Origin of the sequence: Streptomyces litmocidini (genome assembly GCF_014649755.1) — a bacterium.
GTDB classification, from domain to species: Bacteria; Actinomycetota; Actinomycetes; order Streptomycetales; family Streptomycetaceae; genus Streptomyces; species Streptomyces litmocidini.
Window position 1 is genome coordinate 114,320 of sequence record NZ_BMTQ01000015.1, and the last position, 56,013, is coordinate 170,332.

Sequence of the window (56,013 nt, forward strand, 5' to 3'; positions counted from 1 at the left end):
CGGCACGGCCTGCCGGGGCTCGCCCCGCTCGTCGCGGCCGTGGAGGCGGTGTACTCCCCCTCGCCCGCCGACGACGGTCGGCGGCACCCGACGACCCGGCCTGTCCCGGCCCCCCGCCGGGGCCGGTCTCGCGCTCCCGCGTGCGGAGTGCCCAAGAGGTCACGGGCAGGCGCCGGCGCTCCGTGGGTCAGGACGCGGAGACGGGCAGGCACAGCACGAGCACGCATATCTCCGACGGAGAGGTCGAGGCCGGCGTCGTGTCCGGCCGGGTGGTCGGCTCCTGGTTCGGGGAGCCGGTGGCATCCGTGGTGGCGGGGGGCTGCGCCGACGTGTCCGCCGTTCCGGTGCCCGTACGGGTGGGGGGCGGGGTCGGGGCCGGAGAGGCCGGTGAGGTGCTCTGCGGCTTCGGGGCCGGCGGCTCCGTCCTGGGGAGAGGGGCGGCGCCGTGCGTCCGGGCGGCCGACGGCGTCGTGCGGAGGGAGGCCGTCGCGTACTGCCGACGCGGCCGGTGGGGTACGGACGACTCGACCGGCGGCGTGGAGGGGGCCGCCGAGGCGCGCCGGGCACCGGGGCGGACAGGAGGAGGCGTCTGCTGCTCCTCGACGGCGTCCGCTCCCGGGTCCTGTGGCGCCGTGGCCGCCTGGGCCCGGTCGCCGGACTGCCGGTCCGTCCCTCCCATGGCCAGCCCGCCGCCGACGAGGGCGACGGCGGTCGCCACCACGGCCCGGCGCTGGTTCTTCCTCCAGCGGGCACGCTGGCGGCGTCGTGCCGCGCGTCCCTCCGACGACGTCGACGCGTCCACGAGCTCCGCCGGTGCGTCGCTCCCCGAGGTTCCTCGCAGGACGGCGCCGACGGGCATCTCGTCGAGAAGCCGGCCGCCGTGCCCTGTCCCCGGGGAAGGGGTGCCCTGCGCGGCCCCCTTCCCCGCCGTGGCCACCGGGGCGGGGACGATGTGACCGCCGGTGGTGGTGGTCGGAGCGATGTCCGGGGCGTAGGCGCCGCATCCGGGGCACACCAGGGCGCCGTTGAGGTGTCGGCGGCACGACGAGCAGTAGTCCATCTCCGTCTTTCGGGGTCGACGTGCCTGCCGTCGGCCCGGGGGCCTATGACCTGGTCACGTTTGCAAACGGATTCGAGCGGTCTGCAACGCTAACCAGGCTTTCGAAAGACCGTGCGCAGCCTGTGTGATGCTCCTGTGCAGGATCCCCCGGCATTCGCACAAGTTCCGACGCAGTGGCGGACCCGGTCGGACCGGGGCGGCGACGAGGGAGGCGGCGCCCCACCCGATCAGAGGGATAGGGGCACGGAGTCGGAGGACTCGTCGGTGAGGGGGACGGCAAGCGTCGCCAGGTGCGCGGCGTACAGGTCGAGGGCCGCGAGCGCCTGGGCGTCGTCGCGGTCGATCAGCCAGTGGAGGGTGATGCCGTCGAGGAGGTCGAGGCCGTGGCGGGCGAGGACGGGGACCTCCGTGGTCCAGCGGATGCCCGCGAGGCGGGCGACGGACCGGAGGTGGTCGATGTTGACCTGCAGGTAGTGCTGGTACTGGCGGCGGGCCACGTCCGCGAGCCCCGGCTCCCGCAGTGCGTACTGGGTGAGTTCGTAGGTGAGCTGGTGTTCGTCGGGGCGTTCGCGCACGCGGTCCCAGTAGCCGTGCAGGGCGGCGCGGATGAGGTCGTGCGGGGAGGCTCCGGCGGCGGCCGGCGCGCGGGGGAGGTCGAGCGCCCGGAGCATGATCCGTTCGATCACGCCGTGCAGCAGCTCCTGCTTGGAGCGGAAGCAGTAGTGGAACGCCCCGAGGGGGACGCCCGCCTCGGCGACGACGGCCCGGGTGGTGGCCTTGGCGACGCCCTCACGGACCATCACGCGGATCGCGGCCTCGACGAGTTGTTCGCGGCGCTCGTCGGCCGAGTGGCGGGCCATGCGGTCTCCCTGGGAGCGGCTCTGGGCGGTGGGCCGGGCAGTGGGTCCGGGCGGCGTGCGCGCATGCCGACGGTCACAGGAAGGCGTGGCCCTCGCCCCGGTAGGTCGGGACGACGTCGACGATCCGATCGCCCTCCACCAGGTGCAACTCGTTCACCCGTTCGCACAGTTCACCCGCTTTGGCGTGCCGGAACCACACGCGGTCGCCCAGGCGCAGGGTGTCGGCCGCCCGGCCGGTGAGGGGGGTCTGGACCTCGCCCGCGCCCTCGCGGGGCAGCAGTCGCAGCCCCGCCGGCCGGACCGGCAGGGGCAGCCGGTCCGGGCCCGCGGGTCCGGAGGCGGTCCAGCCGCCGCCGAGGACGGTCGCGTGGCGGTTGCCGGGCCTGCGGACGACGGGCAGCACGAAGTGGGCGGCGGGCGACGGCCGGAAGCGCCGGTAGTGGTCGAAGAGCCCGGGGGCGTAGAGGCCGGACCCGGCTCCGAGTTCGGTCACGGCCGGTTCGGCGGAGGTGGTCTCCAGGCTGCCCGTTCCGCCGCCGTTGACGAACTCCAGGGGCGCCAGGGCCCGTACGGCCCCGACGGCGGCGGCGCGGCGCTCTCGCAGTTCACGGGTGGAGACGCGCTGCATGAGCCGGACGGCCGCGCGGGCCGGGGCGGGGCCGGGCCGGTCGTCGCCGACGCCGGCGATCTGCCCCTCGTACGCCATGACGCCGACGAGCCGGAACCGCGGCCGGGCGAGCACGGCGAGGGCGAGGGCGCGGGTCTGCTCGGGCGAGTGCAGGGGTGAGCGGCGCATCCCGAGGTGAACGCGTCCGCCGGCCAGGCGGAGAGAGGCGTCGAGGTCGAGACAGACGCGCAGGGGCGGGCCGTCCGGACCGACGGCGGAGGCGATGAGGTCCAGGTGCTCCACGGAGTCGACCATGAGGGTGACACGCTCCGCGAGCCGCGGGTCGCCCGCCAGGCGCCGCAGGGCGGGGGCGTCCGTCGTCGGGTAGCCGACCAGGACGTCCTCGTGGTCCGCCGCGAGCCATACGGCCTCGGGGAGGGTGAAGGCCAGGACGCCGGAGAAGCCGGGCAGGCGCAGGACGTCACCGATCAGGCGCCGGCAGCGCAGCGATTTGCTGGCCAGGCGGATCGGTTTGCCTCCGGCCCTGCGCGCCATCTGGGCGGCGTTGGCGCGCAGGGCCCCGAGGTCGGCGACGGCGAACGGCGGCTGGAGGCCGGCGGTGGCGCGTTGCAGCTCGGGGAAGCTCGCGGGCCGCGGTGCCGGGGGCGCGCTCCGGTCCGTGGTGGGCGTGGTTTCCGTGACGGGGGTGGGACGTCCCATGGGGTGCGGGCCTTTCTCGGGACCGGGACCAGGACCGAAACCGGCTCGGGTGGCGCCCACCTTGTCTTGGTCGACCGTCCAGGTCAAGCGTCCTGAAGTCTTGACTTGGACGGTCGACCGAGTTCAGGCTTCCGGGGGCCGCGATCGCCGGTCGTGTGCCGTCGAGCGCACCGACGAGCGCTGTCGCCCCCGTCCCGCCAGCCCGTCGGTCCGCCGGTCCGCCGTCCCGCCGGCCTGTCGACCTCACCGGTCCCGTAGCCCCCCCAGCGACCCGATCAACCCCATCGATCGTCGTTTCCGTCGAGAGGACTTCCCGCATGACCGAGGTGTGGCGCAACTGGTCCGGCAGCGAGCGGGCCTATCCCGTTCGCGTCCTGCGGCCGACGCGTACGGAGGAGGTGGCCGCCTCCGTCGCGGAGGCGGCACGGGAGGGGCTGAGGGTCAAGGCGGTCGGCTCCGGGCACTCGTTCAGCGGCGTCGCCGTGGCGCCCGGCGTCCAGTTGCGGCTGGACCGCCTGGCCGGCCTGAACTCCGTGGACGGGGAGAGCGGGCTGGTCACGGTGGGGGCCGGAATGCCGCTGTGGCGGCTCGGCCCGCTGCTCGCCTCCCACGGACTGGCCCTGGAGATCATGGGCGACATCGACCGGCAGACCGTCTCCGGTGCCCTCTCGACCGGTACGCACGGTTCGGGGCTGCGCTTCGGCGGCATCGCCACCCAGGTCAGGGCGCTGCAACTGGTCCTGGCCGACGGCTCGGTCGTCCGTTGCTCCGCCGACGAGCGGCCCGAGCTGTTCCGGGCCGCGCGGGTCGGCATCGGGGCGCTCGGCGTGGTCACCGAGGTCACGCTCCAGTGCGTCGACCAGTTCGCCCTGCACGCCCGGGACACCGCGATGCCGGTCGCCGAGGTCCTGGACCGCGTCGAGGAACTCACGGAGGACAACGACCACTTCGAGTTCTTCTGGTTCCCGCACAGCGGGACCGCGCTGACCCGGCGCTTCCGCCGGCTGCCGGCGGACACGCCGCTGAAGCCGATCGGCGCCCTGTCCCGCCGTGTCGACGAGACGGTCAGCGGTCTCGGATTCGAGGGCCTGTGCCGGCTCGGCACGGCGGTCCCGGCCCTGGTGCCGCCGATCGCCCGGTTCGCGGCGCGGGCGATGTCCGCGCGCGAGTGGACGGACCTGTCCCCCAGGGTCTTCGCCTCGCCGCGCGACGTCCGCTTCCACGAGGGCGAGTTCGCCATCCCCCGCGAGCACGCCGTCGACGCGCTCCGGGAGATCAAGCGGTGGATCGACGCCACCGGGGAACGGGTGTCCTTTCCGCTGGAGGTGCGGTTCTCGGCCGCCGACGACGTCTGGCTCTCCACCTCGCAGGGGCGGGAGAGCTGTTACGTCGCCTTCCACCAGTACCACCGGATGCCGTACCGCCGTTACTTCGAGGCGTGCGAGTCCATCCTCGGCTCCTACGGCGGCCGCCCGCACTGGGGCAAGATGCACAACCTCGGCGCCGATGCCCTCCGCCCCCGCTACGAACGCTTCGACGACTTCGTCGCCCTGCGCGACGCCCTCGACCCGGCCGGCGTCTTCGCCAACCCCTACCTCGACCGTGTCCTGGGACTCGCCCCCGGGGCCGTACCCGCCCAGGAGCGCGTCAGGCGCCCTGCTTGACCGCCGGCTCCGCGCCGGGCCGGTTCCCTCCGCGGTCGCCGCCCTCCGGATCGTGGTGCCGGAGCGAGCTCGGCCACCAGACCGCGGGGCCGATGTCCCGGGTCAGGGCCGGAACCAGGAGCGACCGGACCACGAGGGTGTCGAGCAGGACGCCGAAGGCCACGATGAAGGCGATCTGGACCAGGAACGCCAGCGGGATGACGCCCAGCGCGGCGAACGTGGCGGCGAGGACGACACCGGCCGAGGTGATGACCCCGCCCGTGGCGACCAGGCCGCGGCGCACGCCCTCCCGCGTGCCGTGGAGCAGCGTCTCCTCGCGCACCCGCGACATGAGGAAGATGTTGTAGTCGACACCGAGGGCGACCAGGAAGACGAATCCGTACAGGGGGACGGCCGGGTCGGTCCCGGTGAACCCGAAGACGTGCTCGAACACGAGCGCGGAGACTCCCAGCGTGGCCAGGAAGTTGAGCCCGACCGTCGCCACCAGCAGGACGGGCAGCAGCAGGGAGCGCAGCAGGCCGACGAGGATCACCAGGATGATCGCCAGCACGACGGGGACGATGAGCGCCCTGTCCCGTTCGGCGGTGACCTGGGTGTCGTACCGCTGGGCGGTGTAGCCGCCCACGAGCGCCTCGCCTCCCGGCACGGCGTGCAGGGCGGCGCGAAGGCGCCCGACGGTGTCCTTGGCGGCGTCGGAGTCCGCTGCGTCCGCGAGGGTGACGTCGATCCGGACGCGCCCGTCCGCGACGAGCGGCCGCGTGGTGCCGGGGGCGGCGAGGAGGACGGCGGAGTCGACCCCGTCGACGGCCCGGGCGGCGGTGCGCACCTCCTCGGCGGCCGTGTCGGCGGCGATGACGACGGTGGGGTTGCCGGCGCCGCCGGGGAAGTGCGCGCTCAGGCGCTCCTGGGCGGCGACGGACGGGGCGTCCTTGACGAAGATCTCGTCGAGCGGGACGCCCTTCGAGTCGAGCGCGGGAGAGAAGGCGGCGCAGACGAGCAGGGCGGTGAGGGTGGTGGCCCAGACCTTGCGCGGGGCCCGGTCGACGAGGGCCGCGACCTTGCGCCAGACGGGGTGCGCGTCGTCCCCGGTGACCGCCTTGGGACGGGCCGGCCAGTACGCGGCCCGCCCGAGGAGGACCAGGGCGGCGGGGAGGAACGTCACCGCGCTGAGGAGGGCACAGGCGATGCCGATGGCGCCGACGGGGCCGAGCGCCCGGTTGTTGGTGAGGTCGCTGAGCAGCAGGGCGAGCAGACCGAGCGCGACCGTGGCGGCGCTGGCCGCGATCGGACCGAGGGACTGCTTCAGGGCGGCGCGCATGGCCGGCACCCTGTCCCCGTCGCGGGCGCCGAGTTCTTCCCGGTAGCGGGCGGCCAGCAGGAGGGCGTAGTCCGTCGCGGCGCCGATGACGAGGATGGACAGGATGCCCTGCACCTGGCCGTCGACCCGCACGATGCCCCGGTCGGCCAGGACGTAGACGACGGCGCAGGCCAGACCGAGGGCGAAGACGGCACCGACGATGATCAGCAGCGGCAGCAGGACGCTCCGGTAGACCAGGAGCAGGATCACCAGGACGGTCACCAGGGCGACGACGAGGAGGAGGCCGTCGATGCCGGCGAAGGCGTCGCCGAGATCCGCCTGCGTGGCGGCGGGGCCGGCCAGCCACGTCTCGGTCCCCGGCACGGCGGACGCCGCCGCGTCGACCTTCTCCAGTACGGCGGGCAGCTCGTCACCGAGGTCGGGGCGGAGCTGGACGATGCCCCGCAGGGCCCGGCCGTCCTCGGACGGGAACGCCGGGGAGGGCGCGCCGACCACTCCTTCCGTGCCGTCGAGCGTCGCCAGGGCCTTCGTGGCGGCCGCCCGGGCCGACGGGGCGAGGCGTCCCCCGCCCTCCGCCGTCCAGACGACCAGGGCCGGCAGGGTCTTCTCCTGGCGGAACGCCTCCTGCTGCCGCAGGACCAGGGTGGACTCCGCGGTGCGGGGCAGGAAGGCGGCCTGGTCGTTGGTCGACACTTCGCCGAGCTTGCCGGCATAGGGGCCGAGTCCTCCCCCGACGGCGAGCCAGACGACGAGAACCAGCAGCGGCAGCAATCTGCTCGCCCACCGCGGGAATGCGGACATGAGGACTCCCCGAGAGTATCTCGACAGTTGATTATCTCAATGATCGAGAGATATTGAAGCACGGACCGTTTCGGACAGCGTCGGGGGAGGTGCGGGCACCGCGCCCCGGTCGACCACCATGTCTTCCGCACACCGGTCCGACTTGGATGCGACTCCGGGAAACCCGCGTCCGCCGCCCCGGTCTCACCGGTATGGCGGCACAGCTGCGGAGCCGACCGGGTGAACCGTGCCGGGCGGGGTCAGCCGCGGGGAGCGCGCAGCTCGCCGAGCTCCTCGTTCAGCGCGTCCAGATAGCGCAGGACGACCGCGAGTTCGTCCTGCGTGAAGCGGCCGCGGGCGCGCTCCGCCGCCTGCGCGAGCGGCAGGAAGTGGGCCCGCGCCGCCGCCCGGGCTCCCTGGACGTAGTGGATGCGCACCACGCGCCGGTCGTCGTCGGCCCTGCTGCGCCGGATGTGGCCGGCCTTCTCGAGCCGGTCGAGGCAGGCGGTCACCGCGCCGGAGGTCAGGCCGAGGTGCTCCCTCAGCAGGCCGGGGGTGGCCGTGTCGGGGTTGTCGAGCACGAACGAGAGCGCGTGGACGTCGGTGGGGTGCAGGTTCTCGGTGGAGGCGAAGCCGTGGACTAGACGGTTCATCTCACCGATGGTCCGGCGCAGGGCGACCGCGAACTTCTGCGGATCGGCCCCGCTCCCGTCGTCCGTCACGCTCTCCCCCACATGCCCGTCGTCCACGCGGCCAGCCTATGCGGAGGTCGGAGGGAACACGGAATCAGCCGCCCCGGGCCGGCCGTCCGCGGCGGGTGCGGGCCGGTGGGCCCCGGAGCCTCAGGCCCGATCCGGCACGTCGCCGGCCGAGCCGGTGGCGGAGCGGTCGAGCGACGCCGCCTCGATGCGACCGCCGGGGCCGAGCAGACCGGTCTGGTCGAACGTGGATTCGCTCATGAGGCGCGGCAGTTCCCGACGTGACAGCAGGTCGACGGCGAGGGGGAAGAACGGGCGTGCGGCCTGGGCGAGCCTGAGCCACGGCGGCGCGTAGACGGAAGGAGAGCGGCGGTCGACCCCGCGGGCGAGCCAGGCCGAGACCCGGTCCACCGGGTACACCCGGCGCGCCGGGGCGGGCATGTGCCCCCGCAGCTCCCGGAGGACCGCGTGGCGGTCGGCGTCGCGGATCATGTCGGTGTCGGTCCAGTGCAGGTAGGCCACGCCCACGGCGACGCCCGTGTGGGCCACTTCGGCGCGGAGGGAGCGCGCGAAGGCCTCGGCTCCGGCCTTGGAGGCGCAGTAGGCGCTCATCATGGGCGCCGCGCCGAAGGCCGCCGTCGAGGCGACCTGGAGGAAGTAACCGCGCGTGGCGCGCAGTCCGGGGAGGAAGGAGCGCGCGGTGATCGCGCTGCCGATGAGGTTCACCTCGACGACACGGCGCCAGGTCTCCGGGTCGGAGCTCTCGAACGGGCCGCCTTCGGCCACGCCGGCGTTGGCGACGACCACCGACGGGGCTCCGAGGTGCCGGGCCACGTCGTCCGAGGCCCGGCGCATGGCGGCGTCGTCGGTGACGTCCACCTCGACGACGTGGCTCTCCACGGGAAGGGTCCTGGCGACCGACTCCAGCGTGGCGGTCTCGCGGCCGAGCAGGGCCACGCGCATCCCCCGTTCGGCGAACCGGTGGGCCAGGCCGGCGCCCAGCCCGCGGGCGGCTCCCGTGACGACCGCGGTACGTCCCCGCAGCTCCCGTGAATGGTTCATGGCGGCCTCCGTGGGGGGCCGGACGCGGAGCGCCCGACCCGTCGAGGGTGGTGATCGGCCGGTGCCCCTGGGAAGAGCGGGCGACGGGTGCGTCCGGCCCGCGGTGTTCGTCGTCCTCCAGGTGCTTCCCTCCGGGGCGGTGGACCGGATGCGCGGGGGCGCCCTCCTCCGGCGCCGGAGGCCACCCGTCGTTCACGGTGTGTCCCGCCGCCTGCTCTCCGTCTCGGCGGTCCGGGCGATGTTCCTGGCCATGCCGCCGAAGACCACGGCGTGAAAGGGGGCCACGCTCCACCAGTACGCCTGCCCCGCGAGGCCCCGGGGGTGGAAGAGCGCCCTCTGCCGGTACGACGTCCGGCCCTGCTCGTCCCGGTCGACGGCCATCTCCAGCCACGCGAGCCCCGGCAGGCGCATCTCCGCCCGGAGGCGCAGCAAACGTCCGCGGTCGATCTCCTCGACGCGCCAGAAGTCCAGCGCGTCACCGACCCGGAGACGCGCCGCGTCCCGGCGCCCCCGGCGCAGCCCCACTCCCCCGACGAGCCGGTCCGCCCATCCCCGGACGGCCCAGGCGAGCGGGAAGGAGTACCAGCCGTTCTCCCCTCCCACCCCCTCGATGACCCGCCACAGCGACTCCGGGCTCGAGTCGACGGTGCGCGACCGTTCGTCCGTGTAGAGGCTGCCGCCCGCCCAGTCCGGGTCGGTCGGCAGCGGGTCGCTCGCCGCCCCGGGCGGCGAGGCGGAGGACCAGCGGGTGGTGACCCGGGCTTCGCGCACGCGGCGGAGGGCCAGCCGGAGGGACTCCTCGAAGGGGAGGGGCACTCCGGGGCCGTCCGGGACGTACCGGACGATGTCGTTCTCGGTGCGGACCACCTCGTGCCGGAGCGATTCGGTGAGGGGCCGGGCCAGGGAGGCGGGGACGGGGGTGACGAGGCCGATCCAATGGCTGGACAGCCGGGGCGTGAGGACCGGCACGGGGACGATCAGGCGCTTGCGGAGCCCGGCGACCTCCGCGTACCGCTCCATCATCTCCCGGTACGTGAGCACGTCGGGGCCGCCGATGTCGAAGGTCCGGTTGACGTCCGGGGGCATGCCGGCGCTCCCCACCAGGTACCGCAGCACGTCGCGGACCGCGATGGGCTGGACCCGGCTGTCGACCCAGCTGGGCGTGACCATGACCGGCAGTCGCTCGGTCAGGTACCGGAGCATCTCGAAGGAGGCCGATCCGGAGCCGATGACGACGGCGGCCCGCAGGACGGTGGTGGGGACGCCCGAGTCGAGGAGGACGCGGCCCACCTCGGTGCGGGAGCGCAGGTGGGGCGAGAGCTCCTCCTCCGGCACTCCGCGCGGGGCCAGTCCGCCCAGGTAGACGATGCGCCGCACCCCGGCGGAGCGGGCTTCGGCGGCGAAGGTGCGGGCGGCGAGCCGGTCGGTGTCCTCGAAGTCCGCCGTCGAGCTCATGGAGTGGACGAGGTAGTAGGCGACGTCGACGCCGGCGAGGGCCGCGCGGAGGCTCTCGGCGTCGGTGACGTCGCCGCGCGCGGTCTCCACGCGGTCGGTCCAGGGGAAGTCGCGGAGCTTGTCCGGGTGCCGGGCGAGACAGCGCACGGAGTGGCCGCTGTCGAGCAGCTCCGGCACGAGGCGGCCCCCGATGTAGCCGCTCGCACCGGTGACCAGGCAGCGGGCGCCCTCGGACGGGGTGGGAGTGTCCATGCGCTGATCCGTTTCACCGATGGCCGTGGCGTACACGCCTTGTACCGCTTCTTCGTCGCCTTGGGGGCACCCGGATGCGGGACCGCCCCGCCCCTCGGTTCGCCTCCGGAGGGCGCGCCTTCCGGGGACGTCGAGGTGCGTGCCTTCCGGGGGACGGTGCGGCGCGTGCCTTGCGGAGGCCGTCGGGGCGGGACGCTCCTGAGACCCCGTGCGTCGCCGGGCCTCCCTTTCGCATCGTTTGCGCGTCGCAAGGCGGACGTCAGGTCCGGTGCGATCCACGGGGTCGCGGCGGGCGCCGTGGCACGTCGTCCGGGCGCCTCCCCCACCGCGGTGCGGTCCTGGGGCCGGCGGTACGGCGACGGCCCTGCCGTGCGTGCGGACGGACGGCACCGGCGGTGGAGCCCTTCGGACGTCGCGATGCCCGAGGAGACGTGCCGGCTCACGGCGTCGGGCGTCCCGCCCGCCGAGGCGGCGCGGGTGGCCCGGCGGGCACGCCCGCTCCCGGGACGGCGCGCCCCGCCGGGCGACCGGACCGGACCGGTCGGCCGTCGACCGCGGCGACCGCGAGGCTGTGGCGCATGCGCTGGAGGCCGCGCCGCGCGTGGCTCTTGACCGTGCCCAGGGGCATGCCGGTGCGGTCGGCGATCTGCGTCTGGGTCAGATCGGCGAAGTAGGCGAGTTCCAGGACGTCGCGCTGGACGCGCGGCAGCCTGGCCAGTTCCTCGGTGACGACCATCCGGTCGAGGACCCGGTCGGACCGCTCGGCCGCCCGGGCCTCGTGCTCCAGCGCGGCGCCGAGGGTCGCCGCGAGTTCGGCGCGACGGGTGCGGGCGGTCAGCGCGTCGGCGACCTTCCGGCGGGTGATGCCGGTGAGCCAGGCCGGCAGGGTGCCGCGCTCGGGGCGGAAGCCGGTCCGCCCGCGCCACGCGGCGACGAACACCTGCTGGGTGACGTCCTCGGCCTCGCGGGGGTCCCCCAGCGCCCGTGCCGCCAGAGCGTGGACCAGGCGGCCCCAGCGCCGGTACGCAGCGGCCAGGCAGCGCTCGTCGCCGCGTACCAGGCCGTGGGCGATGCGGTCGTCGCCGTCTTCGAGCGGCGTGTGGCCGGGGTGCGGGTCCGCGGCACCGTCGAGGTCGCTGGTGATCCGGTGTGCGGTCATGGCGCTTCCTCCCACGGGTGGCGGCACGGGTTTCCGCCGGGGCGTGCCGCGGCGAGCGGCGTCGGGACCCCGTCGGTCCCGTACGCCCCCACGTTCCGGCCGACGCGCCCCGCCGTACAACTCGCGTCGTTTCCGCAGCGAAATCGATGCCGCGCGCGCCCGGTACGGGGCGCAGGGGCCGATCAGGCCGCGCCCCGGGCCCGCAGGAAGCGCGTCAGGCCCTCGGAGAGCTCGACCACCGGGTCCGGGTAGTCGAAGGACGCCCGATCGGACCCGGTGAGCCGCCAGGGTTCGTGGACGGCCGGTCCGTCGAGGGCGGCGAGCTCCGGAACCCAGCGGCGGACGTACCCGCCGTCGGGGTCGTACCGTCTGGCCTGCCGGACCGGGTTGAGGACGCGCTGGGGCCTGCTGTCCGTGCCCGTGCCCGCCACCCACTGCCAGTTGAGCTGGTTGTTCGCGACGTCCCCGTCCACCAGCAGGGAGAGGAAGTGGCGCGCCCCCTCCCTCCAGTCGATGTAGAGCGTCTTCGCCAGGAAGGAGGCGGTGATCAGCCGGCCGCGGTTGTGCATCCACCCCTCGTGGGCGAGTTGCCGCATGGCGGCGTCGACGACGGGATAGCCGGTCCGTCCCTCCCGCCAGGCGGCGAGGTCTTCTTCGGCCTCGGCCCCCCGCCTCCAACGATCCTGACGGGGGCGGTAGTCCGTGTGCGCCGCTTCGGGCCGGGCGGCCAGGACCTGGTGGTGGAAGTCTCGCCAGCACACCTGCCGCACGAAGGCGTCGGCCCCCGCGCCGCCCCTCCTCCGCGCCCTGTGCACCGCCTCGGTCGCGGAGACGGCGCCGAAGTGGAGGTGGGGCGAGAGGCGGGACGTGGCGTCACCCGCCAGGTCGTCGTGGTGCTCCTCGTACGTGTCGACCTGATCCGCCAGCCATGAGCCGAGCAGCTTGCGCCCCTCGCTCTCCCCTCCCACGGCGAGGCCCGGCGACACGCCGGCGACCGCGGAACGCCGGGGGACGCGCTCGGACCGCACCCCCGAGGGGACGCGCAGCGCTCCGGGGGCGGGCAGCGGCGCCCGCAGCGGTTCGGCGATCCAGCGCTTGCAGTAGGGCGTGAACACGGCGAAGTGGTCCCTTCCGTGGGGAAGGACGTCGCCGGGTGGAACGACGGTGACGACGCCGTCGTGCACGTACAGCCGGCAGCCGTCCTCCTCCAGCGCCTCGCGCAGTCGCGCCTCCCGTGCCCGGGCGAACGCCGTCACGCCGGCGGCCATGTGCACCTCGTCGGCGTCCGTCTGCCGCACCAGGGCCCGCACCTCGGACACCGTGTCGCCCTCCCGCACCACGAGACGACCGCCGCGGTCCCGCAGTCCCCGGTCCAGGTCCGCGAGGCAGTCGGCGAGGAAGGCCAGCCGGTTGGGGACCGCGAATCCCGCACGGTCCACGGCCGGGTCACGGACGAACAGCGGAACCACTTCCTGCGCCCCTTCGACCGCGGCCCTGAGGGGCGGATGGTCGTGGACCCTGAGGTCAGAGGTGTACAGAACGACGGAGACGGTCATCGCGCCCTCCCTGTTCGGCCGCCGATCGCGAGCGCGCCGCACCGGCGTACTGGTTTTCGCACTTCTGTATCCGCGGTTCCCCCGGGCCCCGGGCTGCGGATGCACTCGGCCGCGGTCCCCCGACGGAGCCGGAGGACGCCCGAGGGGCCGTGCCCTTCGGGCGAAGAGCGAACGGGCCCGCTCTCGCGTGCGAGAGGGGCCCGTCGCCGCGTCCCGTGCGGGTCACGGGACGCGTGGGTCTTGCTCAGTGGTGCCTGTTGCCGGGCGTGGCCGCAGGTCAGTGGTTGCCGAGGTAGTCGAACTCCGTGCCCCCGTCCCAGCCCTTCTCCGAGCACGAAGCCGTGAAGATCGTGCCGTACACGGAGGGGACGCCGGCCACCGCGCAGTGCGAGGCGAAGCCGGAGCCGCCCTCGGAGAACCTTCCGATTCCGGAGCCGTCGTGGGCGAGCGCGGCACCGGCGCCGCCGAGCAGGATCCCCACGGCCAGGACAGACGCGGCCAGAGAACGCATGGCTACTCCTCATGAGTACGAGTTCCGAGTGACGTGGCAGAAGTGCCCGTCGCGCGGTCAAACGCCCGCGGGGACCGACGAGACACCACGTCTCACTCCAATGCCGGACAGCGGATCTCTGGGTCGCAGGCCTGCAGAAACGATGCTTTCCAACGGCCCGTTGAGATCGGCCTCACCCCCTGCGGCCCGGCGTCCGTCACCCGTGTGCCACGTGGGACCTCCCGGCCGCCTCGGCCGACCGAGGCGCAGGGGGACCTGAACGAGGGCGGGTCACGAGGGGCGCGCCGGTGAGCGAGCCATCGGTGAGCGAGTCATCGGTGAGCGAGTCATCGGTGGGCGCGTGCTCCTGGGCCGAGCGCACGGCACGGGAGGACGTGCCGATGCGCGCTCCCACGCGCCGAACGTCACCGCCACGCCGGTCACGCCGGTCACGCCGGTCACGCCGGTCACGCCGGTCACGCCGGTCACGCCGGTCACGCCGGTCACGCCGGTCACGCCGGTCACGCAGAACGTGCCCGTGCGACAGGGGGGTACGGCGCCCGGCGCGGCGGCCCGGCCCCGCCGCCGAGGCATTCGCGAGCGGCGGGCCCCGGCACGGTCAGGAGCCGCCCTCGCCTCCACCCTCCCCCGGCCCGCCCCCGTTTCACCGGCCCCCTCCGACCGCCGCGCTGTTAAGCTGTGGTGGACGTAGACCGTGTATCGAGGAGTCGCAGACGTGGCGGGTGAAGACGACATCTCCGGGTGAGATCCGGATCTGACGGCCACCGGCCGGTGCTCAGGCGCACCGCTGAGGTGGTCCGTTTCGTCGTACCCCTTTCCCCGTCTGCCCAGGGCAGAGGACCAAGCTCTGCCCTCAGTACCTCCGAGGACCTTTCATGTCCGACGCCGCCATCGTCTGCTCGAACCTCTCCTTCGCCTGGCCCGACGACACCCCCGTCTTCGACGGCCTGTCCTTCAGCGTGCCCTCCGGCCGTACGGGCCTGGTCGCCCCCAACGGCTCCGGCAAGTCCACCCTGCTCAAGCTGATCGCGGGTGAACTCGAGCCGGCCACCGGCACGGTGTCCGTCGAAGGCACCCTCGGCCACCTCCCGCAGAGCCTGCCCCTGACCGGGAATCTCACCGTCGCCGAGGTGCTCGGCATCGCCGGGGTGATCCGCGCCCTGGACGCCGTCGAATCCGGTGACGTGGCCGAGGAGCACTTCACCACCATCGGCGACGACTGGGACATCGAGGAACGCACCCGTGCCCAGCTCGACCGCCTGGGCCTGGCCCACCTGTCCCTGAACCGCGGCCTGAGCACGCTCAGCGGCGGCCAGGTGGTCTCCCTCGGCCTCGCCGCCCAGCTGCTCAAGCGCCCGGACGTCCTGCTGCTCGACGAGCCCACCAACAACCTCGACCTGGAGGCCCGCCACAAGCTCTACGACGTGCTGTCGGACTTCAACGGCTGTCTGCTCCTGGTCAGTCACGACCGCGCACTGCTCGACCGCATGGAACGCATCGCCGAACTCGGCAGCGACGAACTGCGGCTGTACGGAGGCGACTTCACCGAGTACGAGGAAGCCGTCCGCGCCGAGCGGGAAGTCGCAGAGAAGAACGTGCGCAACGCCGAGCAGGAACTCAAGCGGGAGAAGCGGGAGATGCAGCAGGCCCGCGAGCGCGCCGACCGGCGGGCGAGCAACGCCGCCAAGAACCTCAAGAGCGCCGGCCTGCCCCGCATCTTCGCCGGCACCATGAAGCGGGGCGCGCAGGAGGCCGCCGGCCGGGCCGGACAGATGCACGCCTCCCGGGTCGGCGAGGCCAAGGCCCGTCTGGACGAGGCCGGGCGCGCGCTGCGCGAGGAACAGCGCCTCACCCTGGAACTGCCCGACACCCGTGTGCCCGCCGGCCGCAACCTGTTCCTGGGCGAAGGGATGCGGGTGCGTCTCGGCGGCGAGGACGTGTTCGCACCGGGTGGTGTCGACCTGACCGTCCGGGGCCCGGAGCGCATCGCGCTGACCGGCCCCAACGGCGCGGGGAAGACGACCCTGATGCGTCTGATCACCGGCGACCTCGCCCCGGACAGCGGGGAGATCAAGCGCGGCGACGGCCGGATCGCCTATCTGTCGCAGCGCCTCGACCTGCTGGACCTGGACCGCACGGTGGCGGAGAACTTCGCCGAGTTCGCCCCCGCGCGGCCGGAGGCGGAGCGGATGAACCTGCTCGCCCGCTTCCTCTTCCGGGGCCCCCGGGCCCACCTGCCGGTCGGGGTCCTCTCGGGCGGCGAGCGGCTGCGCGCCACCCTGGCCTGCGTGCTGTGTGCCGAACCGGCCCCTCAGCTGCTGCTGCTCGACGAGCCCACCAACAACCTCGACCTGGTCAGCGCGGGCCAGTTGGAAAGCGCGCTCAACTCCTATCAGGGCGCGTTCCTGGTGGTCAGCCACGACGAGAGGTTCCTCACCGGGATCGGGGTCGACCGATGGCTGCGGCTGGCCGACGGTGCGCTCGTGGAGACCGGGGACCCCGAGGTGTGACCGGGAGGCGGCGCGGCCACTGCCCCTGGCCGCGCCGCCGCGGCACGCCCGTAGCGCGGCGGCCGTCAGGCCGCCCTTTCCGCCGCGGTTCGCCGGCGGAGAACCGGCGGGGGACCGGTGCGGTTCGCCGGCGGAGTACCGTCGCGGTCCACCGGCGAGGGACCGGTGGTGCGCACCGGCGGGAACCAGCGGCGTGCGCCGCGCGGGCGGTCCGCGCCGCGACCGGCTACAGCCCCAGGTCCAGAGCGAGGCACGAGGAGAAGTTCCACGCGCCTTCCGGGGCGTATTCCGCGGTCACCCCCGCGTTCGGTTCGGCCTGCTTCTCCTCGATCATGCTCTCCGGAGGGACGCGCTCGGGGAGCCTGCCGAACCGTTCGTGCCGCGCCGTCGCCGCGGGGTCCACCGTGAGTTCCTTGCCCATGGCCGATCTCCACTTCGTCGTTCCTGGATCCGGATCACGTTCCGTCCACCGTCCGAACACCATCAATATGCCCCTTCTCTCGTAACCGGTCAAGACGGTGACGTAACTTCGCCCACACATTCTCCTCCCCCTACATAACCCCTTTGACTGGTGATACTTTCACGGCAGAGGGGCGACCGGTGCCCAGCCGCCCGCCAGGGCGCGGCGCACGCGGCGCGTCAGGCCGTCACACACGGAGGGCTTCACATGTTCGACAGGCGTACCTTCAGCAAGTTCTTGGGACTCGGCACGGGAACGGCCGCCGCTTCACTGGCCGGGCTCCAGGGCGTCTCGAACGCCGCCCCGAGCCGCGGCGGCGAAGCACCCGGCGTGCCGACGACCGCTTCGGGCGCGCACGCCTCCTTCCCCGCCCTCCAGCAGGTCAGGGCCGGCCTGCTGGACATCGGCTACGCCGAACTGGGCCCCGCCCACGGGCCCGCGGTCGTCTGCCTGCACGGCTGGCCGTACGACATCCACAGCTACGTCGACGTCGCCCCCCTGCTGGCGGACCGGGGATACCGCGTGATCGTGCCCTACCTGCGCGGCCACGGCACGACGCGCTTCCTCTCCCCCCGGACGTTCCGCAACGCCCAGCAGTCGGCGATCGCGCTGGACGTCATCGCCCTCATGGACGCCCTCAGGATCCACAAGGCCGTGATCGCCGGTTTCGACTGGGGCTCGCGGACGGGTGGCATCCTCGCGGCCCTGTGGCCCGACCGCGTCAAGGCCCTGGTGTCGGTCAGCGGCTACCTCATCACCAACCGCGCCATGCAGTCGGAACCGATCCCACCGGCCGCCGAGCGCACCTGGTGGTACCAGTACTACTTCGCCACCGAGCGCGGCAGGAAGGCCATGGAGCGCGAAGACCTCCGCCACGACCTGACCCGGCTCGTCTGGGACCTGGTCTCCCCGACCTGGAACTTCGACGACGCCACCTTCGAGCGCACCGCGGCCGCCTTCGAGAACCCGGACCACGCCGCGATCGTCATCCACAACTACCGCTGGCGGCTGGGTCTCGCCGAGGGCGAGCCCCGCTACGACCGCTACGAGGACGCTCTCGCCACGGGCCCGGCCATCGGGGTCCCCTCCCTCACCATCGACCCCCTGCTCGACCCCTTCACCGCACCGCCCGGTGACGGCTCCTCCTACCGCGGCAAGTTCACCGGCCCGTACGAGCACCGCGCGCTGTCCGTCGGCCACAACGTGCCGCAGGAGGCACCGACGGCATTCGCCCAGGCCGTCGTGGACGTGGACCACTTCTGACGACGCCGGACCACGGCTCCCTGCCCGACGCGGTGCGCGGACCGCCCCGGACCCTGCGGACCACGGCGACGCCGGCCGCGGTGAGGGCGACCCGCTCGCCCTTCCCACCTGAGTGGCATGCGCAGCCCTGGGTAGCATGCGCAGCATCACCCAGGCGCCAGGGAGTGAACGGTCGTGACCAGCCAACCAGCCGCCGCGCTCCGCACGCGGCTCGTCGATCAGGCCGCGTCGGACCTGAAGGAGAACCGTCGGCGCCAGCAGGAGCTGGCCGAGAAGCTCAGGATGCTGAAGCAGGAGGAAGCCCTCCTCGTCGACATCCTCGAACTCGCCGAACGGTACGAGAGCCTGGCGGAATCCTCGTCCCCGCGCGAGCAGGACCGGGAAGATCCCACGCCCCCCGGTACCGCGCCGCCCAAGACGTCCGCCTCGCCCTCCACCGGCACTCCTGCGCAGCGGGCGGCGCGGACGGGAAAGTCCGCGAGGACGGCTACCAGGAGAACGGAAAAGTCCGTGAGGACGGCCGCGAAGGGGAAGTCGCGACAGCCCCTGCTCGGAGACCTCCTGCTGTCCCTGCTCGCCGACGGCGACGAGCCGCGCCCCGCGAAGGAACTGCGGGACGAGCTGCTGGAGAGGCACCCGGACCGCGATCCCACCCCGCAGGTCGTACGCAACACCCTGGAGTCGCTCGTGGCCAAGGGGCACGTCCGGCGTCACAAGCAGCAGCGATCCGTGAAGTACGCCCTCGAAGAATCCGGCCGACACGCGCTCGCGGCCCAGTGAGCCGCCTCCTCGCCGAACGACTGAAGTGGCCGTCCGCCCCTCCGCGACCAGCCGGCCCTTCACCCCCTGCCCGGTTCGTACGGCGGCGCGGCGCGCCCCCGGCGTCTCTGGTGGTGGACAGCGCCACGATCATTCACCGTCCGAGGTCTACGGTGGCCCTCTTGTCGGTCGACGAGTCCGGCCGCCTCGTGTGATGAAAGGTGTTGTAGCGCAATGATCGCCGCATATCAGGGTGAACCGGGTTCCAATTCGGCGGCAGCCACGCAACACCTGTTTCCCGGCATCACGGAGCTTCCCTGCACCAGCTTCGAGCAGGCCCTGGACGCCGTGACGCTCGGCACCGCCGACCTGGCGGTGATCCCGGTGGACAACTCCGCCGCCGGCCGGGTCGCGGACGTGCACCACCTGCTGCCGGAGTCGGGGCTCTTCGTGACCGGCGAGCACTTCCTCGCCATCCGCTTCGACCTGATGGGCCCGCCCGGAGCCACGTGGGACGACATCGAGTGCGTACGCAGCCATGTGCACGCGCTGGGGCAGTGCCGGAAGGTGCTGCGGGAAGGCGGCTGGCGCACGCTCGTCAGTGACGACACGGCGGGGGCGGCCCGTGAGGTGGCGGAGCTCGGCGACGTACGGCACGCGGCGCTGGCCCCGCCCGCGGCGGCCCGGCACTACGGCCTGGAGGTCCTCCGCCCGGAGGTCGAGGACGATCCGGACAACACGACGCGGTTCGTCGTGCTCTCCCGCGAGCCCGCCTTCGCGCCCGTCGGCGAGGGGCCGACGATGACGAGCCTGTTCTTCGCCGTGCGGAACATCCCGAGCGCCCTCTACAAGGCGTTGGGCGGCTTCGCCAGCAGCGCGGTCAACCTCACCAAGATCGAGAGCTACCAGAAGGGCGCAGGTCTCAGCCCGAGCCGGTTCTACGTCGAGATCGAGGGGCACCCCGACGAGCCGCAGGTGGCGTTGGCCCTGCACGAGCTGCGCTTCTTCTCCACCGAGGTGCGCGTCCTCGGCGTGTACCCGGCGCATCCGCACCGCCGCGGCGGGGTGACGACCGCCTGACGGTCAGGACGGACCCGCAAGGCGGTCCCTTCGAGGACGACGACGGGACGGGGCCGCACGCCCGCCCCCCCGGCCCATGACCCACAGGCCACGGACCGAGCCGGCTCCCGGGCCCACGGTGCCCCTGCCCCGTCGACCGGTCAGGCCTCTTCTCGTCGGGGCAGCCGCCAGTTGGGACGCGGGAAGTGGCAGGTGTATCCGTCCGGATAACGCTGCAGGTAGTCCTGGTGCTCGGGCTCGGCCTCCCAGAACGGACCCGCCGCGGTGACCTCGGTGACCACGGGGCCCGGCCACAGTCCCGAGGCGTCGACGTCGGCGATGGTGTCCTCGGCCACGCGTCGCTGCTCGTCGTCCAGGTAGAACACGGCGGAGCGGTAGCTGTCCCCGATGTCGTTGCCCTGGCGGTTCTTCGTGCTCGGGTCGTGGATCTGGAAGAAGAACTCCAGCAGGGTCCGGTAGTCGGTCACCGTTCGGTCGAAGATGATCTCGACGGCCTCCGCGTGCCCGTCGTGACGGCGGTACGTGGGGTGGGCGAGGTCGCCGCCGCTGTATCCCACCCGCGTCGCCAGCACGCCCGGCTGTGCGCGGATGAGCTCCTGCACGCCCCAGAAGCAGCCGCCCGCCAGTACGGCCCTTTCCTCGCTGCCGGCCATCGCCCGTCACCGTCCTCTTCGCTTGTCGCGTCGCCTCGGGCCGGCCTCGAAGGCCGGCCGGTCGGCCTGGGGTGTCACATCACCGGAGGATGGACACGCTCCAGACTGACACAGATGTTCATCACCGGTCAAACAGGTGACGCACGGGGATGTGCCGCGGGCCGGGGTCGGCGCGGTCAGGCCTGGGCGGCCTGCTGACGCGCCCGGTAGTTGGCGGCCTTGACCCGGTTGCCGCAGGTCTTCATCGCGCACCACTCCCGGCGGTGCCCCCGCGACCGGTCGAGGTAGACCTGCGTGCACTCCGGGCGGGCGCACTCCCTCAGCAGGGCCGCCTCGTCCCCGCCCAGAAGCTGGACCGCCTCGCGGGCCAGCGTCGCCAGCCCCTGCGCGACCGATCCCGTCCGCATGACCCCGTGGGGCCCCAGTCGCAGGGTCACCGGCAGGCCGGAGGCCTGCAGGTTCACCTCCGCGACCGCCTCCGCGGGCAGCGGCCGCGCATCGAGGCGAGCGGCCACCAGGCCGTAGATCGCCTCGCGCAGCTGCACGGCGATCACCACATCCGTCTCGCTCGCGCCGGGCGCCAGATCCACCGTCCCCGACTCCACGAACCAGTCGTCCAGGAGGCCTGGAGAGGCCAGCTTCTCCAGGGGCGCGGCGTTGCGGCGCGCCCGCAGGGTGCCGACGAAGTCCAGGCAGGGCGTCCCGCAGGGAAATGCATGATTCACGTAACCATACTGAACGGTGACGTCCTGCATGACAAGCCCCGGCCGACCGGCACCGCCCGAGAATCGGGCGCATCGAACCGGCGGAACGCGAACGGTTCGACCGGCTCCGTCACCGACATCGACATCGACATCGACATCGACATCGACAATATGTGACCGGAGGGTGCGGAACCCGGCAGCACCGTCGGCGCGGCTGGAGGCGTTGACCATCAGGGCCGGGTCGGGCGGTGGTCGAGCGCGGAGTCCGGCAGGCGTACGTCCTGGGGTCCAGGCAGGTGAACGGGTGATCGCCCCGCTCGTCCTGGACGTGCGGTGTGCCGTCGGGCGGGACCGGCGGCGTCATCGTCCCCGCCGTCCTCGCGCCGCGCGTGGCCGAGCATCGCGCCGGAAGGCAGGGGGCTGACGCCGGCCCCGACGTGCCCCGTGTCTTGCACGTTCGCCCGTGAGGCACGGTGGGACAGTGGAATCCGGCGGCCGGTCGGTCGAGTCGCCGCCGGACCTCCTCGACGCCAGGACTCGGACGGGAGCCCTCGATTGCGCTTGTACGCCCAGACACCCGCCCGCCGGAACGCGCAGGTGCTCGTGGACCTGATCGCCGTGGCCCTGATCGCCGCCGCGGTGTGGGGGGCCCTCGCCGTCCGCGAGGCGATCCTGCTGCTGGCCGAGCCGGGGCGCAGGGTGGAGAGTTCCGGCGACAGGCTCGCCGAGGAACTCGGCAACGCGGGAGACGCGGCATCGGAGGTACCGCTCATCGGCGGCGTCCTGAAGAAACCCCTCCAGTCCGCGGCCGACGCCGGCTCCGGCTTCGCCGACGCGGGAGTGTCGCTCCAGGAGACCGTCAACCAGGTCGCCGACGTGATCACGACGGCCCTCATCGTCGTTCCGGTGCTCTTCGTCCTGCTGCTGTGGCTCCCGCCGCGCCTGCTCTGGATCCGGCGCAGCAGCGCTCTGCGGCGCCTCGCCGAGGCTCCCGGAGGCGCAGACCTGCTCGCCCTCCGGGCCCTCACCGGCCCCCCGGGGGCGCTCGCCGAACTCCCGGCTCCGCCAGGCGGATGGGCCGACGCCTGGCGACAGGGGAACCAGCAGGCCATCACCGAGCTCGGCACGATCCCCCTCAGACGCATCGGACTGCGGCCTTGACGCGGAACCCCCACCCCTTCGGCACGGGACTCCGGAGCGGCGGGACCGACGGCCGCTCCTCGTCAGGCGCATGCAGGTGGCCAGGAGGCCACGGCCCCTCCGATGGCGGTCACCACGCGTCCGAACCGGGCCGAGATCGTCCGGGGTCGACGACGACGGAGCCGGCTACGCCCGGACGGTCGCCCCGACCCCCGTCGACCGCACGGTCGATATCCACTTGTGCGCCGTCGCCTCACGGGTCAATGTCGCCTCACACCCTGACGGAGGCAGAAGAGGATGACCACACAGACCCGCCCCCTCGACCACGAACTCATCGAGGCCGCGGCCCACGTCGCACGCACCCGCTGCCGGGGCGACAACCACACCATGGCGGCCGCGGGCCGCGCCCAGGACGGCCGGATCGTCACCGCGGTGAACGCCTACCACTTCACCGGCGGCCCCTGCGCGGAGCTGGTCCTCCTCGGCGCGGCAGCCGCCCAGGGCGCCTACGAACTGAACACGATCGTCGCCGTGGGCGACCGCGACCGAGGGGTCGTCCCCCCGTGCGGACGGTGCCGCCAGGTGCTCCTCGACTACTTCCCGGACCTGCGGGTCATCGTCGGGGCGGGCGAGCGGCTCCGGACCGTCCCCCTCACCGATCTGCTTCCCGAAAGCTACGTCTGGGCCGACCACCAGCTCGACACCGGGGAAAGCGAGTCGCTCAGCACGAGCTGACACGCCAGACACGGACGGGGAACGCCGCCTGATGCGGCACCGGACCGCGATGCGCCTCTTGTACGTCTCGGCGTCGGAACCTGACGACCGAACCTGAAGGACGCCAGGGCGAGCCCGGTGCGGTGCTTCCACGCGAGGGGCTCCAGGATCCGACTGCGGTCGGCCCACCGACGGCCACGGACCGGATCGGCCGACGTCAACGGCTCGATCCGATCCCCCATCACCTCAGTGATGGCCAGCCGGACAGACCCGTCCGAACCGGCGAATAGACCAAGGGGGACAGGCCCTAGCTCTGCGGGGGGTTGTCCTGCGGCTTGTCGGAGCCCAGTTGCTCGTTGAGCTTCCGCTGGGCCATGTCGACCTGGCTCTGGTATTTGTTCCCGGTCCTCGCGTCGAGGGCGTCGCCGCCCTTCTCCACCCCTTGCCGCGCGGTGTCTTCATGTCCCTTGAGCATGCCCTTGAGCTTGTCGAGCATCGACATGTCTGTCTCCTTCCGGACGATGGCACACCACCCAGCATCCGTTCATTCCCCGAGGTTCGCATCCCAGCGGAGCGGGGGCCGCCCGCCACCGCGCGCCCGGGCTCGCACCGCGCCAGGGCGACCACGCCATCGGCACGGCCGCCCTCGCCCCCGGCCACGCGGCCCTGGCACCTGCCGTCGTGCGGGTGCGGCGCCTGTACTCCCCCATGCCCATGAGGTTAGGCTCACCTTGCTTATCACGTGGGTTCGGGTTCCAGTGCCGCAGACGGCCACCCGCAGAACACAACAGGCAGAGGCAGGGCGCAGGTGGGAGACGGTGACCGGGCTCGTGCGCGCCGTACGCCCGTCGAGGCGGGACGCCCATGAGGGGGACGGGCGTTCCGCGCTCCGGCCCGGAGATCGGGGCAAGGCACCGTGGACAGGATCGCGCTCACCGCCGGGGCCCTGTATCTCATCGTCCTGCTCCGCGCCGGAGGGACGTTCGCCGTCGGGTGGCTCGCCGGCACAGGTGTCCGGCGCAGCAGGTTCGCCGCACGGGTCTCCTCGGCGAGGTTCCGGCGCGCCGAACGGGCGATCCGGCGGTGGGGCGCTCCCGTGGTGGCCGTCTCCTTCCTGACCGTCGGTTTCCAGACCGCCGCCAACTTCCTCGCGGGCAGCATGCGCATGCCGTTGCCGCGCTACCTTCCCGCCCTGCTCGTGGGCGGAGCGGCCTGGGCGTTGGTCTACGCGACCGCGGGAATCGGCGTGCTCGCAGTGCTGGGGAGGCTCTTCGCCGAGCGGCCGGCCCTCCAGGTGTCCGCCGCGGCCGTCCTCCTCCTCGCGGTGTGCGGGACGGTGGTGTACCGCAGGAGGAGGACGGTCCGATCCTCCGGTGGCGCCGCGGCCGAGGAATCGTGAGGCCGTCCCGAGAACGGCGCCCACCCTTTTTCCGCTGCCGGACGCCGCCCCAGGAGCGGACCACCCGTGCGTACGGCCTCGTCGTCCGGACTCCGGGGCGCGTCCGGGAGCATGTTCTGGCCGGCGCCACCGCGGGTTCCGTCCGTGCCGGGCTCCCTGTCGGACACGAGTCCCCGCATCCGCGGGCCGGCGGGCGGCCCCGACACCGGCGACTGTTCGCCGGCCGGGGCCACGAGCACGACCCGTACCGGCGCCTGCTCCGCCGGCGGGTCGGGGCGGCGGCCATGGCCGGGCCCCGGCTCCGCCGGTCGTCGCGGGCCACGTACGGGATCTTGAGACCACGAGCAGCCCATGACAGGCTCACGCCGCATGATCGATGAATTCGCGAAGGACCACCTGCACGGGAGACTGCGGCGGGACCGCAAGGCGCTGCTCTGGAAACTCGACGGCTTGTCCGAGTACGACGCCCGCCGGCCTTTGACAGCGACCGGGACCAACCTCCTCGGCCTGGTCAAACACGTGGCCACCGTCGAAGCCAGGTACTTCGGCGAGGTCTTCGACCGTCCCGCCCCGGAACCGCTGCCCCGGTGGCAGGACTCCGACGGCAGCGATCTGTGGGCGACCGAGGACGAGACCCGCGATCAGATCATCGGGTTCTACCGGCGCACAGGGGAACACTCGGGTCACCGTCCACCGCTGCGCCTCCGAGGCCGTGGACGTCCTGATCGATGGAGCGACCGCCAGTCAGCGCACGAAGCCCGTCACTGTGCCGTGGTTGTCGGGAGAGGCCAGGCCCCAGAGGAACAGCCCCACGATGATGGCCAGCAGGATCAGCCCCGGCACGTTCTCGGGCCCCCAACCGACGGGCTGCGGAACCGGTGGGCCGGGTGTGGCATCGTCGCGTGCGGCGTCGGAGTCGGCGCGTTGCCAGGGCGCGACCTCGGCCTCACCCCGGGCGATCCGCGCGGCCACGTGGCGCACGTCGGCCGCGTGGTAGGTCGGCTCCTGGGTCAGGTCCGTGAAGGGCACAGCCGAGGTACGTACGCTGTTGGCCCGCGCCACGGCCCTGATGCTGCTCGGCCTGATCTGCGGCCAGATCTCCCGGACTTCGGCCTTCGTGAGCCAGCCTTCCCCGTTCTCGAGGTCCCGCTCGTCCGCTGCCCCCATTCGAAGTCCGCCCCCTCGCTCTCCGATCGCCCTTGGTTTGGTACCCGAACCGCCGAAAGATCACTCGGCCGGGTAGTCGCATCCGGTGGCTCCGGGGAAGCGACGCTGTCGGGCCGCACCGCCCGGGGTGGCTGAGCCCGGAGCAAGCGCGTGATCACGAGCGCGTCGCATTCCTTCGCCCGTGAGGTGATCGTCTTGACGGAGGCACTGCGAGGCAGGGCACGGCCACACCCGAATTTCGCACTGTTCGAGACCGTCTCCGCTCATCGGAATACGGCCGGATCCCCGGACACGGACACGGACGACGGGCGTCCGGCACATCCGCTCCAGGACCCGGTCGCCCTTCACCGGGCCTCGGACCATGTGCAGTCCGACGCACCGCCGTTGACGCCCTGGAACATCGTTCCTGCTGGCACGAGCCCGGCATCGGCGGCCCGCCCGCCCGGGCACGGGGCGGTGAACAAACGCTCCCGGCACGCGGAGAGAAGGGGCCGGCGGGGGGCTCCCGCCGGCCACGCGCGCGAGCGCCGACCGGGCCCGGGACTTCCGGGCCGAGTCGACGCTCGCGCCGGTCATACGGCCGCACCCGTCGTACGCGGGGTGGGTCAGCGGCGCAGTTTCAGGCGGTGCACCCCGCCGTCGACCGTGCCGACGTAGAGCGTGCGGCCGTCGGGGGCGGCGGCCAGCTTGGTGGTGTCGGTGTTCTGCAGACCGCTCGAGACGTTCTCCCAGGTGAGACCGTTGTCGGTGCTGCGCAGTACGCCCCGGCCGCCCTGGACGAGCCCGGTCGCGGTCGAGCGGGCGGTGGCCGCGTAGAGCGCCCCGTTCACCCGCAGCAGGTCCGAGACGTGGATCGCGAGCGGGCCGGTGTCGGCGGTGCGGAAGGTCCTGCCGTCATCGGTGCTGACCCGGACGGACGATCCGCCGACGACCAGGCTTCGGCCCTCCCTCACGATCGCGGAGACGGGCCCCTCGGCGACCTTGGTCTTGGTGACGCCGCCGTCGTCCGAGCGGTAGAGGCCTGAGGCGTTGCCGAGCCAGAGGCGCCGCGGGTCGCGCGGGTCACCGGCCATGACGTCGAAGGACCTCTCGTGGAAGAGGTTCTTCCACGTCCTGCCGCCGTCGGAGGTCGAGAAGAGTCCGTCGCCGAAGATGCTCCTGAAGCTGATCGCCACCCGGTCCGGGTCGGCCGGGTGGACCAGGATCGAGGTCGGTATCTCCGACGACGTGCCCTTCACCCGCCAGGTCCGGCCGGCGTCGCCGCTGCGGGAGACCTCGAAGAGGCCGGTCGCGGTGCGCCGGACCTGCCACACCACCCTGGTGTCCTTGGGCGAGACGGCGATGTGCGAGGTGAGACGACCGGTCATGCCCTCCGCCCCGCTCTGTCCCCACTCGGGGCCGGTGACGGGGATCGCGGTGCGGTAGGTGCCGCTCACCGTTCCGGCGAGCAGGTGGTCGCCGCCGACCGCGAGGGCGAAGGCGGTCAGGCCCTGGACGCCGATCCTCCGGTATCCGGTGCCGTCGGCCGAGCCCCGGTACAGGCCGTCCTGTTCGCCGGCCACGGTCACCGAGCCGTCGGCCCACCGGTCGTAGTCCATCGCGATGGCGGCCTTCGAGGGGGCGGGCACGGACTTCCAGGTCCTGCCGTGGTCGTGGCTCACCTGCCCGGCGCCGAACAGCGCGCGCAGGTACAGGTCGCCGCCGGAGGCGGACAGTCCGTTGCCGCCCTCCGCCAGGGGCAGCAGGGTGGACCAGGTGCGGCCCTTGTCGTAGGAGCCGCGGACTCCCGTACCGGGGACGTAGGCGGCCACCACGGTGGAGTCGGCCGCCATGCCGCGGAGGGTGCTCACGGGTTCGTCGAGGACGAGGTGCGCCGTACCGGGGTCGCCCCTGCCGACGCCGTCGATCCGCCAGACGCCGTCGAAGGTCGCCAGGTACAGGGTGTCGCCGACGAGGGTCGCGTCGCGGACGTCACCGCTCACGCCGGTGGGGTACGTCGCCCAGTTGTCGCCCGCGTCCGTGCTGACCAGCAGTGTGCCGCCGACGATCGCGGCGAGGGTACGGGTCTGCTCGTCCGCGACGAACTCGTCGATGCGCGCGTCGGGCACGTCGAGCTTGCGCCAGGTGCGGCCGTTGTCGTCGGTACGCAGGATGGTGCCCCGGCGGGTGGGGTCGGCGGCCGTGTTCACGGCGTACCACCAACGATCGGGGCGGCGGGCGTCGACCACGACCGCTCCGGTTCCGTTGCCGTCGGCGATCGGCAGCCTGCCCACCTGGCGCCAGTGGGCGCCGCCGTCGGTGGTCAGCCAGGGAGCGGCCTTCCGGAACTGGGTCACGACGGCCTGCTTCGGCCGGGCGGGCGAGAGCGCGACGTGACCGGCCTCGCTGTTCGGGCCGATGGGCTCCCAGCGGTCGCCGCGGCTGCCGGCGGGGGTGACCTCGAAGGCGCCGGTTCCGGTGATCCGCCGGCCGTCGGTGGTCGTGGCCCGCACGGCCAGCCGGTAGGCGCCGGCCGCCTTCCCGGTCACGTCGGCCTGGTAGTAGCCGGCGCCGTTCATGACGGTGGGCAGCGTGAAGGCCTTGCCGTGCGGCGGCGTGACCCTGATCTCCGGCGGCGCGCCCAGGGCGGCCGGGGCGGCGATGTGCACGGTGGAGCGGCCGTCGCTCGGGTCGGGGGACGCCTGGACGACCAGGTGCCGGACGACGAGCAGGTACGGCACCCGGAGGGCCGGGCCCCGCGCGGGGGTGACCGTGATCCGGCCGCTGATCTCCGTGTCGGTGGCCGGGCGGTCCGCGCGCAGGGTGACGTCGACGGTTGCCGACCCCCCGGCGGGGACGGTCACCCGCGACGGGGACACGGTGGCGGGCCCGGTACTGCCGAGGGCGACGGTCAACGGCTTCTCGTCGGGGTTGGCCAGGCGCACCTTCGCGGTGCCGCCGACGGTCCGGTCGGCCAGGTCGGCCAGGCCGAACGACACGCTCGTCGGGGAGGCGGTGAGGGTGGCCGACGCCGCGGCGGCCACGTCGAGCCGTCCGTTGCCCTGGGCGGTGGGGCCGGTGCCGGCGAGCTGCTTCGCGGTGCCGACCAGTGCGGACCTGATCCCGTCGGGGTCCTGGTCGGGGCGCAGTTGGCGCAGCAGGGCGGCGGCTCCGGCGACGTGCGGGCTCGCCATCGAGGTGCCCGACATGCGGTAGACGCCGGGTTCGTACATCGAGGTGGGAATCGAGGAGCGGATCTCCACGCCGGGTGCGACCAGGTCGGGTTTGAGTCCGAAGCCGGTGCCGGGTCCGCGTGACGAGAACGAGGCGATCTCGTCGGTGGAGTCGGTGCCGCGCAGGGTGACGGACACCTTTCCGGCGGCCAGTTCACGGCTCAGCTGGGCGTACTGGGTCGTGTCGATGCCCATGACGACCAGGTGGTCCATGCGCAACGAGTCGCCGGAGGCGGCGGTCCGGGTGAGGTCGGGGCGGGCGGGGGTCTCCCGGGCCTCGACCGTTCCGGGGGTGGCGGCGAACACGGGTCCGTCGTGGGACGGGAGGCCGCCGAGCACGGCGAGCGCGCCGCGCCTCTCGGCTTCGCGCGCCCAGTCGATGTCGCTCTGGCTCAGGACGTCCGTACTGGGCGGGACGAGCATGTCGGCCCGCAGGATCTTGCCCCGTACGTCACCGACCCGCTCCCAGTCCTCGGGGGTGCCCGCGCCGACGTCCACGAGCGGCGCGGTGACCGGCTTCAGGGGCGGGTTCGCGGACAGGACGCCCCGGTACGTCTGGATCAGTTCGGGCTCCTCGCCCGCCAGGTACGCGCTGGGGATCCGCAGCCCGCTGGTGGAGGCGCCGACCGCGATGACGCCGTCGGCCGACGCGGGAGTGCTGATGGTGCCGCTGCCGGGTCCGGCGTTGCCCGCCGCCGCGACGACGACCACCCCGGCCCGCACGGCGGCGGTCGCCGCGCGGCCCAGCGGGTCGGTGCCGTCGCCGGGGCCGCCGAGGCTCATGTTGATGACGTCGGCCGGGTGGGGGTTGTTCGGATCGGCCGCGGCCTCGATGCCGGCGATGATGTCGGAGGTGTAGCCGCTGCCGTCGGCGCCGGTGACCTTGTAGGCGAGCAGGCGGGCGTCGGGCGCCATGCCGGTGACGCCTCCCTCCCCGGCCGCCTTGCCCGCGATGATGCCCGCGACGTGGGTGCCGTGGCCGTTGTCGTCCATCGGGTCGTCGTCGCCGTTGGCGAAGTCGAAGCCGCCGACGACCTTGTGGCCCTCGCCGAAGCCGCCGCCCAGGTCGGGGTGGCCGTAGTCCACCCCGCTGTCCAGGACCGCCACGACGGTGCCCTTCCCGGTGGCCTTCACCCCGGCCGGGTCCTCGCGCTTCCAGACCTCGGGCGCGCCGGTCAGCGGGACGCTGGTGTCCGTGCGCACCTGTATCCGGGTGTCGGGCCGGACGGCGACGACGCCCGGCAGCGCGGCCAGCCGTGTCGCCTCGGAGGCGGGCACCGTCATCGCCACGGCGTTGACGAGCAAGCCGAGTCCGCGGGGTGCGGCGGGGTGCAGTCCGGCCTGCCGCACCGTCCTGACGAAGGCGTCCTGTCGTGCCGCCACGGCCCGTCGGGCGCCGCCGACGGCGGAGGTGGTGCCGGCGGTCAGGGCGGTGAGCGAGCCGCCGGGGGCGGCCGCCACGGCGGCGTCTCCGGACAGCTCGACGATGACCCGCTGGTTCGGGTCGGGTGACTTCGCGGTCGCGGTGCCGGGTGTCGCGGTGAGCGTCCCGGCCAGCGCGACGGTGGTGACCGCGGCGGCCACCAGACGTCGGCTTCTTCGTGGGTTCTTGGCCATGGGGAGAAGTCCTAGCGCCGAAGTCACTCTCCGTACAACGGATCTTGACGGCCCATTGCTGCACCTGGCACAAGTGGGCCAGGATCCGCACATGACGAACGAGCTCACCGCGGCAGGCATCGATCCGTTCGACGAGAGCGTCTACCGGGCCGTGTTGACCCGGCGTACGGCGGCCCCGGCCGAACTCGCCGCCGACCTCGGCTGCTCCTCCCTCCGCGCCGCCAGGGCGCTGGACCGGCTGCACGACCACGGTCTGGTCGGGCGGCTCGCGGGGGTCCGCCGCCGGTACGCGGCGATCGAGCCGGGAGCCGCGGTCGAGTCCCTGGTGCGGAACAGGACGGCGGAGTTGGACCGGGTCCGTTCGGCGGCGGGCGAACTGTCCCGTCTCTTCGCGGCGGCCCAGGCCGGCACCGCCGGGGAGGAGGAGGTGGAGATCGCCACCGGCCGCGAGGCGCTCGGCCGCTGGTTCGTCCGTCTCCAGCAGGAGGCGCGCGAGGACGTCATGACACTGGACCGGCCGCCGTACGCGCTGACCACCTCCAACCCGGTGGAGAGCACGGCGCTGGGGCGCGGCGTGCGCTACCGCGCGGTCTACGCCCCCGAGGCGCTGGAGTGGCCGGGGGTGCTCGAGGACATCCGCGGACTCGTGCGCCGTGGCGAGCAGGCCCGGGTGATGCCGGGCCTGCGGATCAAACTGGCCATCGCGGACCGCCGGCTGGCGCTGATGCCGCTCTCCCTGGACCTCGACGGGGTGCGCGCCGCGGTCATCCGCCCCTCCACGCTGCTGGACGCCCTCACCGACTACTGGGAACTGTGCTGGAGACAGGCCCTGCCGCTCGACGCCCCCGCCGAGGACCCGCTCGGCGAGGAGGATCGCCTGGTGCTCACCCTGCTGGTCAGCGGCCTCAAGGACGAGGCCATAGCCCGTCAGCTCGGCTGGTCGGTCCGCACGATGCGCCGGCGCATGAGCCGCCTCCACGAACTCCTGGGCGCGGTGAACCGCTTCCAGGCCGGCGTCGTCGCGGCACGCCGCGGCTGGATCTGACCTGCCGCCGTACCGGGCCCGACGACCCGCGCGACCGAGGGAGGGGCTGCGATGCGCCCCCTCCAGCGTCCCGGCAGGGAGAGCGCCAGGTCAGCGGCGCCCGGATTCCTTGCCCGGGGCGACCCGGGCCACAGAACGAAAGCCCGCCCGGTCCGGCGCGGCGCCGGGCAGCTCGCGGGCTGCGGGCCTGCGTGACGTGGATGCGCGAGAACGGCCCCGACGCCCGGGCAGGCTCGGGTCAGAGTCCGTCGCCGTCCGTCCGGGCCGAGATGTCCGCGGCCCAGACCGAGACGCGCGCGGCGCCCCGGCGGACGGCTTCTTCCGGGTGCCGGGCGAGCTTCCCGCAGACCGCTGCGACGTCCGGCCCGCCGTCCGGGTCCACGAGCGCGTCGTGCACCCCGGTCTGCAGCCAGTCGGCGTGGTCGTCGTCGGCTTCGGCGACCGCGAGAGCGATGAGCCTCATGGCGGCCGCCGTCCCCACCCGGGTCAGGGCCTCCGCCGTCTGTCGGGTCACCGCCGTGTCCTCGGTGTCCAGCAACAGCTCCAGCAGCGCTTCCGCGGCCCGGGGGACCTCGGCGGAGGAAGCGAGGTCGCGCCCGGCGCGAGCACGTTGGGTCCACGACGGGGACGACGCCTCGGCCAAGGCCGTCCCCCACCCGTTCGTCGTCCCCGGCACCCCCAGACGGTCCCACACTCCACGTGGAAGGTCGAACCCGGGCCGACGCCCCCACCACCGCACACATGACCGGGCCGACGCCCCCAGGCGCGACCGGGCCGGCCTTCGCCCGCAACCAACGCCATCCAGACTTCACCACCTACCCGCGCTTGCACATATGGCGCGCATGCAATTATTGTCGAAGCATGCAAAGGGATCGTTCAAGCAATTCCGGGAGCGGACGAGCCATGCCGCTCGCGCTCCTCGCTCTGGCCGTCGGGGCCTTCGGCATCGGCACGACCGAGTTCGTGATCATGGGGCTGCTGCCCGAGATCGCCTCCGACTACGGCGTCGCCATCCCCACCGCCGGCCTCCTGGTCACCGGCTACGCGCTCGGCGTCGTCCTCGGCGCACCCCTGCTCACCGTCTTCGGGACCAGGGTCAGCCGCAAGCGGATGCTCATGCTGCTCATGGGCCTGTTCGTGCTCGGCAACCTGCTCTCCGCCGCGGCCCCGAGCTTCGGGCTGATGCTGGCCGGCCGCATCGTCGCCTCGCTCGCCCACGGGTCGTTCTTCGGCATCGGGTCGGTCGTGGCCGCCGAGCTGGTCGCCCCGGGCAAGAAGGCCGGCGCCATCGCCACCATGTTCACCGGCCTGACGGTCGCCAACATCGTGGGCGTACCGCTCGGCACCTTCATCGGGCAGACGGTCGGATGGCGCACCACCTTCGCCGCCGTCGCCGTGCTCGGTGTGATCGGCCTGCTCGGCATCGCCAAGCTCGTGCCCGCCATGCCCCGCCCCGAGGGAGCCCACCTGCGTCGGGAGCTGACCGCCTTCCGCAATCCGCAGGTCCTGCTCGCGATGGCGATGACCGTGCTCGGCTTCGGCGGCGTCTTCGCCGCGATCACCTACATCGCGCCGATGACGACCGAGGTCGCCGGCTACTCCGACGGCGCCGTCACCTGGCTCCTCGTCCTCTTCGGCGTCGGCATGTTCCTCGGCAACCTCCTCGGCGGCCGCTTCGCCGACCGCGCGCTGATGCCCCTGCTGTACGCCACCCTCGGCGGCCTCGCGGTCGTCCTCGCGCTGTTCACGGTGGTCGCCCACGACAAGGTCCTCGCCGCGATCGCCATCCTCCTGGTCGGAGCGCTCGGCTTCGCCACCGTGCCGCCCCTGCAGAAGCGCGTCCTCGACCAGGCCCACGGCGCGCCGACCCTGGCCTCCGCCGTCAACATCGGCGCCTTTAACCTCGGCAACGCGCTCGCCGCCTGGCTCGGCGGCCTCGTGATCGCCGCCGGCTTCGGCTACACCGCCCCGAACTGGGTCGGCGCCGCCCTCGCCGCCGCCGCGCTGGGCCTCGCCTTCTGGTCCGCGGCCCTGGAGCGTCGTACTCCCGCGGTCCGGGCCGACTCCGGTGCCGCTGGTGTCGGTGTCACCGCCGGTGCCGACGTCCGCACCCCCGTACACCACTGATGCCCCGCTCCCCTTTCCACCGCCCCAGGAGAAGCACCATGAGCACCACCCCCGCCGCTCCCGCCGTCGCCCTGAACAACGGCGTCGAGATCCCCCAGCTCGGCTTCGGCGTCTTCCAGGTCCCCGACGACGAGACCACCGCCGCCGTCACCGCCGCCCTGGAGGCCGGTTACCGCAGCATCGACACCGCCGCGATCTACGGCAACGAGACCGGCGTGGGCCGCGCACTGGCCGCCTCCGGGCTGCCCCGCGAGGAACTCTTCGTCACCACCAAGCTGTGGAACGCCGACCAGGGGTACGACTCCGCCCTCCGGGCCTTCGACGACAGCCTCGCCAAGCTCGGTCTCGACCACGTCGACCTCTACCTGATCCACTGGCCGGCGCCCGCCCGCGACCTGTACCGGGACTCCTGGCGCGCCCTGGAGCGCCTCGCCGGGGAGGGACGCGTCCGCGCCGTCGGCGTCTCCAACTTCCAGCCCGCGCATCTGCGGCGGCTGATGGACGGTACGGCGCTGACTCCGGCCGTCAACCAGGTCGAACTCCACCCCGGTCTGCAGCAGACCGAGCTGCGCGCCTTCCACGCCGCGCACGGCATCGCCACCGAGGCGTGGAGCCCGCTCGCCCAGGGCGCCGTCCTCGGTGACCCGGCCGTCGCGGCCGTCGCCTCCCGGTACGGCAAGTCCCCCGCCCAGGTCGTCATCCGCTGGCATCTGCAGCTCGGCAACGTCGTCATCCCCAAGTCGGTCACCCCGGCCCGGATCCGCGAGAACTTCGACGTCTTCGACTTCGCGCTCACGGACGAGGAGATGCGGGCCGTGGCCGCGCTCGACCGCGGCCTGCGGACCGGCCCGCACCCCGACGAACTCGACTGAGCCGGCGCCCCTCTTCCCCATGGGCTCCGCCCCCGGCAGGCCCGGCGCGGTGCCGGCGTCGCGGGCCCGGCCCGTTCGGCAAGGCACCCCCTGGGAACCGCTCCGGCGCGGCCGGGGCCCGGGCGCCGGTTCGGCGCAGCCCCGGTGGCCCGGAGGGCCGTCCGGCCGGAGGGTGGGGTGGAGGATCGCCTGTCGCCCCGAGCCCACCAGGATGCCGCCGATGCACCGCTACCCGCCGATCGCCGACCACGGTCTCGTCGGAGACCTGCAGACGTGCGCGCTGGTGTCCGCCGAGGGCGTCGTGGACTGGTTCTGCTCGCCCCGCTTCGACTCCCCCAGCGTCTTCGGCCGGCTCCTCGACCACGAGCGCGGCGGTCACTTCTCGATCACCGTGGAGGCCCCGGGCACGACGGTGCGTCAGCTGTACCTGGCCGACAGCGCGGTGCTGCTCACCCGCTTCCTCACTCCTGACGGGGTCGGCGAGGTGGCCGACTTCATGCCGCTGCCCGCGGACCCGGCCGTGCCCACCGACCGGCACACCCTGGTCCGGGTGCTGCGCGTCGTCCGCGGCACCGTCCGCTTCACGGTCGAGTGCCGGCCTCGCTTCGACTACGGCCGGGAGACGCACGAGCTGGACCTCGACGGCGCCGCCGCTCGTTTCACCGGCGCCACGGCCGTGGCCCACCTCCAGGTGCTCGGTGCCGTCGCGCTGGAGCGTGACGGCCGGGACGTGCGCGCCGAGGCGGAGCTGACCGCCGGTCAGCGCGCCGCCGCCGTGCTCACCCTGGACGCGCCCGGCGCCGGGCCCCCCGAGCCGGCCGACGAGGCGAGCCTGCGGGCCGCTTTCGACTCGGTCCGCTTCTTCTGGCACGACTGGACCGGCCGCTGCCGCTACCGCGGCCGCTGGCAGGAGCAGGTGAAGCGTTCGGCGATCACGCTGAAGCTGCTCACGTACGCCCCGTCCGGCGCGCCGGTGGCCGCCGCCACCATGGGGCTGCCCGAGCAGGTCGGCGGCGAACGGAACTGGGACTACCGCTACACCTGGATCCGGGACGCCTCGCTGTCCGTGCGCGCGATGGTCGACCTGGGGTTCACCGAGGAGGCGGACGCCTTCCGCCGTTGGCTGGGCGCCCGGCTGCAGGCCGGTGGCACGGTCAGCGGCGAGCCGCTGCAGATCATGTACCGGGTGGACGGCGACCCGCTGCTGCGGGAGGAGGTGCTGGACCATCTGGAGGGCTGGCGCGGTTCGGCCCCGGTCCGGGCCGGCAACGGCGCCGCCGACCAGCTCCAGCTGGACATCTACGGCGAGGCCGTCTACGCCTACGCCCAGGCCCGCGACCTGGCCCAGCTGGCCGGTTACGACGGCTGGCAGCGCTTCGCCGCCACGGTGGACTGGCTGTGCGAGCACTGGGACCGTCCGGACGAGGGGATCTGGGAGACCCGCGGCGGCCGTCAGGACTTCACGTACAGCCGGCTGATGTGCTGGGTCGCCTTCGACCGCGCGGTGCGGATGGCCCGCGAGTTCGGCCGCCCCGCCGACCTGCCGCGCTGGACGGCCGCCCGGGACGCGGTGCTGCACCAGGTGATGGAACGCGGCTGGTCCGCCGAGCGGCGGGCCTTCGTGCAGCACTACGGCAGCGAGGTCCTGGACGCCTCGCTGCTGATGATGCCGATCACCCGGTTCATCGCGCCGCGCGACCCCCGCTGGTTGTCCACCCTGGACGCGATGGACCGCGAGCTGGTCTCCGACAGTCTGGTCTACCGCTACGACCCGGCCGCCTCCCCCGACGGTCTGCGCGGCTCCGAGGGCACCTTCTCGCTGTGCAGCTTCCTGTACGTGGACGCGCTCGCGCGGGCCGGCCGGCTCGAACAGGCCCGGTACGCCTTCGACAAGATGCTCACCTACGCCAACCACGTCGGGCTGTTCGCCGAGGAGATCGGCCCGACCGGCGAACAACTCGGCAACTTCCCGCAGGCCTTCACCCACCTCGCGCTGATCACCGCCGCACTGTCCCTCGACGAGGCGCTGGACGGCTGACGCCGTCGAGGGCGCCGTCGTTCCGCGCCGCTGTGTGCCGGGGGCGTTTCGATCACGCGAACTACGCGCGTCAACCTGCTCGTACGCCGTTGACGCCCCCGGCCGGCCCGACGAGACTCCTGCCCTATGCAGCCCCCTCGTGACCGCTCGGTCACCCTCGTCCAGCGCCGGCACGTGGACCTCGTCCGTGTCGCGAGCGCGGTCTGTCGCTGCGCCTGACGGCCCCTTCCGCCCACCCGGCCGCACCTCACGCCTCCTCCGTCCGCCCCGCCCGCGGCGCCGTCCCCCGCCCGCCGGGCCCCGGAGGCACGCCCGCACGTCCGCACGCCCTTCTGGAGACCCGTATGTCCACGCCCCTGTCCCGCCGCGCCCTCGGAGGGGTCGCCGCCGGCGCCGCCGCCGCGGCCGCCCTCGGCGCCACCGCGACCGCCGCGCAGGCGACTCCCGCGCCCGACCCGCAGGAGCGTCCCTTCCGCGCCGCGCACCCGCGCCGCCACTCCCGGCGGCCCAACATCCTCTTCATCCTGGGCGACGACCTCGGCTGGGCCGACCTCTCCTCGTACGGCTCCCCTCACATCCGCACGCCGCATCTGGACCGGCTCGCCCGCGAGGGCGTCCGCTTCACCGACGCCTACTCCGGCTCCGCGACCTGCTCTCCCACCCGCTTCAGCCTCTACACCGGCCGCTACCCGGGCCGTACGAAGGGCGGGCTCGCCGAACCGATCGCCGACAGGTCCGCCGGGCTCGAACCCACCCACCCCACGCTCGCCTCGCTCCTCCGGGACTCCGGCTACGCCACCGCCCTCATCGGCAAGTGGCACTGCGGCTACCTGCCCGACCACTCCCCCACCCGCTCCGGCTGGGACGAGTTCTTCGGCAACTTCGGCGGGGCCCTGGAGTACTACTCCAAGCTCGGTCTCGGCGGCGAGTACGACCTCTACGAGGGTGACGCCGAGTACAAGGACCTGCGGTACTACACCCGGATCCTCACCGAGCGGGCGAGCGAGTACGTCGGCCGCGACCACGAGAAGCCCTGGCTGCTCAACCTCAACTTCACCACCCCGCACTGGCCCTGGATCGCCGACGGCGACACGGAGGAGAGCGCCGAGATCGTCCGCCGGATCAAGGCCGGCGACCGCTCCGCCCTGTGGCACCAGGACGGCGGCTCCGTCGAGAAGTACAAGGAGATGGTCGAGGACCTCGACCGCTCGGTCGGACGGGTCCTCGCGGCGCTGAAGCGCTCCGGCCAGGAGCAGGACACCCTCGTCTTCTTCGCCAGCGACAACGGCGGCGAGCGCTTCTCCTACAACTGGCCGCTGTCCGGGAACAAGGCCTCGCTCCAGGAGGGCGGCATCCGCGTCCCCTCGATCCTGCGCTGGCCCGCCCGGATCGACGGCGGACAGGTCAGCGACCTGCCGGTGTTCACGCCCGACTGGACGGCGACCCTGCTCGACCTGGCCGGCGCCCGCCCCCACCCGGCGTACCCCCTCGACGGCACCAGCCTCGCCGGGCACCTGCTGCGCGGCGCCGAGGTTCCGGAGCGGGACCTGTTCTGGCGGGTGCGGGGCGAACGGGCTCTGCGCCGCGGCGACTGGAAGTACTACCGGGGCAAGTCCGGCCGGGACCAGCTCTTCCACCTGTCCGAGGACTCGCGCGAGCAGGCGGACCGGGCGCCGTTCGAGCAGGCGCGGCTGGCCGAGCTGCGGGCCGCGTGGGAGCGGATCGACGCGGGGCTCCTCCGCTACTGAGCCCTCCCCGCCCGGGGGCCGGGCGGGGCCGGGCGGGACGTGCGGGCCGGGATCGTCCCCTGGCGCGGTCCGGCTCGGCACGGGCCGTACCGCGTCGCGCACCGGCCGGTCCGGATCGGTCGCCGTGCTGGCGGACCGGCGCCCGTGAGGAACGGTCCACGGACCTCGTCGTCGGTGCCGGGCCCCCTGCGGGTGGAACCGGACGGCTACGCCCCCGGCGCCGACGAGGACGGGTGAGCCGCCGGTCCCGCCCGGCGAGCGCGACTCAGCGGCCGAAGGTGTCGATGTTCTCGACGAGCCAGCGTCCGTCGCGGCGCACGACGTCCAGGGCGAACATGGCGCCCGCGTAGACGCCCTGGTCCTGGGCCTTCGACTGCTGCTTCCCGCCGGTTCTGCGGGTACCGGCCGTGCTCACGCTGCTCTGGTCGGCGTAGACCAGGACCCGGGCGCGGTCGCCGTCGATCCGCTCGACCGCGCTGTCCGTGACCGTCGTGGTAATGACCGTCTTCTGCCGGGCGGCCTGGGCGAGCACGCCGGCGAACAGCGTCCGGTGCTGCTCCACGGCCTTGCCGGTGAGGAGGGTCCTCCCGGCACGTTCGAAGGGGCCGGTGTCGGCGTGGTCGTACGAGAAGAGCGCGGCGACGGCCGCGGTGGTCTGCCCCTTGATCTCGCTGGTACGGGCGAGGTCGGTGAGGGCCGTGTTGCCGCGGGCGGGGTCGTCCCGCAGCTCTCCCGCCCTGCTGTGCGCCCATCCGGCGAAGCCCCCGAGGAGGAGGGTCAGGACGCACAGGACGACGAGGGGGGCGAGACCGCGCCTCCTGGCTTTCGGGGCCTTCGGGGCGGCCGGGCGGTCGTCGGTCGCCTCCTCCGCCGGTACCTCCGTCGCTTCTCGTACGGGCTTCGCCGCCGGTCGCCGTCCGGGCCGGGGGCCGGTCCGGGAGTCGGGGCCGGAGCCGGGCCGGGAGTCGGGTTCGGGCAGGAGGCCGACAGGCGCGTGGGCCTTGGCGGCGGCCGGCTGGTCGGCGAGGGCCTGACGGCGGCGCTGGCGGTTGAGGTGGTGACGGGGCGTCGGCATCGTGCGTGTCCTTTCGGGTGCTGGCGGCTCTCGCGTACGGGACGGCCCGGTCAGCCGGCCGCCGTGCCGCCCACGGGGGCCTGCCCCAGACCACTGAGCTTCCACTGGCCGTCGGTGCGGGTGAGCTCGCCCAGCATGCGGCTGTCCTTCTCCGTGCTCTTGCTGTCGGGCGCCGTGACGGTGACGCGCAGGGCGACGAGCAGCCGGGCGCGTCCGGCCCGGTCGTCGAGTTCGGTGACGGCACCGGACAGCACCCGGGCCGTGGTCACCGTCTTCGCCGCCTTCACCTGACTGGTGAACTCCTGTCGCCCGTCGACCAGTTGCTTGTGCAGTTCGCCGGTCGTCGAGGTCTCCCAGAGGTCGAGGCCCTGGTCCACGCGTCGGTGGTCGAGCGTGTTGAGGTTCTGCACGGCCTGCTCCCCCGCCGCGAGCGCCCGGTCGCGCTGCGCGGCGTACGCCGCGGAGTCGTCGTGGGCCGCCGCGTACCAGCTCCGGCCCTCCCAGGCGGCGAAGCCGCCCGCGGCCAGGGTGAGCACGAGGGCCACGGCCAGGGCCGGCCGGTTGCCCGCCGAGGCGCGGACCTGGCGTGTCATGGGGTTCTCCCGTCTCCCGCTCATCGTCAGCGGGCCTTGATGTCGACGATCAGCCACCGGTCGCCCCGGTACTCGGCGGTGACGGTGAGCTGGGCCGCGGCGGTCGTGGCGGCGGCCCTGTCGCGTCGCGAGGTCTGGTCGAGGAAGACGAGGAGGCGTGCGCTGTCCCCGTCGAGTTCGATCACCCCGGTGCGGACGGCCTGGGTGGAGAGGGTGATGCGCTGCTCGACCAGGTTCGTGCGGACCTGGGCGAGCAGGTCGCCGTACTGGCGGGCGGCGCGCCCGGCCAGCACGGTGCGCGAGGAGCGTTCCGCCGCGTCGGTGTCGGCGGGCGTGTAGGAGAAGACCCGCGCGAGGCCCTCGGCCACGTCGCCGCTGACACGGGTGGTGGCCCCGGTGTCGGTGAGGGCGTGGTTGCGCGCCGACGGTGCCGAGCGGAGCTGGTGGGCGGCGTGGTGGAACCCGGCCCCGCCGAGGAGGAGGACGGTGGCGGCGGCGACCGGGGCGGCCTTCCGCCACGCGCCGGCGGGACGGCGACGGCGGGACTCGTCCGCGGTCCCGTCCTCGTCCATGGCCTCGTCCTCGTCCGTGGTCCCGTCCTCGTCCGTGGTCCCGTCCTCGTCCGTGGCCCCGTCCTCGTCCGCGGTTCCGTGCTCGTCCGTGCCCGAGGCCCGCGTCGTGTCCTGGTCCGTGGCGGCTGCCGCGCCCCCGTCCGTGCCGGCCTTCGCGGGCCCTTCCGAGGGCTCCGTGGCGGCCCCGGCGCCCGCCTCCGGGGCCTCGTCGGCGCCGGTGTCCTCGCGTCTCGCCGTCCTCGGCAGTCGCGTCACTCGTCCCCGCCCTCCTCGCCCTTCTCGGTCTTCCCGCCCTTCTCCGCCGCCGCGACGGGTACCGCGCTCAGGGCCGCGACCCTCCAGGTGTTCTCGCCCGTGCGGGTCAGGACGGCCTCCAGGCGCTTGCGGTCGGTGGTCGCGGCGGCGGCTCCGCGCGGGGTGACGTCGACGCGTACGGTCGCGATGAGTTTCGCCGTACCGGCTCTGGCGTCCAGTGCGGTGAGCGCGGCCTCGGTGACCGTGGCGCGGGCCGAGGCGCCCACCGTGGGCCGGGTGCGGCCCAGTTCGGTGCGGAGCGGTCCGGTGGAGGCGTCGCGCCAGGCCCGGATGCCCGCTTCGGCGCGTTCGCGGGTCGAGGCGTCGAGCGTGTTCAGGACGGTGAGGCGGCTGCGGCCCTCGGCCAGCGCGGTGTCGCGTTCCCGGCTGAAGGCGAGCTCCTCGTCGCCGCGGGCCTGGGCATAGGTCCAGGCGCCGGTCCCGCAGAAGCCGAGGGCGAGGACGAGGGCGCCGGTGCCCAGGGCTTCGGCGCGCCTCATCGCGTGCTCCCCGTACCGAGGCCGAGGAGGCCGGCCATGTCCGTCGGACCGCCGGTCTGGCCGGGCAGCGCGAGCGCGCCGGGCAGGTCCGGCTGCGTGCCGGTCGTGGCGCGCGCGCCGCCGGAGGGCAGGGAGCCGGGCCGGGCCGGGGTGGGCACGCCGCCGCTCCCGGGGGCGTGGGCCGAGCCGCGGACGTTGACGCCGGTGGAGGCCGGGGAGGTGCAGGAGGCTCCGGTGTTGAGGGCGGGCGCGGTTCCCAGGTCGAGTCCGTTGCGGTAGCGCGTCCCGCCGTAGCCGGAGGTGCAGGGCAGCGGTGTGAAGAAGGTGACGGCCATGCCGAAGTTCACGTGTCCTCCGTCGACGGTGGTGGCTCCCGCCGAGACGGCCGCCGGGAACTTGACGAGGAGTTCCTCCGTGCCGCGCTGCCGGGTGACGGCGATCTCCGAGGTGGTGAGGAGGTTGGCGAGGACGACGCCGAGGCTGGGGTCGAGGTCGCGCAGGAGGCCGCTGACCTGGCCGGTCGCGTCGGGGGCGACGGCGAGGAGGCGGCGCAGGTCGGCGTCGGAGCCCTTGAGGGTGGCGGCGAGGTCGCGGGCGCCGGTGGCGAAGTCCCGGATGGCGCGGCTCTCGTCGGCCTGGGTGCGCAGGACGACCTCGCCGTCGTCGATGAGCCGGGTCGTGGCCGGCAGGGAACGGTCGGCGGCCCGGACGAACCTGCTGCCGTTGTCGAGGAGGACCTGGAGGTCGTCGCCGTGTCCCTCGAAGGCCTTGCCGAGTTCGTCGACGACCGTGCGCAGGGAGTCCAGGGGTACGGAGCGGGTGAGGTCGTTCATGCTCGCGAGCATGTCGGTGACGGGTGCCGGCACCTCGGTGTCGGACTGTTCGATGCGGGCGCCGTCGGCGAGGTAGGGTCCGCCGTCGCTCTCGGGGCGCAGGTCGATGTACTGCTCGCCGACGGCGGAGAGGCCCGCGACGACGGCTCGGGCGTCGGCGGGGATGAGCGGTGCCGAGTTCTTGATGCGCAGTTCGGCGACGACGCCGTCGGCGGTGAGGTCGATGGCTCCGACGCGGCCGACGGAGACGCCGCGGTAGGTGACGTCGGAGTGGGTGAACAGCCCTCCCGTACGGGCGAGGTGGACGCGGACCGTGTAGTGGTCGGCGACGCCGGCGTAGCGGCCGAGGTCGGCGTAGCGGACGCCGACGAAGCCGAGGACGAGTACGGCGATGACGAGGAACGCGAGGTTCTTCAGCCGTACGGTACGGGTGATCACGGCTTCTCGCCTCCGTCCTTGGAGGGGGTGGTGGGTGCCGTCGCGGTGACCGGGGGCAGCGGCAGCGTCGAGCGCGGGCTCTGGGTGGCGCGGTTCGTTCCCTGGCGGCCGCGCGAGGCCGGGTCCGGTGCCGGGTCGGGGGTCGACGGGGCGGGGGCCGGGGTGGGTTCGGTCCTGGGGATGAGGGGCGGGATCACCTCGGTCCCGGGGGCGGCGGCGAGGTGCAGATAGGTGTTGAGGTAGTCGCCCTTGATGCCGCGCACGACCTCGTCGGTGAAGGGATACGTGAGGAGCACCTGGAGCGATTCGGGCAGGTCGGCACCGGCGTCCGCGAGTGCCGTCAGGGTCGGGGCGAGGGCCTTGAGGTCGGCGACCATGTCCTTCTTGCTCGCGTCGACGGTGCTGACGGCGACTCCGGAGAGGGTGTCCAGGGCGCGCAGCATGGTCAGCAGGGAGCCCCGCTGGTTCTCCAGGGTCTTCAGGCCGGGCGAGAGGCCGGTGAGGACGGTGTCGACGTCCTTCTTGCGGCCGGCGAGGGTGGCGGAGAGCCGGTTGACTCCGTCGAGGGCGCGGGTGATGTCGCCGCGGTGCGCGTCCAGGTTCGTGACCAGGGTGTCGACCCGGTTCAGCATGGAGCGGACCTCGGGTTCGCGTCCGCCGAGCGCCGCGTCGAGTTCCCGGGTGATCGTCTTGAGCTGGTTGACGCCGCCGCCGTTGAGCAGCAGGGACAGCGCGCCGAACACCTCCTCGACCTCCGTGTTGCGGTTGGTGCGCGCGAGCGGGATGACGCTGCCGTCGGTGAGGTGTCCGCCGCTCTCCTTCCGGGGGGCGACGAGCTGGATGTACTTCTCGCCGAGGAGGCTGGACTGTTCCAGGCGGGCGCCGGCGTCGGCGGGGAGCCGGACGTCGCCGTTGATCTCCAGGGTGACGCGGGCGGACCAGTGGTCGTCCCCCAGCTCGATGGCGGTGACGCGGCCGACGGCGACGTCGTCGACCTTGACCGCCGACTGGGGCACGAGGCTGAGGACGTCGTCGAGTTCGGCGGTGACCGTGTAGGGGTGGGAGCCGAGGTCGGCGCCGCCGGGCAGCGGGAGGTCCTCGATGCCGTCGAAGCGGACGGGGTTCGCGGGGACCGCGCCGAGGACGACGGCGAGTCCGAGGCCGAGCGCGACCGCTCCGGCGGCTCCGGCCCCGAGGGCCTTGCGGGAGGGCGGGGTGTCCCGGTTCATCGCTTCCCCTCTCGGGTGCCGGCCGGAGAGGAGGTGCCGCCGGTCACCGGCAGCGGGAGCAGGGGGCCGCCCATGCTGATCTCGTTGAGGTCGGCGCGGCCGTCGAGGGTGCGGGTGTCCTTGTTGTAGGCGTTGACGACGTTGCCGGCGGCGAGCGGGGCGACGTCGAGCGCCTCGGCGAGGGAGGCCCGCTGGTCGACGAGGGTCTGGGTGAGGGGCACGAGCCGGTCGATGTTCTTCTTCAGCTCGCCGCGGTTGTCCTTGATGAAGGTCTTGACCTGGGCGAGGGCCTTGCCGAGTTCCTCGAGCGCGCCGGCGAGGTCGTCCTTGTTCTCGGCGAAGTAGCCGACGACCTCGTCGAGGCGTTCCTGGGCGGTGCGGACGTCGCCGTCCTTCTTCTTGAGCATGGTGGTGAAGGTCTGGAGCTGTCCGAGGGTGGCGAACAGGTTCTCGCTGCTGCCGTCGAGGGTTCTGGCGGCCTTGCCGAACTGTTCGATGGAGGTGCCGATGGCCGTGCCGTTGCCCTTGAGGTTCTTCGCTCCGGTGTCCAGGAGTTCGGAGAGGGCTCCGGCGGAGTTGGCCCCGTCGGGGCCGAGCGCCTTGCCCAGTTCGGTGATCGAGTCGTAGAGCTGGTCGATCTCGACGGGGGTGCGGTTGCGGGAGGCGGGCAGCTGGGCGCCGTCGGCGAGGGCGGGGCCGGTGCTGTAGGCGGGGGTGAGCTGGACGTACCGGTCGGCGACGATGCTCGGGGCGACGACGAGGGCCCGTGCGTCGGCGGGGACGCGTACGCCTTCGTCGAGGCGGAGTTCGACGCGCACCCGGGTGCCCTGCGGCTCCACGGATTCCACCTCTCCGACGCGGACGCCGAGGACGCGCAGGTCGGATCCGGCGTAGATGCCGACGGCCCGGTCGAACCAGGCGGTGACGCGGGTGCCGTCGTCGTCGAGGACGTTGACGGTGACGAGGCCGCAGGCCGCGAGCACCGCGAGGGCGAGCCCTGCGACGAGGGGCTTTCCGGGCTTGGTCATCGTTCACCGCTCCCCTCGGCCGTCGCCGTCCGTTTCGGCGGGAGGCATCCGGTCTTGGGCTGCGAGGCCTCGGGCAGATAGGTGCGGGGCACCACGCCGCACAGGTAGGCGTCGAACCAGCGGCCGCTGCCGAGGGTGTTGCCGACGAGCCGGTAGTAGGGGCCGATGAGCGCGAGCGTCTTGTCGAGCTGGCCGCTGTTCTTCTCCAGGACGCCGGTGACGCGGCTGAGGGCCTTCAGGGTGGGGCCGAGCTGCCGGTTGTTGTCGCCGACGACGCCGCTGAGTTCGGTGCCGAGGTCCCGGCTTCCCTTGAGCAGGGCGCGGATGGCCTCGCGGCGCTTCCTGAGCTCGCCGAGCAGCGAGCCGCCGTCCTCCAGGAGGATCTCGAAGCTGGACTTCTTGTCCTCCAGGGTCTTGGTGAACTTCTTGCTGTTCTCCAGGAGCCGGGCGAGCTGGGTGTCGCGCTTGGAGACGGACTTCGACAGCTCGGAGAGGCCGGTGGCGGCGTTGCGTACGTGCGGCGGGGAGTTCTTGAAGGTGTCGGAGATCGTCTCGAAGCTCTTCGCGAGCTTCTCGGTGTCGAGGGCGTCGACGGTGCCGCCGAGGTCCTGGAAGGCCTGGGTCACGTCGTACGGGGAGGTGGTGCGGGACCGCGGGATGCTGGTCCCCGGGTCCTGGGGTGCGGAGCCCAGCGGGTCGAGCGCCAGGTACTTCTCGCCGAGGAGGGTCTTGATGGCGATGGCGGCGGTCGACCGGTCGCCGATCCAGGCGTCGCCGACCTCGAAGGTCACCTTGACCTTGGGCCCGTCGAGGGCGACCTCGGTGACCTTGCCGACCTTGACCCCCGCGATGCGGACCTCGTCGCCGGCGTCGAGTCCGGCGGCCTCGGTGAAGTCGGCGCTGTAGGCGGTGTCTCCGCCGACGAGCGGGAGCCGTTCCACGTTGTACGCGAGGACGGCCATGAGGGCGAGGACCACCAGCCCGACGACGGCGACGGCGACGGGGTTGCGCTCCTTGACCGGCGTGAGCCGGGGGCGCGGGTTCATCCGCGGCACCTCGTCTCGGTCACGGCGATGCCGGTCGGCGGCTCGGAGCCGTCGGAGGTTCCCACGCCGCTCACGCGCGCCTCGCAGAGGTAGAGGTTGAACCACGATCCGTACGAGGAGAGCCGGGCGAGGGCCGACATCTTGCCGGGGGTGCGGGCGAGGAAGGACTCGATGGCGGGGGTGTGGTCGCCGAGGGTGCCGGAGAGCCGGCCCAGTTCGCGGATGTCCTTCTTGAGGGGTGCGCGGCCTTCCTGGAGGAGGCCGGCGGTCGTCGTGGTGAGGTCGCCGATGGCCTTGACCGCCTCGCCGAGGGGTTTGCGGTCGGTGTTGAAGCCGGTGACGAGCTTCTGGAGGGTGACGACGAGGTCGTTGAAGCCGGCCTCGCGGTTGTTGAGGGTGGTCAGGACGGTGTTGAGGTGGGTGACGACCTCGCCGATGACCTTGTCCTTGGTGGCGACGGTCCTGGTGAGGGAGCCGATGTGCCGCAGGAGGCTGTCGACGGTTCCGCTCTCGCCCTGGAGGACCTGGACGAGGGAGCCGGCGAGGTCGTTGACGTCCGCGGGCGAGAGTCCCTCGAAGAGCGGCTTGAAGCCGTTGAAGAGCAGGGTCAGGTCGAGCGCGGGCGTGGTGCGGTCGAGCGGGATGGTCTCTCCGGCGCCCAGGGTGCCGGTGAGGTCGCCGGCGCCCCGGCCGAGGGAGACGTACCGCTGCCCGACCATGTTGAGGTACTTCACGGCGGCGGTCGCCGACCGGGGCAGGGGGCGGTCCTCGCGGACCGTGAAGGTGACCTGGGCGGTGCGCCGCTCGACGACGCGCACGTCGGTCACCTCGCCCACCTTCACTCCGGCGATGCGGACGGAGTCGCCCTCGACGAGTCCGGTGACGTCGGTGAACAGCGCCTTGTACGAGCGGGTCTCGGCGCCGACGCCGGTGTGGGCGATGCTGAAGCCGAGGACGGTGGTGGCGAGGGCGGTGACCAGGACGAACGCGAGGGACTTCAGGACGGTCCCGGTCAGGCCGCGCCGGCGCGTGTGGCTGGGTCTCGTGGTCATCGGAGGGTCACCTCCGCGCCGCGGAACGCGGGGCCGGCGAGCAGGCTGCTCCAGTCCGGCAGGTCGGCGGGCGCCTTCTTCGCGGCGGGCGCGAGCAGTTCGTTGACGAGGTCGTTCTCCTGCGGGGAGTTGGCGGGGCCGAGGTCCTGGTCGGCCGCGGCGGACGCCCGTGCGGCGGGTGCGGCCGGGACGCCGAGGTAGGGCACGGGGTAGCAGTGCGGGCCGCCGCCGGAGCCGTACGAGGGCGTGTCACGACCGGGGACGTAGGCGCCGCGGGAGGGGACGGTGGTCACCTCGACGTGCAGTCCGGGCTGGTCGGTGCCCTTGCCGAGCGCCTTGTCCATCGCGGGCACGAACTGGGCGAGGGTGCGCAGGGTGCAGGGGAAGGACGGGGAGTACTCGGCGAGCAGTTCCAGGGTGGGCCTGCCGGTGGCGCTGAGCCGGATGATGTTGTCCTTGTTCTGCCGGAGGAAGGCGGTCAGGTCCTGGGCCGTCCGGGTGGTGGCGCCGAAGGTGCCGGCCAACGCGCCCTCCTTCTCGGCGAGGGTGCCGCTGGTGGTGGTGAAGTCGGTGAGCGCGGTGACGATGTCCGGCGCCGCGTCCGCGTAGAGGTGGCTGACCTTCACGAGTTCTTTCAGGTCGCGGGTGAGGGCGGGCAGGTGGGGGTTGAACTCGCGCAGGTGGGCGTCGAGTTCGGCGAGGGTCTCGCCGAGCTTGTCGCCGCGTCCCTCCAGGGCGCGGGAGACGGCGGACAGGGTGGCCGACAGCTTCTGGGGCTGGACGGCGGTGAGCAGGGGCAGGACGTCGTCGAGGACCTGCTGGAGTTCCACGGCGTTGCTCGACCGGTCCTCCGGAATGACGTCTCCGGGGCCGAGCGGCCGCGTGGAGGGGTTGCCGGGCGGTACGAGGGCGACGAACCGTTCGCCGAAGAGGGTCGTGGGCAGCATCTGGGCGCGGACGTCGGAGGGGACGTGGCGCAGGGTTCCGGGGCGCATGGCGAGGGTGAGCCGGGCCCCGCCGCCGGTGGCGTCGATGGCGCGGACCTCGCCGACGACGACGCCGCGCAGTTTCACCTCGGCCCCGAGGTGCATCTCGTTGCCGACGCTGCCGGTCTCGATGACGATCGGGTCGGAGGCGGTGAAGCGTTTGTCGTAGACGGCGACCGCCAGCGAGGCGAGCAGGACGGGTATCAGGAGGAAGACGACGCCGGCGAACCGGCGGCGCAGGGTCTCGGCCGTGGAGTCGCTCATCTCACCCCGCCACCTTCACGGTCGTGGTCGCGCCCCAGAGGGCCAGCGACAGGAAGAAGTCGGTGACGCTGATCAGCACGATGGCGTTGCGTACGGAGCGGCCGACGGCGATGCCGACGCCGGCGGGTCCGCCGGAGGCGCGGAAGCCGTAGTAGCAGTGGGCGATGATCACCATCACGCTGAAGATCAGCACCTTCAGCACCGAGAGGAGGACGTCCGTCGGTGACAGGAAGAGGTTGAAGTAGTGGTCGTAGGTCCCCTGTGACTGGCCGTTGAAGAGGACCGTGACGTAGCGGGAGGCCAGGTAGGAGGAGAGCAGGCCGATCGCGTAGAGCGGGACGATGGCGACGACGCCCGCGATGATGCGGGTGGTGACGAGGTACGGCATGGAGCGGATGCCCATGCCTTCGAGGGCGTCGACCTCCTCGTTGATGCGCATGGCGCCGAGTTGGGCGGTGAATCCGGCGCCGACGGTCGCGGAGAGGGCGAGTCCGGCGACGAGCGGGGCGATCTCGCGGGTGTTGAAGTAGGCGGACACGAATCCGGTGAAGGCCGCGGTGCCGATCTGTTCGAGGGCCGCGTATCCCTGGAGTCCGACGACGGTGCCGGTGAACAGGGTCATCGCGATCATGACGCCGATGGTGCCGCCGATGACGCCGAGGCCGCCGGAGCCGAAGGCGACCTCGGCGAGCAGCCGTTGCACCTCCTTGAGGTAGCGGCGCAGCGTGCGCGGGATCCAGAGGAGGGCCCTGACGTAGAAGAGGAGCTGGTCGCCGGAGCGGTCGAGCCAGACGAACGGGGAGGCCATCGGTCAGCCTCCCTTCGGCGGGACGATCTGCAGGTAGATGCCCGTCAGCACCATGTTCACGAAGAACAGCAGCATGAAGGTGATGACGACGGACTGGTTGACGGCGTCGCCGACGCCTTTGGGGCCGCCGCGGGGGTTGAGCCCTCGGTAGGCGGCGACGATGCCGGCGATGAACCCGAAGACCAGGGCCTTGAGTTCGCTGATGTAGAGGTCGGGCAGCTGGGCGAGGGCGGAGAAGCTGGAGAGGTACGCGCCGGGGGTGCCGCCCTGGAGCACGATGTTGAAGAAGTAGCCGCCCAGCGTGCCGACGACGGAGACCATTCCGTTGAGGAGCACGGCGACCGCCATGGTGGCGAGGACGCGCGGGACGACCAGTCGCTGGACGGGCGAGACGCCCATGACCTCCATCGCGTCGAGTTCCTCCCTGATCTTGCGGGAGCCGAGGTCGGCGCAGATGGCGGAGCCTCCGGCGCCCGCGATCAGGAGGGCCACGATGAGGGGGCTGGCCTGCTGGATGACGGCGAGGACGCTCGCGCCGCCGGTGAACGACTGGGCCCCCAGCTGCTGGGTCAGCGAGCCGACCTGGAGGGCGATGACGGCGCCGAACGGGATGGAGACGAGCGCCGCCGGCAGGATGGTGACACTGGCGACGAACCAGAACTGCTCGACGAACTCCCGGAACTGGAAGGGCCGTCGGAAGACGGCCCGGCTCACCTCGGCGGCGAGGGCGAAGAGGCGGCCGGTCTGCCGCAGCGCGCCGGCGATCACGAGCCGCTCCCGGGGGCGGGCATGGTCAGGGTGGGCGCCGCGGCTCCGCGCGCGTAGGTGTCGCGGATGGCGGCGCGGGCGGCGGGCGGCAGCTGGTCGAGCATGCGGAGGACGCGCTCGCGCCGTCGGGTGACGGCCGCGCGGGGCGGCAGGCCGGGTGAGGGTTCCAGTTGCGGGACGATGTCGCGGGGGCCCGCCGGGTGGCTCGCGGAGCCGGCGGCCTCCGCGGCGAGGAGCGCGGCGTCCTTCTCCTCGGACATGCCGATGGGGCCTTCGCGGCGACCGGCGAGGAACTGGGTGACGACGGGTTCGTCGCTGGTGAGGAGGACCTCTCGGGGGCCGAAGGTGACGAGCCTGCGCCGGAAGAACATCCCCATGTTGTCGGGGACGGTGGCGGCGATGTCGAGGTTGTGGGTGACGATCAGCATCGTCGCGTCGATCCGGGCGTTGAGGTCGATGAGGAGCTGGGACAGGTAGGCGGTGCGGACGGGGTCGAGCCCGGAGTCCGGTTCGTCGCACAGGACGATCTGCGGGTCGAGCACGAGTGCCCGGGCCAGTCCGGCTCGTTTGCGCATGCCGCCGCTGATCTCGCCCGGCAGCTTGTCCTCCGCGCCGAGCAGGCCGACGAGTTCGATCCGTTCCATGACGATGCGCCGGATCTCGGACTCCCGTTTGCGGGTGTGCTCGCGCAGGGGGAAGGCGATGTTGTCGAAGAGGGTCATGGAGCCGAAGAGGGCGCCGTCCTGGAACATGAGGCCGAAGAGTTTCCGGGTCTCGTAGATGTCCCGTTCGGGGCTGTTGACCATGTCGACCCCGTTGATGAGGACACGGCCCTGTTGGGGTTTCAGCAGCCCGATGAGTGATTTCAGGAAGACGGTCTTTCCGGTACCGGAAGGGCCGAGCATCACGCTGACCTCTCCGGCCGGCAGGGTCAGCGACACGTCCTGCCAGATGTTCTGCTTGCCGAAGGACATGGTCAGCCCCTCAACGACTACTTCGATTCCCATCCCACCTCCAGCAAGCGTGCGTCGGGGCGTGCGCTGCGGGCGCACGGTAGACCGGTGCGGATCACCCGGACAATAGGTGTGGCGCAAAATCCTTGATCCGCTGCGGCAGTTGTCACCGCGAAGACAAAGTCGGCGTCGACTCTTGTCTCCTCGGAGACAGATTGCTGCGCCGACCTGCGATCGAGCGTCGGCCCGGGGAACGTTACGGCTGAGTAACCTCTCACGGCAATACCGGAATCGGAGTTTTCGCGGGCCGAAATCAAACGTCGGAACATTTGTCAGGCGGGAGACAGTTCCGTCCGTCGACCTGTCACCGGAGAGAGTAAAGGGTCAACCTCTCGGACCCGCAAGGGCACATCGCACGCCGATCCCCCGCCCGAGCTTGTCTGATCGATCATAAATGTCGACATTGCGCACCCGGGAACCAAGGGGATTCACGCCACCGCTCACCCACTTGACAGGCAATTCGGCCTCTTCAAAGAATCATGGACTGCGCCATTGTTCAGCTAAGTTTCCCGCAAGTAACGTCTGGTTTCGCGGCCGAGAAACGTCGGGCCGCCGGCCGCTCGACCCCCACCGCGGCCACCCTCTGCCGGTCAATCCCCAAGGAGAGTCCCAGAGCCATGAAGAAGCCGATCAGAAACCTCGCCGTCGTGGCCGGAACCGCTTCGGCCGCGTTCGCCCTGGCCGTGAGCCCCGCGTCGGCGGTGGCGTCCACGGTCTGGACCGTCAGCCCGTCCCCGGCCAGCATCACCGCGGTCAACAGCGGGAACATCGTCCTCAGCGTCAACGGCATCGCCATGACGTGTACGAAGTCGAACGGTTCGGGCTCCGGGCAGAGCACCACCGGCAACCCGGCGACCGTCGGCACCATCAACTCCATCGCCTTCGGCGCCAGCGGCACGCCCTGCACCAGCGTGCTGGGCCCCGTGACCGCCGTTCCGACCACCCCCTGGACGATCGTGGCGCAGGACTACACCGCCTCGACCGGCGTCACCAAGGGCTACGTCGGCAACGTCGACGCCACGGTGACCGTCGGCGCCTGTGTCTTCCGCGTGACGGGCAAGGCGTCCAGCACGTACACCAACTCGACGGGCGCGCTCGCCGTCAACAGCGTCGCGGGCGAGCTCACCGTCGTCTCGTCGAGCGGCTGCGGTTCGGCCGTCCCGGTCGGCGCCAAGCCCACCTTCAAGGGCACGTACCTGTTCAAGGTGGCGGGCACCACCACCATCCCGACGATCGTCGGTTCCAACCCGTAAGGACGCAGGGACCCGCGTCCGTCCGGCCGGCGACCCCGGCCGGGCGGGCGCGGACCTGTGCGCGCCCTTCGCCGGCCTCCCTTCCCCGTCGGCGCACGAACGACCCGAGCGGAGCAACAGATGAGAGGCCCCGGGCCCACCCCCCGACCTTCCCGTGTCCGCGCGCGCGGCGCGACGATCGCCGCGTTCGTGGCGCTCGCCCCCCTGCTCCCGGCCGCGGCCGTCGCCGTCGGGACGCTGAAGGTCGACACCGCGCTGCCCTACGTCTGCACCCTGCCCTCGGGGCAGCAGCCGGCGACGGTACGGATCACGGCGGCCTTCCCCGACCGGGCGGCCCCCGGCGAGGAGATCAGGCCCACCGACGTCACCACGACGGTGGAACTCCCGGCATCGGCCGGCCTCACCGCCTCCCTGGGCCCGACCGTACGGGCGGAGACCCGGCTCACGGTCGACGTGGCCCAGAACGAGCAGCGCGCGCGGGCCACGTGGAGCGGTACGGCGCAACCCCTCGACGTTCCCGCCGAGGGGGCCCTCGTGGTCACCACGACCGGCGACGTGCCGACCCTGACGACGGGCACCGCCGGCGATCTGACCCTCACCGCGGCGGACCTCGCCCTCGACCTCGCGCCCGGCGCGGCCGACGGCTCGTCCACCACCCCGGCCCCCCTCTCCGTCGGCTGCGTCCCCGGTCAGGACGCGGAGGGCCGGACGCCGCTCGCCACGGTCCCGGTCGGTGCCGGCCCCGGCACCGGGGAACCGAGCGCTCCCCCCGCGTCGCCGTCCGCCCCTTCGGCGCCCCCCTCCTCCCCCTCCTCCGGGCCGTCCTCCCCCTCGGGACGGACGGTCCCGGCGAGGCCGGGAACGGCGGAGGGGACGGGCCGTGCCCCGGAGGTCCCGCGGGCCGGACAGCGGGCGGGCGGGGGCGGGGGCCTGACGGTGACCGAGGGGGACGCGCCCGGCACCCCGGAGGGCCGGCCGGCCGCGCCGCCCTGCGTGACCGAGAACCCGACCCCCACCTCGCTGTCGGCGTACATCACCGGCTACTCCAACGTACGGAAGCTGAACGGCGCCACCGTCATTCCGGTGTCCTGCGTCCTGATCGAGCAGGGCCAGCCGGAGTTCGTCATCCAGCCGGACGGAAGCATGCACCTGCTCACCCCGTCGGTGGGAAACCTCTCGTACCAGGGGCGCAAGCAGACCCCGCCGTTCAGGGCCACCTTCCTGACGTTCGGCTTCGCCCCGACCACGGCCACCATGGTCCTGGAGCAGACGGGGCCCCTGACCGTCGACTCGGACGTCCTCCTGGTCTTCCCCGACAACCTCTCGGAGACGTACATCCGCGCCCGCTTCGTCCTGCGCGTCCTCGACGTCCGGGTGAACGGCACCCGACTGGACGTCGGGCCCGACTGCCGCACCGAGAAGCCGCTCACCTCCCCCGAGCCCGACCCCGTCAAGCACCCCGGTGACCACCTCGTGCTCCTGGGCAAGGGACAGCTCATCAACGGCACGGACGCGACCGGCTACCTCCTCACCGGCGGCGGTCCGCTCACCGGCGAGGTGTCCATCCCCGCCTTCAAGGGCTGCGGCGCCGGCGGCGAGAACCTCGACCGGCTCCTCACCGCCTCCATATCCGGCCCCGGCAACCACATCAGGCAGATCCAGGGTCAGACCTGCGCCGTGGGCGTCGACGTGCCCACCGAGGGCCAGTGCACCGGGGACCGCCAGCCGTACGTGGTCCCCAAGCCCGAACGCTGAACCGATCCGCCCTGTCCCCCTCCTCCCGACGGAAGGCATCCGCCATGTCCCTCGTCTCCTCCCGCACGAGACTCGCCACCCTCTCCGCGCTGACCGCGCTCGGCGCCTTCGTCTCCATCGGCACGGCGACCGCTGCCGCTCCGCAGCTGAACGGCGCCTGGGCCCCGTTCGACCGCTGCCCCGTCGACGCCCCCGCGATGCTCGCCGCCGACGGCCTCGACCGGTCGACGCAGTGCGTGTCGTCCTCCTCCGCCGGCGGATCCATCAAGCTCGGCAACACGACCGTCGTCACCGGGAGGACGAACCTCCAGTTCGGTGTGATCCAGAACGCCGACGGCACCAACACCGTCGTCCCCCCGCCCGCCGGCTCGCTCATCGCGGACTCCGCCACCGTCCCCGGCGGTCTGCTCGGTCTGATGTGTCCGAGCGACATCCCGTTCATCACCGACATCTGCCGGCAGCTGTCGGACGCCGACCTCAACAAGATCACCGCCACCGTGGAATCGGTCGGCACGCCCTCGGAGTTCGACCAGATCGCGGGCGTCCTCACCGACATGCCGATCGTGCGGATCCCGGTCCGCATCCACCTCCAGAACCCCTTCCTCGGCAGCAACTGCTACATCGGCACGAAGTCCAACCCGATCGTGCTGCGCCCGAGCAACCTCACGTCCCCCGACTTCTCCGTGGAGCGCTACAACGGCGACGGCTCCCCGAACGAGGAGGGCGACATGAGCCGCCTGAACATCCTCGGCTCCACCCAGGTCGACAGGACCTTCGCCGTCCCCGGCGCCAGCGGCTGCGGGCTCGGCCTCGGCCTCGTCAACGGCGCGGTCAACCTCAAGACCGGACTGCCCGCCGCCGCCGGCAGGAACAGCATCACCCTCGACAACACCCAGACGTACCTGACCGGTCTCTACGCCCCCGGCGTCGTCGCTCCCGACGCCGGAAAGGTGTTCTCGCAGAACTGGCACTCGGCCGTCAGGTAACGGCCATCCAGGGTCGATTCCCGGCCTACTCGGGCGGCACACGGGCCCCCTGGACGCCAACTCTTGCGCAAGTTGTGTACAGCACACAGCAGTTGATTTAGCTTCAGCAGTCCCCGTTGGTACGCACCTGACGGCCGAGGCGGCGCCCACCCCCCACGGTGGGCGCCGCACCGCCGCTCCCCACCGGTCGCGCAGGAGAGCAAGGGATCGGTCATGCCCGCAACCGCACAGTCATCGAGCATCGGCGAGCCGCTCGACCCGCTCCCCAGGGAGTTCGCCGCCCTGATGAGACCGGAGATCCCGGGCCTCATCAAGGAGATCGGTGTGGAGGTCCAGCGGACCTATCCCGTGTACGCCCACCTCTTCAAGGGACCCCACTCGGACGCGATCCGCCAGGGCGTGGAGCAGGCGCTCGCGGCCTTCGTGGAGCGGGTCGCGGACCCCGGGCGGAACTCGGCCCTCCGGGACGAACTGATCCGCAAGTTCGGCCGGGTGGAGGCCTACGAGGGCCGGGACCTCGACACCCTGCAGGGCGCCTACCGCCTCGGCGCGCGCATCGCGTTACGCCGGGCCAAGAGCATCGGACGCACGTACAACCTCTCCCCCACCCTGATCCTGGCCTTCGCGGACGCCCTCTTCGCCTACGTCGACGAGCTGGAGGCCCTCTCCCGCGAGGGCTACCTCATGGTCCAGGCGCGCGCCGTGTCCGATGTGGCGGCCCTGCGGAGGCAGCTCCTCCACCTGGTCGTCGCCGGTCCGCCGCTGCCCCGGGCGACCATCGCCGAGCTGTGCAAGGAGGCCTCCTGGCAACTCCCCGCCGAGTGCACCCTGGTGGCCCTCCGCCCGCCGGTCGCCGAACTCGTCCAGGCGGGCCTGGACCGGGACGTCCTGGCCGACCTCAGCCTCCCCGAGCCGCATCTGCTCATCCCCGGCCCGCTCACCGCGCAGCGCCTCGCGATGCTCGACTCGGCCCTGGCCGGCACCCCCGCCGTCGTCGGCCTGACCGTGCCGCCGGTGCAGGCCGCGCACTCCATCCGCTGGGCGCGGCACGTCCTGCGGCTCATCGACGACGGCATCGTGGCGGACGCCCCCCTCGTGCACTGCGAGGAGCATCTGACGACGTTGTGGCTGTTGTCCGATCCGGCCCTCACCGCCCAGCTCGCCGCCCGCGAACTGGCCCCGCTCGACGGGCTGTCCGGCACACGGCGCGAGCGGCTGATCGAGACCCTGCGCGTGCACGTCTCCACGCGGGCCCCCGCCGAGCAGGTCGGCGAGATGCTGGGCGTCCACGCCCAGACGGTCCGCTACCG

The 56,013-nt window shown here is 72.9% G+C and carries 49 protein-coding genes and 2 pseudogenes (1 of these 51 running past the window's edge); 20 read left to right on the forward strand and 31 right to left on the reverse strand.

Features of this window, described 5'->3' with window-relative positions; all coding sequences use genetic code 11:
- Window positions 1–187 precede the first annotated feature (187 nt).
- The 3 genes from IE180_RS27690 to IE180_RS27700 all read right to left on the reverse strand — a co-directional run bounded on the left by IE180_RS27690 (window position 188) and on the right by IE180_RS27700 (window position 3,247).
- Window positions 188–1,060 (reverse strand): SCO2400 family protein, encoded by an 873-nt coding sequence (locus IE180_RS27690; protein ID WP_190159765.1) that lies wholly within the window; start codon window positions 1,058–1,060, stop codon window positions 188–190.
- A gap of 227 nt (window positions 1,061–1,287) precedes the next feature.
- The gene (locus tag IE180_RS27695) at window positions 1,288–1,920 is read right to left on the reverse strand and encodes a TetR/AcrR family transcriptional regulator (RefSeq protein ID WP_190159683.1); all 633 of its coding nucleotides are present in this window, start codon (window positions 1,918–1,920) and stop codon (window positions 1,288–1,290) included.
- A gap of 73 nt (window positions 1,921–1,993) precedes the next feature.
- Window positions 1,994–3,247: an amino acid deaminase/aldolase gene (locus IE180_RS27700; RefSeq protein ID WP_190159684.1), complete on the reverse strand. Its 1,254-nt coding sequence runs from the start codon at window positions 3,245–3,247 to the stop codon at window positions 1,994–1,996.
- Between the two features lie 317 nt (window positions 3,248–3,564).
- On the opposite strand from IE180_RS27700, the gene IE180_RS27705 reads away from it, so the two are divergent.
- Complete coding sequence (locus IE180_RS27705; RefSeq protein ID WP_190159685.1) at window positions 3,565–4,911, forward strand: D-arabinono-1,4-lactone oxidase; 1,347 nt, start codon at window positions 3,565–3,567, stop codon at window positions 4,909–4,911.
- Here IE180_RS27705 and IE180_RS27710 read toward each other — a convergent pair.
- The 7 genes from IE180_RS27710 to IE180_RS27740 all read right to left on the reverse strand — a co-directional run bounded on the left by IE180_RS27710 (window position 4,895) and on the right by IE180_RS27740 (window position 13,702).
- Window positions 4,895–7,030, reverse strand: coding sequence for an MMPL family transporter (locus tag IE180_RS27710; RefSeq protein WP_190159686.1), 2,136 nt, complete (start codon window positions 7,028–7,030; stop codon window positions 4,895–4,897). The genes IE180_RS27705 and IE180_RS27710 overlap by 17 nt on opposite strands.
- Before the next feature lie 239 nt (window positions 7,031–7,269).
- Entirely contained in the window at window positions 7,270–7,758 is a 489-nt protein-coding gene (locus IE180_RS27715) for a MarR family winged helix-turn-helix transcriptional regulator (protein ID WP_229860961.1), read from the reverse strand.
- A gap of 93 nt (window positions 7,759–7,851) precedes the next feature.
- Complete coding sequence (locus IE180_RS27720) at window positions 7,852–8,769, reverse strand: SDR family oxidoreductase (RefSeq protein WP_190159687.1); 918 nt, start codon at window positions 8,767–8,769, stop codon at window positions 7,852–7,854.
- A gap of 192 nt (window positions 8,770–8,961) precedes the next feature.
- Window positions 8,962–10,476 (reverse strand): SDR family oxidoreductase, encoded by a 1,515-nt coding sequence (locus IE180_RS27725; RefSeq protein ID WP_190159688.1) that lies wholly within the window; start codon window positions 10,474–10,476, stop codon window positions 8,962–8,964.
- Window positions 10,477–10,915: 439 nt separating this feature from the next.
- Window positions 10,916–11,635: a sigma-70 family RNA polymerase sigma factor gene (locus IE180_RS27730; RefSeq protein ID WP_190159689.1), complete on the reverse strand. Its 720-nt coding sequence runs from the start codon at window positions 11,633–11,635 to the stop codon at window positions 10,916–10,918.
- 182 nt (window positions 11,636–11,817) lie between these two features.
- Complete coding sequence (locus IE180_RS27735) at window positions 11,818–13,191, reverse strand: cryptochrome/photolyase family protein (RefSeq protein WP_190159690.1); 1,374 nt, start codon at window positions 13,189–13,191, stop codon at window positions 11,818–11,820.
- 277 nt (window positions 13,192–13,468) lie between these two features.
- Window positions 13,469–13,702 (reverse strand): hypothetical protein, encoded by a 234-nt coding sequence (locus IE180_RS27740; protein ID WP_190159691.1) that lies wholly within the window; start codon window positions 13,700–13,702, stop codon window positions 13,469–13,471.
- Window positions 13,703–14,577: 875 nt separating this feature from the next.
- On the opposite strand from IE180_RS27740, the gene IE180_RS27745 reads away from it, so the two are divergent.
- Window positions 14,578–16,212 carry an ABC-F family ATP-binding cassette domain-containing protein gene (locus IE180_RS27745; protein WP_190159692.1) on the forward strand — a complete coding sequence of 545 codons (1,635 nt, stop codon included), beginning with the start codon at window positions 14,578–14,580 and terminating at the stop codon, window positions 16,210–16,212.
- A gap of 226 nt (window positions 16,213–16,438) precedes the next feature.
- Here IE180_RS27745 and IE180_RS27750 read toward each other — a convergent pair whose 3' ends face one another.
- Window positions 16,439–16,633, reverse strand: coding sequence for a hypothetical protein (locus IE180_RS27750; protein ID WP_190159693.1), 195 nt, complete (start codon window positions 16,631–16,633; stop codon window positions 16,439–16,441).
- Window positions 16,634–16,879: 246 nt separating this feature from the next.
- Between IE180_RS27750 and IE180_RS27755 the strand changes: the two genes are divergently transcribed.
- The 3 genes from IE180_RS27755 to IE180_RS27765 all read left to right on the forward strand — a co-directional run bounded on the left by IE180_RS27755 (window position 16,880) and on the right by IE180_RS27765 (window position 19,774).
- Entirely contained in the window at window positions 16,880–17,935 is a 1,056-nt protein-coding gene (locus IE180_RS27755; protein WP_190159694.1) for an alpha/beta fold hydrolase, read from the forward strand.
- A 174-nt stretch (window positions 17,936–18,109) separates the two neighbouring features.
- Window positions 18,110–18,715, forward strand: a complete 606-nt coding sequence (locus IE180_RS27760; protein WP_190159695.1) for a hypothetical protein — start codon at window positions 18,110–18,112, stop codon at window positions 18,713–18,715.
- Window positions 18,716–18,928: 213 nt separating this feature from the next.
- On the forward strand, window positions 18,929–19,774 hold the full coding sequence (locus IE180_RS27765) for a prephenate dehydratase (protein ID WP_190159696.1): 846 nt from the start codon (window positions 18,929–18,931) through the stop codon (window positions 19,772–19,774).
- 140 nt (window positions 19,775–19,914) lie between these two features.
- On the opposite strand, the gene msrA is transcribed toward IE180_RS27765, so the two are convergent.
- Entirely contained in the window at window positions 19,915–20,427 is a 513-nt protein-coding gene (gene msrA, locus IE180_RS27770; protein WP_190159697.1) for a peptide-methionine (S)-S-oxide reductase MsrA, read from the reverse strand.
- 176 nt (window positions 20,428–20,603) lie between these two features.
- Window positions 20,604–21,152: a CGNR zinc finger domain-containing protein gene (locus IE180_RS27775; RefSeq protein WP_190159698.1), complete on the reverse strand. Its 549-nt coding sequence runs from the start codon at window positions 21,150–21,152 to the stop codon at window positions 20,604–20,606.
- Between IE180_RS27775 and IE180_RS27780 the strand changes: the two genes are divergently transcribed.
- From IE180_RS27780 to IE180_RS27790, 3 genes are all read left to right on the forward strand, one after another.
- Complete coding sequence (locus IE180_RS27780; RefSeq protein ID WP_190159699.1) at window positions 21,144–21,308, forward strand: hypothetical protein; 165 nt, start codon at window positions 21,144–21,146, stop codon at window positions 21,306–21,308. The two genes, IE180_RS27775 and IE180_RS27780, sit on opposite strands and share 9 nt — an antisense overlap.
- A gap of 384 nt (window positions 21,309–21,692) precedes the next feature.
- Window positions 21,693–22,292: a hypothetical protein gene (locus IE180_RS27785; RefSeq protein ID WP_229860963.1), complete on the forward strand. Its 600-nt coding sequence runs from the start codon at window positions 21,693–21,695 to the stop codon at window positions 22,290–22,292.
- Window positions 22,293–22,568: 276 nt separating this feature from the next.
- Window positions 22,569–23,006: a cytidine/deoxycytidylate deaminase family protein gene (locus tag IE180_RS27790; RefSeq protein WP_190159701.1), complete on the forward strand. Its 438-nt coding sequence runs from the start codon at window positions 22,569–22,571 to the stop codon at window positions 23,004–23,006.
- Window positions 23,007–23,106: 100 nt separating this feature from the next.
- On the opposite strand, the pseudogene IE180_RS27795 reads toward IE180_RS27790, so the two are convergent.
- Both IE180_RS27795 and IE180_RS27800 read right to left on the reverse strand, forming a co-directional pair.
- Window positions 23,107–23,227 (reverse strand): annotated as a pseudogene (locus IE180_RS27795) (IS5/IS1182 family transposase); the annotation flags it as partial.
- Window positions 23,228–23,292: 65 nt separating this feature from the next.
- Window positions 23,293–23,487, reverse strand: a complete 195-nt coding sequence (locus IE180_RS27800; protein ID WP_190159702.1) for an antitoxin — start codon at window positions 23,485–23,487, stop codon at window positions 23,293–23,295.
- Between the two features lie 414 nt (window positions 23,488–23,901).
- Here IE180_RS27800 and IE180_RS27805 point away from each other — a divergent pair, with 414 nt between their 5' ends.
- Both IE180_RS27805 and IE180_RS27810 read left to right on the forward strand, forming a co-directional pair.
- Window positions 23,902–24,384, forward strand: a complete 483-nt coding sequence (locus tag IE180_RS27805) for a DedA family protein (RefSeq protein WP_190159703.1) — start codon at window positions 23,902–23,904, stop codon at window positions 24,382–24,384.
- 369 nt (window positions 24,385–24,753) lie between these two features.
- A pseudogene (locus IE180_RS27810) lies at window positions 24,754–25,065 on the forward strand (mycothiol transferase); the annotation flags it as partial.
- A 63-nt stretch (window positions 25,066–25,128) separates the two neighbouring features.
- Here IE180_RS27810 and IE180_RS27815 read toward each other — a convergent pair.
- Together IE180_RS27815 and IE180_RS27820 are read right to left on the reverse strand one after the other, a co-directional pair.
- Window positions 25,129–25,551, reverse strand: coding sequence for a hypothetical protein (locus tag IE180_RS27815; RefSeq protein WP_190159766.1), 423 nt, complete (start codon window positions 25,549–25,551; stop codon window positions 25,129–25,131).
- Between the two features lie 605 nt (window positions 25,552–26,156).
- Window positions 26,157–30,380 carry a S8 family serine peptidase gene (locus IE180_RS27820; protein ID WP_190159704.1) on the reverse strand — a complete coding sequence of 1,408 codons (4,224 nt, stop codon included), beginning with the start codon at window positions 30,378–30,380 and terminating at the stop codon, window positions 26,157–26,159.
- Window positions 30,381–30,471: 91 nt separating this feature from the next.
- On the opposite strand from IE180_RS27820, the gene IE180_RS27825 reads away from it, so the two are divergent.
- On the forward strand, window positions 30,472–31,425 hold the full coding sequence (locus tag IE180_RS27825; protein WP_229860964.1) for a helix-turn-helix domain-containing protein: 954 nt from the start codon (window positions 30,472–30,474) through the stop codon (window positions 31,423–31,425).
- A gap of 238 nt (window positions 31,426–31,663) precedes the next feature.
- Here the strand turns inward: IE180_RS27825 and IE180_RS27830 are convergent, their stop codons facing one another.
- Entirely contained in the window at window positions 31,664–31,939 is a 276-nt protein-coding gene (locus tag IE180_RS27830) for a hypothetical protein (RefSeq protein WP_229860965.1), read from the reverse strand.
- Window positions 31,940–32,328: 389 nt separating this feature from the next.
- Here IE180_RS27830 and IE180_RS27835 point away from each other — a divergent pair, with 389 nt between their 5' ends.
- The 5 genes from IE180_RS27835 to IE180_RS27850 all read left to right on the forward strand — a co-directional run bounded on the left by IE180_RS27835 (window position 32,329) and on the right by IE180_RS27850 (window position 38,210).
- Window positions 32,329–33,552 (forward strand): MFS transporter, encoded by a 1,224-nt coding sequence (locus IE180_RS27835; protein ID WP_190159706.1) that lies wholly within the window; start codon window positions 32,329–32,331, stop codon window positions 33,550–33,552.
- 38 nt (window positions 33,553–33,590) lie between these two features.
- The gene (locus IE180_RS27840) at window positions 33,591–34,424 is read left to right on the forward strand and encodes an aldo/keto reductase (RefSeq protein WP_190159707.1); all 834 of its coding nucleotides are present in this window, start codon (window positions 33,591–33,593) and stop codon (window positions 34,422–34,424) included.
- Between the two features lie 220 nt (window positions 34,425–34,644).
- Complete coding sequence (locus tag IE180_RS27845; RefSeq protein WP_190159708.1) at window positions 34,645–36,462, forward strand: glycoside hydrolase family 15 protein; 1,818 nt, start codon at window positions 34,645–34,647, stop codon at window positions 36,460–36,462.
- A 126-nt stretch (window positions 36,463–36,588) separates the two neighbouring features.
- Window positions 36,589–36,681 carry a putative leader peptide gene (locus tag IE180_RS37600; protein WP_352028280.1) on the forward strand — a complete coding sequence of 31 codons (93 nt, stop codon included), beginning with the start codon at window positions 36,589–36,591 and terminating at the stop codon, window positions 36,679–36,681.
- A 125-nt stretch (window positions 36,682–36,806) separates the two neighbouring features.
- Window positions 36,807–38,210 carry a sulfatase family protein gene (locus IE180_RS27850; RefSeq protein ID WP_190159709.1) on the forward strand — a complete coding sequence of 468 codons (1,404 nt, stop codon included), beginning with the start codon at window positions 36,807–36,809 and terminating at the stop codon, window positions 38,208–38,210.
- Between the two features lie 265 nt (window positions 38,211–38,475).
- Here the strand turns inward: IE180_RS27850 and IE180_RS27855 are convergent, their stop codons facing one another.
- Genes IE180_RS27855 through IE180_RS27915 form a run of 13 tightly spaced genes read right to left on the reverse strand, consistent with a single transcriptional unit; the run spans window position 38,476 to window position 50,703 of the window.
- Window positions 38,476–39,285: a hypothetical protein gene (locus IE180_RS27855; RefSeq protein WP_190159710.1), complete on the reverse strand. Its 810-nt coding sequence runs from the start codon at window positions 39,283–39,285 to the stop codon at window positions 38,476–38,478.
- A gap of 50 nt (window positions 39,286–39,335) precedes the next feature.
- Window positions 39,336–39,878 carry an Rv1363c family protein gene (locus tag IE180_RS27860; protein WP_190159711.1) on the reverse strand — a complete coding sequence of 181 codons (543 nt, stop codon included), beginning with the start codon at window positions 39,876–39,878 and terminating at the stop codon, window positions 39,336–39,338.
- Window positions 39,879–39,904: 26 nt separating this feature from the next.
- Window positions 39,905–40,705, reverse strand: a complete 801-nt coding sequence (locus IE180_RS27865) for a hypothetical protein (RefSeq protein WP_229860967.1) — start codon at window positions 40,703–40,705, stop codon at window positions 39,905–39,907.
- Window positions 40,702–41,244, reverse strand: a complete 543-nt coding sequence (locus IE180_RS27870) for a hypothetical protein (protein WP_190159712.1) — start codon at window positions 41,242–41,244, stop codon at window positions 40,702–40,704. The genes IE180_RS27865 and IE180_RS27870 overlap by 4 nt, the downstream gene beginning before the upstream one ends.
- Complete coding sequence (locus IE180_RS27875; RefSeq protein WP_190159713.1) at window positions 41,241–42,515, reverse strand: MCE family protein; 1,275 nt, start codon at window positions 42,513–42,515, stop codon at window positions 41,241–41,243. The genes IE180_RS27870 and IE180_RS27875 overlap by 4 nt, the downstream gene beginning before the upstream one ends.
- Complete coding sequence (locus tag IE180_RS27880; RefSeq protein ID WP_190159714.1) at window positions 42,512–43,744, reverse strand: MCE family protein; 1,233 nt, start codon at window positions 43,742–43,744, stop codon at window positions 42,512–42,514. Before IE180_RS27880 ends, IE180_RS27875 begins: the two co-directional genes overlap by 4 nt.
- Window positions 43,741–44,772 carry an MCE family protein gene (locus tag IE180_RS27885; RefSeq protein WP_190159715.1) on the reverse strand — a complete coding sequence of 344 codons (1,032 nt, stop codon included), beginning with the start codon at window positions 44,770–44,772 and terminating at the stop codon, window positions 43,741–43,743. Before IE180_RS27885 ends, IE180_RS27880 begins: the two co-directional genes overlap by 4 nt.
- A complete protein-coding gene (locus IE180_RS27890; protein ID WP_190159716.1) occupies window positions 44,769–45,818 on the reverse strand; it encodes an MCE family protein in 1,050 nt (349 codons plus the stop codon). Before IE180_RS27890 ends, IE180_RS27885 begins: the two co-directional genes overlap by 4 nt.
- Window positions 45,815–46,870, reverse strand: a complete 1,056-nt coding sequence (locus tag IE180_RS27895) for an MCE family protein (protein WP_190159717.1) — start codon at window positions 46,868–46,870, stop codon at window positions 45,815–45,817. The genes IE180_RS27890 and IE180_RS27895 overlap by 4 nt, the downstream gene beginning before the upstream one ends.
- The gene (locus tag IE180_RS27900; protein WP_190159718.1) at window positions 46,867–48,120 is read right to left on the reverse strand and encodes an MCE family protein; all 1,254 of its coding nucleotides are present in this window, start codon (window positions 48,118–48,120) and stop codon (window positions 46,867–46,869) included. Before IE180_RS27900 ends, IE180_RS27895 begins: the two co-directional genes overlap by 4 nt.
- A 1-nt stretch (window position 48,121) precedes the next feature.
- Window positions 48,122–48,928 carry an MlaE family ABC transporter permease gene (locus IE180_RS27905; protein ID WP_189801008.1) on the reverse strand — a complete coding sequence of 269 codons (807 nt, stop codon included), beginning with the start codon at window positions 48,926–48,928 and terminating at the stop codon, window positions 48,122–48,124.
- A gap of 3 nt (window positions 48,929–48,931) precedes the next feature.
- Entirely contained in the window at window positions 48,932–49,696 is a 765-nt protein-coding gene (locus IE180_RS27910; protein WP_190159719.1) for an MlaE family ABC transporter permease, read from the reverse strand.
- Entirely contained in the window at window positions 49,693–50,703 is a 1,011-nt protein-coding gene (locus tag IE180_RS27915) for an ABC transporter ATP-binding protein (RefSeq protein ID WP_190159720.1), read from the reverse strand. Before IE180_RS27915 ends, IE180_RS27910 begins: the two co-directional genes overlap by 4 nt.
- A gap of 623 nt (window positions 50,704–51,326) precedes the next feature.
- On the opposite strand from IE180_RS27915, the gene IE180_RS27920 reads away from it, so the two are divergent.
- The 4 genes from IE180_RS27920 to IE180_RS27935 form a co-directional block, all read left to right on the forward strand.
- Window positions 51,327–51,962, forward strand: a complete 636-nt coding sequence (locus tag IE180_RS27920) for a hypothetical protein (RefSeq protein ID WP_190159721.1) — start codon at window positions 51,327–51,329, stop codon at window positions 51,960–51,962.
- Window positions 51,963–52,151: 189 nt separating this feature from the next.
- On the forward strand, window positions 52,152–53,717 hold the full coding sequence (locus IE180_RS27925; protein WP_373302832.1) for a DUF6801 domain-containing protein: 1,566 nt from the start codon (window positions 52,152–52,154) through the stop codon (window positions 53,715–53,717).
- Between the two features lie 44 nt (window positions 53,718–53,761).
- Window positions 53,762–54,703, forward strand: a complete 942-nt coding sequence (locus IE180_RS27930) for a hypothetical protein (protein WP_190159723.1) — start codon at window positions 53,762–53,764, stop codon at window positions 54,701–54,703.
- 213 nt (window positions 54,704–54,916) lie between these two features.
- Window positions 54,917–56,013 carry the 5' portion of a PucR family transcriptional regulator gene (locus tag IE180_RS27935; RefSeq protein ID WP_190159724.1) on the forward strand. It continues 115 nt past the right edge of the window, so 1,097 of the gene's 1,212 nt are visible here — the first part of the coding sequence; its start codon is at window positions 54,917–54,919; its stop codon lies off the right edge, out of view.

What these genes read in the sequence shown, in the direction of transcription:
- IE180_RS27690 (WP_190159765.1), bottom strand. Translation starts at nt 1,060, where the DNA reads ATGGACTACTGCTCGTCGTGCCGCCGACACCTCAACGGCGCCCTGGTG.
- IE180_RS27695 (WP_190159683.1), bottom strand. Translation starts at nt 1,920, where the DNA reads ATGGCCCGCCACTCGGCCGACGAGCGCCGCGAACAACTCGTCGAGGCC.
- IE180_RS27700 (WP_190159684.1), bottom strand. Translation starts at nt 3,247, where the DNA reads ATGGGACGTCCCACCCCCGTCACGGAAACCACGCCCACCACGGACCGG.
- IE180_RS27705 (WP_190159685.1), top strand. Translation starts at nt 3,565, where the DNA reads ATGACCGAGGTGTGGCGCAACTGGTCCGGCAGCGAGCGGGCCTATCCC.
- IE180_RS27710 (WP_190159686.1), bottom strand. Translation starts at nt 7,030, where the DNA reads ATGTCCGCATTCCCGCGGTGGGCGAGCAGATTGCTGCCGCTGCTGGTT.
- IE180_RS27720 (WP_190159687.1), bottom strand. Translation starts at nt 8,769, where the DNA reads ATGAACCATTCACGGGAGCTGCGGGGACGTACCGCGGTCGTCACGGGA.
- IE180_RS27725 (WP_190159688.1), bottom strand. Translation starts at nt 10,476, where the DNA reads ATGGACACTCCCACCCCGTCCGAGGGCGCCCGCTGCCTGGTCACCGGT.
- IE180_RS27730 (WP_190159689.1), bottom strand. Translation starts at nt 11,635, where the DNA reads ATGACCGCACACCGGATCACCAGCGACCTCGACGGTGCCGCGGACCCG.
- IE180_RS27735 (WP_190159690.1), bottom strand. Translation starts at nt 13,191, where the DNA reads ATGACCGTCTCCGTCGTTCTGTACACCTCTGACCTCAGGGTCCACGAC.
- IE180_RS27740 (WP_190159691.1), bottom strand. Translation starts at nt 13,702, where the DNA reads ATGCGTTCTCTGGCCGCGTCTGTCCTGGCCGTGGGGATCCTGCTCGGC.
- IE180_RS27745 (WP_190159692.1), top strand. Translation starts at nt 14,578, where the DNA reads ATGTCCGACGCCGCCATCGTCTGCTCGAACCTCTCCTTCGCCTGGCCC.
- IE180_RS27750 (WP_190159693.1), bottom strand. Translation starts at nt 16,633, where the DNA reads ATGGGCAAGGAACTCACGGTGGACCCCGCGGCGACGGCGCGGCACGAA.
- IE180_RS27755 (WP_190159694.1), top strand. Translation starts at nt 16,880, where the DNA reads ATGTTCGACAGGCGTACCTTCAGCAAGTTCTTGGGACTCGGCACGGGA.
- IE180_RS27765 (WP_190159696.1), top strand. Translation starts at nt 18,929, where the DNA reads ATGATCGCCGCATATCAGGGTGAACCGGGTTCCAATTCGGCGGCAGCC.
- msrA (WP_190159697.1), bottom strand. Translation starts at nt 20,427, where the DNA reads ATGGCCGGCAGCGAGGAAAGGGCCGTACTGGCGGGCGGCTGCTTCTGG.
- IE180_RS27780 (WP_190159699.1), top strand. Translation starts at nt 21,144, where the DNA reads ATGATTCACGTAACCATACTGAACGGTGACGTCCTGCATGACAAGCCC.
- IE180_RS27790 (WP_190159701.1), top strand. Translation starts at nt 22,569, where the DNA reads ATGACCACACAGACCCGCCCCCTCGACCACGAACTCATCGAGGCCGCG.
- IE180_RS27800 (WP_190159702.1), bottom strand. Translation starts at nt 23,487, where the DNA reads ATGTCGATGCTCGACAAGCTCAAGGGCATGCTCAAGGGACATGAAGAC.
- IE180_RS27815 (WP_190159766.1), bottom strand. Translation starts at nt 25,551, where the DNA reads ATGGGGGCAGCGGACGAGCGGGACCTCGAGAACGGGGAAGGCTGGCTC.
- IE180_RS27820 (WP_190159704.1), bottom strand. Translation starts at nt 30,380, where the DNA reads ATGGCCAAGAACCCACGAAGAAGCCGACGTCTGGTGGCCGCCGCGGTC.
- IE180_RS27825 (WP_229860964.1), top strand. Translation starts at nt 30,472, where the DNA reads ATGACGAACGAGCTCACCGCGGCAGGCATCGATCCGTTCGACGAGAGC.
- IE180_RS27835 (WP_190159706.1), top strand. Translation starts at nt 32,329, where the DNA reads ATGCCGCTCGCGCTCCTCGCTCTGGCCGTCGGGGCCTTCGGCATCGGC.
- IE180_RS27840 (WP_190159707.1), top strand. Translation starts at nt 33,591, where the DNA reads ATGAGCACCACCCCCGCCGCTCCCGCCGTCGCCCTGAACAACGGCGTC.
- IE180_RS27845 (WP_190159708.1), top strand. Translation starts at nt 34,645, where the DNA reads ATGCACCGCTACCCGCCGATCGCCGACCACGGTCTCGTCGGAGACCTG.
- IE180_RS37600 (WP_352028280.1), top strand. Translation starts at nt 36,589, where the DNA reads ATGCAGCCCCCTCGTGACCGCTCGGTCACCCTCGTCCAGCGCCGGCAC.
- IE180_RS27850 (WP_190159709.1), top strand. Translation starts at nt 36,807, where the DNA reads ATGTCCACGCCCCTGTCCCGCCGCGCCCTCGGAGGGGTCGCCGCCGGC.
- IE180_RS27855 (WP_190159710.1), bottom strand. Translation starts at nt 39,285, where the DNA reads ATGCCGACGCCCCGTCACCACCTCAACCGCCAGCGCCGCCGTCAGGCC.
- IE180_RS27860 (WP_190159711.1), bottom strand. Translation starts at nt 39,878, where the DNA reads ATGACACGCCAGGTCCGCGCCTCGGCGGGCAACCGGCCGGCCCTGGCC.
- IE180_RS27870 (WP_190159712.1), bottom strand. Translation starts at nt 41,244, where the DNA reads ATGAGGCGCGCCGAAGCCCTGGGCACCGGCGCCCTCGTCCTCGCCCTC.
- IE180_RS27880 (WP_190159714.1), bottom strand. Translation starts at nt 43,744, where the DNA reads ATGAACCGGGACACCCCGCCCTCCCGCAAGGCCCTCGGGGCCGGAGCC.
- IE180_RS27885 (WP_190159715.1), bottom strand. Translation starts at nt 44,772, where the DNA reads ATGACCAAGCCCGGAAAGCCCCTCGTCGCAGGGCTCGCCCTCGCGGTG.
- IE180_RS27890 (WP_190159716.1), bottom strand. Translation starts at nt 45,818, where the DNA reads ATGAACCCGCGCCCCCGGCTCACGCCGGTCAAGGAGCGCAACCCCGTC.
- IE180_RS27895 (WP_190159717.1), bottom strand. Translation starts at nt 46,870, where the DNA reads ATGACCACGAGACCCAGCCACACGCGCCGGCGCGGCCTGACCGGGACC.
- IE180_RS27900 (WP_190159718.1), bottom strand. Translation starts at nt 48,120, where the DNA reads ATGAGCGACTCCACGGCCGAGACCCTGCGCCGCCGGTTCGCCGGCGTC.
- IE180_RS27905 (WP_189801008.1), bottom strand. Translation starts at nt 48,928, where the DNA reads ATGGCCTCCCCGTTCGTCTGGCTCGACCGCTCCGGCGACCAGCTCCTC.
- IE180_RS27915 (WP_190159720.1), bottom strand. Translation starts at nt 50,703, where the DNA reads ATGGGAATCGAAGTAGTCGTTGAGGGGCTGACCATGTCCTTCGGCAAG.
- IE180_RS27920 (WP_190159721.1), top strand. Translation starts at nt 51,327, where the DNA reads ATGAAGAAGCCGATCAGAAACCTCGCCGTCGTGGCCGGAACCGCTTCG.
- IE180_RS27930 (WP_190159723.1), top strand. Translation starts at nt 53,762, where the DNA reads ATGTCCCTCGTCTCCTCCCGCACGAGACTCGCCACCCTCTCCGCGCTG.